This is a genomic window from Campylobacter sp. BCW_6467 (assembly GCF_001762855.1).
Classification (GTDB): domain Bacteria; phylum Campylobacterota; class Campylobacteria; order Campylobacterales; family Campylobacteraceae; genus Campylobacter_D; species Campylobacter_D jejuni.
The window spans coordinates 172,409-218,187 of the sequence record NZ_MJXP01000052.1 but is presented as its reverse complement, the minus strand read 5'-3'; the positions used below and the strand labels follow the sequence as shown (position 1 = coordinate 218,187).

At 29.1% G+C, this 45,779-nt stretch carries 42 protein-coding genes and 2 pseudogenes (1 of these 44 cut by a window edge); 38 read left to right on the top strand and 6 right to left on the bottom strand.

Annotated elements, in window-relative coordinates:
- The 3 genes and pseudogenes from AJ888_RS09545 to AJ888_RS08840 form a co-directional block, all read left to right on the top strand.
- A pseudogene (locus tag AJ888_RS09545) lies at positions 1 to 152 on the top strand (bifunctional heptose 7-phosphate kinase/heptose 1-phosphate adenyltransferase); the annotation flags it as partial.
- Positions 149 to 712 (top strand): D-sedoheptulose 7-phosphate isomerase, encoded by a 564-nt coding sequence (gene gmhA / locus AJ888_RS08845; RefSeq protein ID WP_044794534.1) that lies wholly within the window; start codon positions 149 to 151, stop codon positions 710 to 712. The pseudogene AJ888_RS09545 and the gene gmhA, both read left to right, overlap by 4 nt.
- A pseudogene (locus AJ888_RS08840) lies at positions 709 to 1,487 on the top strand (glycosyltransferase family 25 protein). Before gmhA ends, AJ888_RS08840 begins: the two are co-directional and overlap by 4 nt.
- Here the strand turns inward: AJ888_RS08840 and waaF are convergent.
- Positions 1,473 to 2,423 (bottom strand): lipopolysaccharide heptosyltransferase II, encoded by a 951-nt coding sequence (gene waaF / locus AJ888_RS08835; protein ID WP_002861866.1) that lies wholly within the window; start codon positions 2,421 to 2,423, stop codon positions 1,473 to 1,475. The pseudogene AJ888_RS08840 and the gene waaF overlap by 15 nt on opposite strands.
- Positions 2,424 to 2,481: 58 nt before the next feature.
- Between waaF and AJ888_RS08830 the strand changes: the two genes are divergently transcribed.
- From AJ888_RS08830 to AJ888_RS08765, 14 genes are all read left to right on the top strand, one after another.
- A complete protein-coding gene (locus AJ888_RS08830) occupies positions 2,482 to 3,309 on the top strand; it encodes a glycosyltransferase family 2 protein (RefSeq protein WP_002861865.1) in 828 nt (275 codons plus the stop codon).
- Between the two features lie 32 nt (positions 3,310 to 3,341).
- Positions 3,342 to 4,712 (top strand): mannose-1-phosphate guanylyltransferase/mannose-6-phosphate isomerase, encoded by a 1,371-nt coding sequence (locus tag AJ888_RS08825; protein ID WP_002861864.1) that lies wholly within the window; start codon positions 3,342 to 3,344, stop codon positions 4,710 to 4,712.
- Positions 4,713 to 4,714: 2 nt separating this feature from the next.
- On the top strand, positions 4,715 to 5,857 hold the full coding sequence (gmd, locus tag AJ888_RS08820) for a GDP-mannose 4,6-dehydratase (RefSeq protein WP_002861863.1): 1,143 nt from the start codon (positions 4,715 to 4,717) through the stop codon (positions 5,855 to 5,857).
- On the top strand, positions 5,850 to 6,791 hold the full coding sequence (locus AJ888_RS08815) for an NAD-dependent epimerase/dehydratase family protein (RefSeq protein WP_002861862.1): 942 nt from the start codon (positions 5,850 to 5,852) through the stop codon (positions 6,789 to 6,791). The genes gmd and AJ888_RS08815 overlap by 8 nt, the downstream gene beginning before the upstream one ends.
- 4 nt (positions 6,792 to 6,795) lie before the next feature.
- Positions 6,796 to 7,959 (top strand): DegT/DnrJ/EryC1/StrS family aminotransferase, encoded by a 1,164-nt coding sequence (locus AJ888_RS08810; RefSeq protein ID WP_002861861.1) that lies wholly within the window; start codon positions 6,796 to 6,798, stop codon positions 7,957 to 7,959.
- Positions 7,960 to 8,315: 356 nt separating this feature from the next.
- Entirely contained in the window at positions 8,316 to 9,335 is a 1,020-nt protein-coding gene (locus AJ888_RS08805; protein WP_002861860.1) for a hypothetical protein, read from the top strand.
- Positions 9,336 to 9,346: 11 nt separating this feature from the next.
- On the top strand, positions 9,347 to 10,306 hold the full coding sequence (locus AJ888_RS08800) for an alpha-1,2-fucosyltransferase (protein ID WP_002861859.1): 960 nt from the start codon (positions 9,347 to 9,349) through the stop codon (positions 10,304 to 10,306).
- A gap of 3 nt (positions 10,307 to 10,309) precedes the next feature.
- Complete coding sequence (gene rfbF / locus AJ888_RS08795; protein ID WP_002861858.1) at positions 10,310 to 11,110, top strand: glucose-1-phosphate cytidylyltransferase; 801 nt, start codon at positions 10,310 to 10,312, stop codon at positions 11,108 to 11,110.
- Positions 11,111 to 11,122: 12 nt separating this feature from the next.
- Positions 11,123 to 12,214, top strand: coding sequence for a CDP-glucose 4,6-dehydratase (gene rfbG, locus AJ888_RS08790; RefSeq protein ID WP_002861857.1), 1,092 nt, complete (start codon positions 11,123 to 11,125; stop codon positions 12,212 to 12,214).
- Complete coding sequence (locus tag AJ888_RS08785; protein ID WP_002861856.1) at positions 12,214 to 13,971, top strand: thiamine pyrophosphate-binding protein; 1,758 nt, start codon at positions 12,214 to 12,216, stop codon at positions 13,969 to 13,971. The genes rfbG and AJ888_RS08785 overlap by 1 nt, the downstream gene beginning before the upstream one ends.
- Entirely contained in the window at positions 13,971 to 14,891 is a 921-nt protein-coding gene (locus tag AJ888_RS08780) for an NAD-dependent epimerase/dehydratase family protein (RefSeq protein WP_002861855.1), read from the top strand. Before AJ888_RS08785 ends, AJ888_RS08780 begins: the two co-directional genes overlap by 1 nt.
- A complete protein-coding gene (rfbH, locus tag AJ888_RS08775; protein WP_002861854.1) occupies positions 14,891 to 16,213 on the top strand; it encodes a lipopolysaccharide biosynthesis protein RfbH in 1,323 nt (440 codons plus the stop codon). The genes AJ888_RS08780 and rfbH overlap by 1 nt, the downstream gene beginning before the upstream one ends.
- A gap of 3 nt (positions 16,214 to 16,216) precedes the next feature.
- Positions 16,217 to 17,302, top strand: coding sequence for a glycosyltransferase family 2 protein (locus AJ888_RS08770; RefSeq protein ID WP_002861853.1), 1,086 nt, complete (start codon positions 16,217 to 16,219; stop codon positions 17,300 to 17,302).
- Positions 17,303 to 17,351: 49 nt separating this feature from the next.
- Entirely contained in the window at positions 17,352 to 18,551 is a 1,200-nt protein-coding gene (locus tag AJ888_RS08765) for a glycosyltransferase family 8 protein (RefSeq protein ID WP_002861852.1), read from the top strand.
- On the opposite strand, the gene AJ888_RS08760 is transcribed toward AJ888_RS08765, so the two are convergent.
- The 4 genes from AJ888_RS08760 to waaC are packed head-to-tail and all read right to left on the bottom strand — an operon-like array spanning position 18,548 to position 23,053.
- Positions 18,548 to 19,600, bottom strand: a complete 1,053-nt coding sequence (locus AJ888_RS08760; RefSeq protein WP_002861851.1) for a glycosyltransferase family 4 protein — start codon at positions 19,598 to 19,600, stop codon at positions 18,548 to 18,550. The genes AJ888_RS08765 and AJ888_RS08760 overlap by 4 nt on opposite strands.
- Positions 19,597 to 21,150 carry a glycosyltransferase family 2 protein gene (locus AJ888_RS08755; protein WP_002861850.1) on the bottom strand — a complete coding sequence of 518 codons (1,554 nt, stop codon included), beginning with the start codon at positions 21,148 to 21,150 and terminating at the stop codon, positions 19,597 to 19,599. The genes AJ888_RS08760 and AJ888_RS08755 overlap by 4 nt, the downstream gene beginning before the upstream one ends.
- 9 nt (positions 21,151 to 21,159) lie before the next feature.
- The gene (locus AJ888_RS08750; RefSeq protein WP_070296250.1) at positions 21,160 to 22,035 is read right to left on the bottom strand and encodes a lipid A biosynthesis lauroyl acyltransferase; all 876 of its coding nucleotides are present in this window, start codon (positions 22,033 to 22,035) and stop codon (positions 21,160 to 21,162) included.
- The gene (waaC, locus tag AJ888_RS08745; protein WP_070296249.1) at positions 22,025 to 23,053 is read right to left on the bottom strand and encodes a lipopolysaccharide heptosyltransferase I; all 1,029 of its coding nucleotides are present in this window, start codon (positions 23,051 to 23,053) and stop codon (positions 22,025 to 22,027) included. The genes AJ888_RS08750 and waaC overlap by 11 nt, the downstream gene beginning before the upstream one ends.
- Before the next feature lie 65 nt (positions 23,054 to 23,118).
- Here waaC and AJ888_RS08740 point away from each other — a divergent pair, with 65 nt between their 5' ends.
- The 18 genes from AJ888_RS08740 (at position 23,119) to pssA (ending at position 42,775) form a co-directional block, all read left to right on the top strand.
- On the top strand, positions 23,119 to 23,913 hold the full coding sequence (locus AJ888_RS08740) for a 3'-5' exonuclease (RefSeq protein ID WP_070296248.1): 795 nt from the start codon (positions 23,119 to 23,121) through the stop codon (positions 23,911 to 23,913).
- A gap of 57 nt (positions 23,914 to 23,970) precedes the next feature.
- A complete protein-coding gene (gene galE, locus AJ888_RS08735) occupies positions 23,971 to 24,957 on the top strand; it encodes a UDP-glucose 4-epimerase GalE (RefSeq protein ID WP_002861846.1) in 987 nt (328 codons plus the stop codon).
- On the top strand, positions 24,951 to 26,645 hold the full coding sequence (gene pglK, locus AJ888_RS08730) for an ABC-type lipopolysaccharide transporter PglK (RefSeq protein ID WP_002861845.1): 1,695 nt from the start codon (positions 24,951 to 24,953) through the stop codon (positions 26,643 to 26,645). Before galE ends, pglK begins: the two co-directional genes overlap by 7 nt.
- Complete coding sequence (gene pglH, locus AJ888_RS08725) at positions 26,642 to 27,721, top strand: GalNAc-alpha-(1->4)-GalNAc-alpha-(1->3)-diNAcBac-PP-undecaprenol alpha-1,4-N-acetyl-D-galactosaminyltransferase (RefSeq protein WP_079861033.1); 1,080 nt, start codon at positions 26,642 to 26,644, stop codon at positions 27,719 to 27,721. The genes pglK and pglH overlap by 4 nt, the downstream gene beginning before the upstream one ends.
- Positions 27,714 to 28,643 (top strand): GalNAc(5)-diNAcBac-PP-undecaprenol beta-1,3-glucosyltransferase, encoded by a 930-nt coding sequence (pglI, locus tag AJ888_RS08720; RefSeq protein ID WP_044780181.1) that lies wholly within the window; start codon positions 27,714 to 27,716, stop codon positions 28,641 to 28,643. The genes pglH and pglI overlap by 8 nt, the downstream gene beginning before the upstream one ends.
- The gene (pglJ, locus tag AJ888_RS08715; RefSeq protein WP_070233027.1) at positions 28,631 to 29,728 is read left to right on the top strand and encodes an N-acetylgalactosamine-N,N'-diacetylbacillosaminyl-diphospho-undecaprenol 4-alpha-N-acetylgalactosaminyltransferase; all 1,098 of its coding nucleotides are present in this window, start codon (positions 28,631 to 28,633) and stop codon (positions 29,726 to 29,728) included. Before pglI ends, pglJ begins: the two co-directional genes overlap by 13 nt.
- 3 nt (positions 29,729 to 29,731) lie before the next feature.
- Positions 29,732 to 31,873, top strand: coding sequence for an undecaprenyl-diphosphooligosaccharide--protein glycotransferase (gene pglB / locus AJ888_RS08710; RefSeq protein ID WP_070286353.1), 2,142 nt, complete (start codon positions 29,732 to 29,734; stop codon positions 31,871 to 31,873).
- 9 nt (positions 31,874 to 31,882) lie between these two features.
- Positions 31,883 to 33,013, top strand: a complete 1,131-nt coding sequence (gene pglA, locus AJ888_RS08705; protein WP_070296246.1) for a N,N'-diacetylbacillosaminyl-diphospho-undecaprenol alpha-1,3-N-acetylgalactosaminyltransferase — start codon at positions 31,883 to 31,885, stop codon at positions 33,011 to 33,013.
- Entirely contained in the window at positions 33,006 to 33,608 is a 603-nt protein-coding gene (pglC, locus tag AJ888_RS08700) for an undecaprenyl phosphate N,N'-diacetylbacillosamine 1-phosphate transferase (RefSeq protein ID WP_002861839.1), read from the top strand. The genes pglA and pglC overlap by 8 nt, the downstream gene beginning before the upstream one ends.
- Positions 33,595 to 34,185, top strand: a complete 591-nt coding sequence (gene pglD, locus AJ888_RS08695; RefSeq protein ID WP_032603433.1) for a UDP-N-acetylbacillosamine N-acetyltransferase — start codon at positions 33,595 to 33,597, stop codon at positions 34,183 to 34,185. Before pglC ends, pglD begins: the two co-directional genes overlap by 14 nt.
- A 97-nt stretch (positions 34,186 to 34,282) precedes the next feature.
- Complete coding sequence (gene pglE, locus AJ888_RS08690) at positions 34,283 to 35,443, top strand: UDP-N-acetylbacillosamine transaminase (protein ID WP_002880712.1); 1,161 nt, start codon at positions 34,283 to 34,285, stop codon at positions 35,441 to 35,443.
- Between the two features lies 1 nt (position 35,444).
- A complete protein-coding gene (gene pglF, locus AJ888_RS08685) occupies positions 35,445 to 37,217 on the top strand; it encodes a UDP-N-acetylglucosamine 4,6-dehydratase (configuration-retaining) (protein WP_053872407.1) in 1,773 nt (590 codons plus the stop codon).
- Complete coding sequence (locus AJ888_RS08680; protein ID WP_053872406.1) at positions 37,217 to 38,110, top strand: PDC sensor domain-containing protein; 894 nt, start codon at positions 37,217 to 37,219, stop codon at positions 38,108 to 38,110. The genes pglF and AJ888_RS08680 overlap by 1 nt, the downstream gene beginning before the upstream one ends.
- A gap of 112 nt (positions 38,111 to 38,222) precedes the next feature.
- Positions 38,223 to 38,615 (top strand): chemotaxis response regulator CheY, encoded by a 393-nt coding sequence (locus tag AJ888_RS08675; protein ID WP_032603349.1) that lies wholly within the window; start codon positions 38,223 to 38,225, stop codon positions 38,613 to 38,615.
- A gap of 22 nt (positions 38,616 to 38,637) precedes the next feature.
- Entirely contained in the window at positions 38,638 to 39,486 is an 849-nt protein-coding gene (locus AJ888_RS08670; protein ID WP_002861833.1) for a 50S ribosomal protein L11 methyltransferase, read from the top strand.
- On the top strand, positions 39,486 to 41,423 hold the full coding sequence (gene ftsH / locus AJ888_RS08665; protein WP_002861832.1) for an ATP-dependent zinc metalloprotease FtsH: 1,938 nt from the start codon (positions 39,486 to 39,488) through the stop codon (positions 41,421 to 41,423). The genes AJ888_RS08670 and ftsH overlap by 1 nt, the downstream gene beginning before the upstream one ends.
- Positions 41,420 to 42,037 carry a phosphatidylserine decarboxylase gene (locus tag AJ888_RS08660; RefSeq protein WP_002861831.1) on the top strand — a complete coding sequence of 206 codons (618 nt, stop codon included), beginning with the start codon at positions 41,420 to 41,422 and terminating at the stop codon, positions 42,035 to 42,037. The genes ftsH and AJ888_RS08660 overlap by 4 nt, the downstream gene beginning before the upstream one ends.
- Before the next feature lie 9 nt (positions 42,038 to 42,046).
- Positions 42,047 to 42,775: a CDP-diacylglycerol--serine O-phosphatidyltransferase gene (gene pssA / locus AJ888_RS08655; protein ID WP_002859122.1), complete on the top strand. Its 729-nt coding sequence runs from the start codon at positions 42,047 to 42,049 to the stop codon at positions 42,773 to 42,775.
- On the opposite strand, the gene AJ888_RS08650 is transcribed toward pssA, so the two are convergent.
- On the bottom strand, positions 42,766 to 43,563 hold the full coding sequence (locus tag AJ888_RS08650) for a ferritin-like domain-containing protein (RefSeq protein WP_070296245.1): 798 nt from the start codon (positions 43,561 to 43,563) through the stop codon (positions 42,766 to 42,768). The genes pssA and AJ888_RS08650 overlap by 10 nt on opposite strands.
- A gap of 89 nt (positions 43,564 to 43,652) precedes the next feature.
- On the opposite strand from AJ888_RS08650, the gene AJ888_RS08645 reads away from it, so the two are divergent.
- From AJ888_RS08645 to cetZ, 3 genes are all read left to right on the top strand, one after another.
- Positions 43,653 to 44,012, top strand: a complete 360-nt coding sequence (locus AJ888_RS08645; RefSeq protein WP_002861829.1) for a methionine-R-sulfoxide reductase — start codon at positions 43,653 to 43,655, stop codon at positions 44,010 to 44,012.
- Positions 44,013 to 44,026: 14 nt separating this feature from the next.
- Positions 44,027 to 44,653: a MarC family protein gene (locus tag AJ888_RS08640; RefSeq protein WP_074486966.1), complete on the top strand. Its 627-nt coding sequence runs from the start codon at positions 44,027 to 44,029 to the stop codon at positions 44,651 to 44,653.
- 80 nt (positions 44,654 to 44,733) lie between these two features.
- On the top strand, positions 44,734 to 45,779 hold the 5' portion of the coding sequence (gene cetZ / locus AJ888_RS08635; protein ID WP_002861827.1) for an energy taxis response protein CetZ. Its footprint extends 244 nt past the window's final position; the window shows 1,046 of its 1,290 coding nt (coding positions 1-1,046); it begins with the start codon at positions 44,734 to 44,736; its stop codon lies beyond the right edge, outside the window.

The window sequence follows — 45,779 nt, the reverse complement described above, 5'->3', positions numbered from 1 at the left end:
GCTTTTTAAAACCCGATATTTTGGTTAAAGGAGCTGATTATAAAGATAAGCTTGTTGTGGGTGCAGATATCGTTTCAAGAGTTGAATTAATCGACTTTGAAGAAGGATTTAGCACAAGTAAGATTATAGAAAAGATTAAGGATAAAAAATGATAAATTTAGTAGAAAAAGAATGGCAAGAACATCAAAAAATCGCTCAAGAAAGTGAAATTTTAAAAGGACAAATCGCTAAAATAGGTGAGCTTTTGTGTGAGTGTCTTAAAAAAAATGGTAAGATTTTGATTTGTGGAAATGGTGGAAGTGCAGCTGATGCCCAGCATTTTGCAGCTGAACTTAGTGGGCGTTATAAAAAAGAACGCAAGGCTTTAGCAGGTATAGCACTTACAACCGATACTTCGGCACTTAGTGCTATAGGAAATGACTATGGTTTTGAGTTTGTTTTTTCAAGACAAGTGGAAGCTTTAGGAAATGAAAATGATATTTTAATCGGCATTTCAACCAGTGGAAAAAGCCCTAATGTTTTAGAAGCTTTTAAAAAAGCAAAAGAACTTAATATGCTTTGTTTAGGGCTTAGCGGAAAAGGTGGTGGAACGATGAATAAGCTTTGCGATCATAATCTTGTTGTACCAAGCGATGATACGGCTAGAATTCAAGAAATGCACATTTTAATCATACACACACTTTGTCAGATTGTAGATGAGAGTTATAAATGAAAGTTTTTATCATCAATTTAGAGCGTTCTTTAGATAGAAAAGAGCATATGAAAAAACAAATTCAAAAGCTTTTTGAAAAAAATCCTAGTTTAAAAAATAAATTAGAATTTATTTTCTTTAAAGCTATTGATGCTAAAAATAAAGAACATTTGGAATTTAAAGATCATTTTCCTTGGTGGGGCTCTTGGGTTTATGGAAAAGATCTTGATTTGGGAAATACAGCTTGTTTTTTGTGAGTCATTATAAACTTTGGCAAGAATGTGTGAAGCTTGATGAGCCTATAATCATCCTCGAAGATGACGTGGAATTTAGTGATGAATTTTTAAATAATGGAGAAGAATATATAGATGGGTTGTTAAAGAGTGAATATGAATATATAAGACTTTGTTATTTATTTGATAAAAGATTGTATTTTTTGAGCGAGAGTTATGGTGGGGGGGGGTATTATTTAAGTTTTAAGAATCTTTCTGGAACCCAAGGTTATGTATTAAAACCTAGTGCCGCAAAAAAAATTATATCAAAAGCGCAATTTATTTATATGTCTGTTGATGATTATATGGATAAAATTTATAAACATAAAGTTTTAAATATTATTAAAAAGCCTTTATTGTTAAAACATAGTTTGGAATTGCAAAGCAATATTTCGCAACTTGGGCGTAATAGTCAAAAAATAAAAATTTATAGAAAAATTATCAGAGAAATTTTTAGATTTTACTCAAGTATTTTAAGGTTATCATCTATTATATATATAAAAAATCGATTAAAGCTTAAGTAAATTTCTAGCCTCTACTATTACTCTTTCAGGCTTTAAATCTTTCATACATTTGTGGTGTTTTAAAGGGCAGGTTTTTTGCATACAAGGCATACAAGCTAGACCTAAATGTACTAATTTTACATTTTTATTTTGCCAAGGCGAGGTTTGAGTAAATTTCGTAGGGCCAAAAATAGCCACGGTTTTTACCTTATAAACCGCACTTATGTGCATAGGTCCACTGTCATTTGTGATGAAAAGATCGCAAAAAGCGATATTTTGACAAAGGGTTTTGATGGTGGTTTTATTGCAAAGATTTCTTACTTTTATGTTTTGTTCTTTTAAAATTTGATAAATTTCATTACAAAGTTCTTGTTCGGCTTTTCCTGCGCCAAAGATTAAAATTTCATGACTTTGGCTGAAATTTAAAGCCACTTTAGCAAAATAACTTGCATCCCATCTTTTTGCACTTCCAAAGCTTGCACCAGGGTTGAGTCCTAGAATTTTTTTACCATTTTTCAAGACAAGAGGAGCTTGAAATTTTAGCTTAAAGGGAAGTTTTAAGTTTTTAAAATGAGCTTTTATATCAAGTGAGTTTTCTATAAAATAAAGGTATTTTAAAACTTGATGTTCCTCTTTGTGCTTGTTTTTGTCAAAAAAATATCTTTGCTTTGTTTTAAGAATATGCAAGATAATCTTAGAAGAAAACGCAGATCTAAAAGCAAAGCTAAGATCGATTTTACCAAATTCTTTGCGTAAAGATAGGGCTTGTTTATAGCGGGATTGTTTATTTTCTATGATGATTTTAGAATTGGGAAATTCTTTAAAAAGTGCTGTGGAAACCAAAGATCCATAAAGAATAAATTGGGCATTTTTAAAATGTTCTTTTATAGCGTATAAAGCAGGTGAAGCCATCACTGCATCGCCTAACCAAGTGGGAAGATGTATAAAAATTTTCATAAATTTCCTAAACTTTGATAGAATTGTTTTTATTATTTTAACAAAATTTAGGAAAAATATGCCACAACTTTCGATCATAATCCCGCTTTTTAATTCTTGTGATTTTATTTCAAGGGCTTTGCAAAGTTGTATAAATCAGACTTTAAAAGATATTGAAATTTTGATTATTGATGATAAAAGTAAAGATAATAGTTTAAATATGGTTTTAGAATTTGCTAAAAAAGATCCAAGAATAAACATCTTTCAAAATGAAGAAAATTTAGGCACTTTTGCAAGTAGAAATTTGGGAGTTTTGCATTCTAGTTCTGATTTTATAATGTTTTTAGATAGTGATGATTTTTTAACACTCGATGCTTGTGAAACAGCGTTTAAAGAGATGAAAAAAGGTTTTGATTTGCTTTGTTTTGATGCCTTTGTACATAGGGTAAAAACCAAACAATTTTATCGTTTTAAACAAGATGAAGTTTTTAATCAAAAGGAATTTTTAGATTTTTTAAGTAAACAAAGGCATTTTTGCTGGTCGGTTTGGGCGAAGTGTTTTAGAAAAGATATGATCTTAAAAATTTTTGAAAAAGTTAAAATAGATGAGCGTTTGAGTTACGGCGAAGATGTGCTTTTTTGTTATGTTTATTTTATGTTTTGTGATAAAATAGCTGTTTTTAAAACTTGTATTTATCATTATGAATTTAATCCAAATGGAAGATATGAAAACAAAAATAAAGAAATTTTAAATCAAAATTATCAAGATAAAAAGAAAAGTAATGAGTTGATAAAAAGACTATCTAAAGGCTTTTTGCATGATGAATTTCATCAGAAATTGTTCGAGGTTTTAGAAAAGGAAGAAAAGGATTTAAATTCAAGATATTTAAAGGAAAATTTAATATAATATTTAGTTTAGGATAATTGTATGGATTTTTTATGGTAAATATACTTCTTTGCGGTGGTGGTGGAACAAGGCTTTGGCCTTTAAGTAGAGCTTTAATGCCTAAGCAATTTATTCAAATTTTTAATAATAAATCTCTTTTTGAATTAAGCTATGAAAGAAACTCTAAGATTTGTTCTCAAATTTTGATTGTTTCAAATCAAGAGCAGTATTTTTTAGCCTTAGATCAGCTTAAAATAGATAAAAATATTAATTACCTCTTAGAGCCTATCTCTAAAAATACAGCAGCGGCTATAACTTTAGCGTGTTTTTCTTTATCTAAAAAAGAGTTGGTTTTGGTTACTCCTAGCGACCATTTGATTAAAAATGAGAGTAATTACCATAAAGTTGTGGAAAAAGCAACAAAACTTGCAAAAGAAGATAAAATTATTACTTTCGGTATAAAGCCTAACTATCCAGAAACAGGTTATGGATATATAGAATTTGAGTGCAACGAGGTTTTAAGATTTTATGAAAAACCAGATCTAAATACCGCCAAAGAATTTATTAAAAAAGGTAATTTTCTTTGGAATTCGGGAATGTTTGTTTTTAAGGTTGATCTTTTCTTAAAACAAATGCAAAAATATGCAAAAGACATTTATGATAGATGCTATGTAGCTTATAAAAATTCATTGAAAACAGAAAATTTTATTAAGATACAAAAAGAAGATATGGAAAAAATCCCATCTTTGAGTATTGATTATGCTTTAATGGAGAAATCAGATTCTATAAAAGTTGTTCCAAGTGATATTGATTGGAGTGATGTAGGGAGTTTTGAAAGTTTGGCTAAGGAATTTCCGAAAAATGAAAATGAAAATTTTTCCAATATAAAAACTAAATTTGTAGATTCTAAAAATAATTTTATTTTTTCAAATAATAAGAAAAAATTTATAGCTACAATCGATTTAAATGATTTTGTGATCGTGGATACAGATGATGCTTTATTGATAAGCAAAAAAGAATCTACCCAAAAGGTTAGATTAGTTTATGAAAGCATTCAAAAAGATGAAGATTTAAGTAAAAATCATCTTGTTACTCATCGTCCTTGGGGTACTTATACAATCTTAGAAGATGAAAAAGGCTATAAGATTAAACGCATTGAAGTAAAGCCAGGAAAAAGACTTTCCCTTCAAAAGCATTTTCACAGAAATGAACATTGGATAGTGCTTAGTGGAACTGCAAGCGTTGAGGTTGAAGGGGTTAAAACTCTTGTAAGACCTAATGAATCCACTTATATTCAAATGGGTCAAACGCATCGTTTAAGTAATGAGGGTAAAATTCCTGTAGTTTTGCTAGAAGCACAAGTGGGTGAATATACAAAAGAAGATGATATAGTAAGATTTGAAGATGATTTTGAAAGAAAGTAAATATGAGTAAAAAAATAGCATTAATAACAGGTGTAACGGGACAAGATGGAGCTTATTTATCAGAATTTTTATTAAATAAAGGCTATGAAGTTCATGGTATAAAGCGTAGAACTTCACTTTTTAATACTGATAGAATTGATCATTTGTTTGAGGGTCATCATAATAAGGCTAATGATTTTTATTTGCATTATGGTGATATGACGGATTCTATGAATTTAACTCGTATTGTGGCTGAAATAAAGCCTGATGAAATTTATAATCTTGCAGCAATGAGTCATGTGCATGTGAGTTTTGAAACGCCTGAATATACAGCCAATGCTGATGGCATAGGAACCTTAAGAATACTTGATGCTGTGAGGTTTTTGGGTCTGAGTGAAAAAACAAGAATTTATCAAGCTTCTACTTCAGAACTTTTTGGAAAAGTACAAGAAACTCCACAAAATGAAAAAACACCTTTTTATCCACGTAGTCCTTATGCGGTTGCTAAAATGTATGCTTATTGGATAACGGTAAATTATAGAGAAGCTTACAATATGTTTGCTTGCAATGGGATTTTGTTTAATCATGAAAGTCCTGTTCGTGGAGAAACTTTTGTTACTCGTAAGATTACAAGAGCTGTGGCAAAAATTGCCTTAAATTTGCAAGATGTGCTTTATCTTGGAAATTTAGATGCAAAAAGAGATTGGGGGCATGCTAAAGATTATGTTAAAATGATGTGGATGATTTTGCAGTATCATAAAGCAGAGGATTGGGTTATCGCTACAGGTAAAACAACTATGGTAAGAGATTTTGTTCGACTTGCTTTCAAATATTGCGGAATTGAGCTTGAATTTAAAGGGTGTGGTATTGACGAGAAGGGTTTTGTGGCAAAGCTAGATAAAGATCGTGCCAAAGAACTTGGACTTGAATTATCACATTTAAAAATAGGGCAAGCACTTGTGGCGGTTGATAAAAGATATTTTCGTCCTACTGAAGTAGATCTGCTTTTGGGTGATCCTAGTAAGGCTGAAAAAGAATTAGGCTGGAGTAGAGATTTTGATTTAAAAGATTTGGTTGAAGATATGATGCAAAGCGATTTGAAATTAATGACTAAAGATGTTTATTTAAAACAAGGTGGATATAAAATAATGAGGTATTATGAGTAAGGAGATAAAAACTATTTTATTGACTGGTTCCGGAGGAATGGTTGGTAAAAATATTTTAAATTATTACAAGGCACAACAGTATAATTTTTTATCACCAAAAAGAGAAGAATTGGATTTGTTAAATCAAGCTTCTTTGGATTCTTATCTTAAGTGTAACAAGGTGGATTTAGTGATTCATGCAGCTGGATTAGTTGGTGGAATTAAGGTAAATATTGAAAATCCTGTTAAATTTTTAATGGAAAATTCTTATATAGGACTTAATTTAATTTCATCTTGTCTTAAAAATAATGTTGGAAAGATTTTAAATCTTGCTAGTTCTTGTATATATCCAAAAAATGCAAAAAATCCATTGCGCGAGGATATGATATTGAAAGGAGAGCTAGAGGCTACGAATGAAGGATATGCATTAGCTAAAATACTTTCTGTTAAAGCTTGTGAATATATATCAAAAACATCTCAAGATTTTTTTTATAAAACTATAATACCTTGCAATTTATATGGCAAATATGATAAATTCGATTTGGATAATTCTCATATGGTGCCTGCTGTGATTGCTAAGCTTCATAATGCAAAAATGAACAATGTAGATAAAGTTGAAATTTGGGGAGATGGTAAGGCTAAAAGAGAATTTATGTATGCAGAGGATTTAGCAGATTTTATTTTTCATGCTATTGAAAATTTTGATTTATTACCTCAGAATATGAATATAGGTACAGGTGTGGATTATGCAATTGATGAGTATTATTATATGATTGCGAAAGTTGTAGATTATCGAGGAATTTTTGTTCATAATACTTTGAAGCCTGTAGGGATGGAAAGAAAATTAGTAGATATATCTCAAGTTGCTAATTTTTCTTGGAAATATAAAACTGGTTTAGAAGAAGGACTTGAAAAGACATATAAATATTATTTAGATAAGATATGTAAGGTATAAAATAATGGAAAAATATACACTAGCCTCATCAACTTGGGATGAAAAGGAATTGCAAGCAATACAAGATGTTATTAAAAGCGATATGTTTACTATGGGTAAAAAAGTAGCTGAATTCGAAAAAGATTTTGCTAAATTTGTGGGTTCTAGATATGCTGTTATGACAAGCTCAGGTTCTACTGCAAATTTGATAGCAACAGCAGCATTATTTTATACAACAAATCCTAGATTAAAAAGAGGAGATGAAGTTATAGTTCCTGCGGTATCATGGAGTACTACCTATTATCCGCTTTACCAGTATGGCTTGAAATTAAAATTTGTAGATATTGATTTAGAAACACTAAATTACGACTTAGATGCTTTAAGTAGCGCCATTAGTGATAGAACAAAAATGATCATGGTTGTAAATTTATTAGGAAATCCTAATGATTTTAATGTGATTAATAATCTTATCAAGGGAAAAGATATTATCTTGCTTGAAGACAACTGCGAGTCAATGGGTGCTGAATATAAAGGCAAACAAGCTGGAACTTTTGGCATTATGGGGACTTTTTCTACTTTTTTCTCTCATCACATGGCTACAATGGAAGGTGGTTTTGTTATTACAGATCATGAGGAGTTGTATCATATATTGCTTTGTTTAAGAGCACATGGATGGACTAGAAATTTACCAAAAGAAAATTTAGTTGCCAATAAAAGCGATGATTGGTTTAGCGAAGCATTTCGTTTTGTATTACCAGGATACAATGTTCGTCCTGTAGAAATGAGCGGAGCTATAGGTATAGAGCAACTTAAAAAATTACCTATGTTTTTAAAACACCGCAGGGAAAATGCTAAATTATTTTGTGAATATTTTAAAAATCATCCTGAATTTATTATGCAAAAAGAAATCGGAAGTAGCTCTTGGTTTGGATTTTCATTAGTGATTAGACCAAATTCTAAATTGCAAAGAAAAGATATCATTAAAAAACTAGAAGAAAATGATATAGAATACCGTCCTATAGCTACTGGAGATTTTACACAAAATGAAGTGATTAAATATTTTGACTATGAAATTCATCAAGATCTGAAAAATGCAAAATATATTCACGAGAAAGGTTTATTTATCGGAAATCATCAGTTTGATATTAGTGAGCAAATTGATTTATTGAAAAAGGCGTTAGATGTATAAAAATAAATTAAGGTGTATTTTTAATTTTTTATAAGGTTATTTTAAAATTGCATAGAGGTTGAATAAAATTAAGAAAAATGAATAAATTTTTGAAAGAATGTATAAAGATATTTTTTAGAAGTCAAAATAAATTTTTTCTTTATTAGAAAATCTTTAATAATGTTTTAAATATAATATGAAATTCTATATTATTATTTATATATTTAAAAAATTATTAATCAACTATAAAAATTCTGAAAATTAGAAATTTATTATGTTAAATATAAAACAACTCTAAATTATATTTATCAAATTTGAAAATTAGTTAAAGTTATTATATAATATAAATACAGCATTTGAAAATAAAAGGTTATTGGGTGAGAATAAAATTTATTCAAAATATGATTGATAAAATAAGAAATAAACAAGGAAAAATTCATCATAAAATTTATGGTTCTATTTATTTACCTTGGTATGAGCAAAATGCTATAATTTCTAATTTAAAACCAAAAATTTATAATCAATCTGGTTTACCAATGGATTTATTTTTTATTAGAGACAAACATTTTGCTCATAATCCTTATGGATGTGCTCATAGTAAAGTTGAAAATAAATATTTTTTATGGGATAGATTTAATTTTAGCCTAGATACTCATTTTTATACAGGAGAATCAATTTTAGAAACAATGGGAAGACCTTCTAAGAAAATTGCATGGATTTTAGAACCGAGATCTATTTGTGAAAAACCATATAAAATTTTAGAAAAAAATAAAATTTTAAGTAGTGAATTTCAATATATTATTACGCACGATGAAAAACTTTTAAACCAATATCCTCATGCTAAAATGATTTATACAATGGGTGTATGGTGCTATACGGATATAAACGATCCATTGCAATATACAGAAGATAAATTTAAAATTAAGAATAAAAATATTTCTATGGTGGTATCTGGAAAGCAATTAACACCTTTGCATATAGTAAGAAATACTTTAGCAGATAAGGTAAGAGAAATAGGCGGAGAAATGGTTGATGTATTTGGTGCTTATGTAAATAGATCTATTTGTTTTAAATCAGAATCTTTGGATAAGTATCGTTATCAAATTGTAGTTGAAAATGAAATTTCTACTTATTATTTCACTGAAAAAATTTTGGATTGTTTTATATCAATGTGCATACCCATATATATAGGTGCAACTAAAATTGGTGATTTTTTCAATTTGGATGGAATTATTGAAATTTCTCCGAATGATATAGATAGAATAGAATATGTTTTAAAGCAATGCAATGAAAAAGATTATGAAGAGCGTTTAGCAGCCATTAAGGATAATTATTATAGAGCATTAAAATATATTAATCGCGAAAATCATCTCTATGAGCAATTGTTTATTGGGTAGCAAGGAATAAGATGTTAGAATCTAATTTTGTTATAATAAGAGTTGATGGAGGAATTGTAAGTCAACTTTATTTTTTTGCAATAGGAAAGCTTTTTGAAAAAAAAGGATATAAAGTAAAATATGATATTACTTGGTTTGAAGAGGAAGGATTAGGATTTTATAATATAAATAAAGGTTATGATAAGACTTATAATATAAATTGGGATATTCCTAAAATATTTCCAAATATTTCCATTGAAATTGCAAGTAAGTCGGAAATTGATCAATATAAAAAATTTAGGGTAGATAGTGAATTAGTTTTAGAATACCAACCACCTTTATATGTTGTTGGTTATAATTCAAAATGTGATATTGTAGAAATTTGTAGAGAAATTCGTGAATTTTTTAATCCTTTAGAGTTGTTAAGTGATAATAAGATAAAATTTTTAGCCAATGAAATTAAAAGAAATAGGAGTTGTGGAGTTCATGTTCGAAGAGGAGATTTAAGTCAAGAACATGTTGTTTATGGAAAGCCAACTAGTGTAGATTATTTTTTTAAATGCATTAATATAGTGAGGTCAATGTATAGTGATGCTAAATTTTATTTCTTTAGCGATGATAATAAATGGGTTAAGGATAATATTGCGCCACATATTGAAAATTTAGATTATTTTATATGTGATATAAATACTCCAGAAAAAGGTTACTTAGATCTTTATTTTCTTTCATTGTGTAAAATTATAATAGGATCACATGGCAGTATGGGTTTGGGCGCCAAACTGTTATCTCAAGAAGAAACTTTGTTTATAACGCCTAAGTATAATTATATGCTTTTTTCTATGAGTAATATTATGATGATTAATTTTGAGCCTAAAAACATGGAACCTTTTAATCCTAAGATAAAAAAAATAAAATATAAAATTTTGATAAAGATTTATTATTATATTCGTCAGATATTATTAAGAAAATTTTTAATCAAAGGGAGTGATTGATTAATGAAAGTTTTAATTTTGGCGGGTGGTTTTGGAACAAGACTTTCAGAAGAGACAAATTTAAAGCCCAAGCCTATGGTAGAGATAGGTGGAAAGCCTATTCTTTGGCATATAATGAAAATTTATAGTTACTATGGTTTTAATGATTTTATTATATTAACAGGGTATAAAGGTCATGTTATAAAAGACTATTTTATGAATTATTATACACAATACAGCGATATAACAGTAGATATGTCAAATAATTCTATTCAAATTCATAACACCAGACATGAGCCTTGGAAGGTTACCATGCTTTATACTGGACAAGACTCTATGACAGGAGGTAGAATTTTACATGCAAAACCTTATGTGGGTAATGAAACTTTTATGCTTACTTATGGTGATGGGGTAAGTGATGTGAATATCAAAGAGTTGATAAATTTTCATAGAAGTCATAGTGGGTATATTACAATGACTTCTGTTTTGCCTGAAGGAAAATTTGGAGCCTTGGATATAGATAATGATACAAATTGTATAAAAAGTTTTACAGAAAAACCTAAAGGCGATGCTAGTTTGAATAATGCAGGTTGGATTAATGGAGGTTTTTTTGTGTGTGAACCTAAGATATTTGAGTACATAAAAGAAGGCGATGAAACTATTTTTGAACAAGCTCCGTTAAGAAATTTAGCTCAAGATGGTAAGCTTTATAGCTATAAACATCATGGCTTTTGGAAATGTATGGATACTTTAAAAGATAAGAGCGATTTAACTCAAATGTGGATAAATAATAAAGCTCCTTGGGCTTTATGGCTTGATAAATAAGGAAAAGTTGCTATGTCATTTAAAATCTATGAAAACACAAAAGTTTTTCTTACAGGTCATACGGGTTTTAAAGGTTCTTGGTTGGGTTTATGGTTGTACAATCTTGGTGCTAAGGTTGATGGTTATTCTTTGAAGCCAAATACTAAGATTAATCATTTTGACCTTCTTGGTGGTGAAAGACTTTATGAAAACAGTTATTTTTCAGACATTAATGATAAGGTAGAGTTAGAAAAAGCTTTGATAAATAGCGATCCAGAGATTATTTTTCACTTAGCAGCTCAACCACTAGTAAGAAAAAGCTATCAAGATCCTTATAATACTTTTCAAACAAATACAATTGGCACATTAAATATTTTAAATATTTCTAGAAAGCTTAAAAATTTAAAGGCAATTGTGTTGATAACTACTGATAAAGTTTATAAAAATAAAGAATGGCTTTGGGGATATAGAGAAAATGATACTTTGGGTGGTTATGATCCTTATAGTGCTAGTAAAGCTTGTGCCGAGCTTGTTATTGACTCGATGAGGCAGAGTTTTTTTAATGTCGATGATTTTGGCAGCAAACATCAAATATTAATTGCTTCTGCTAGAGCTGGAAATGTAATTGGTGGCGGTGATTGGAGTGAAGATAGGTTGATACCTGATATTATTAAAGCTTGTGTTAGTGATAAAAAAGTTGAAATTAGAAGTCCAAATTCAACGCGTCCTTGGCAACATGTTCTTGAACCTTTATATGGTTATTTACTACTTGGAAGAAAATTATTTCAAGGGGATACCGAGTTTGCTACAAGTTTTAATTTTGGGCCAGAAGTAAGTGGAAATTTAACAGTTAATGAAGTATTGAAAATAGCAAAAAATTTTTGGGATAAAATTTCTTATCAATGTAAAGTAGATTTAAATGCTCCGCATGAGGCAAATTTGTTGATGTTAGATCCTTCCAAAGCAAAAAAGATGTTATCTTGGAATTCATTTTTTACAAGCGAAGAAAGTATAAAAATGACAATAGAATGGTATAGAAGTTTTTATAATGAAGGGAATATTATTAGCACTGCTCAATTAAATAATTTAACCAATAGATATAATTTGGAAAGTTTTTTTAATTAATGAAAGCAAGTGATTTTTTGGTTAACTTTCTTGTATTAAATAAAGTTGATAAAGTTTTTGGTTATATTGGTGGAGCTGTGGCTCATATTTATGATTCTATCTCAAAAAATTCTAATATTGAAATGATAAATGGAATTCAAGAACAAGGCAGCGCTTTTGCTGCTGAAGGTTATGCAAGAATTACAGGAAAATCGGGAGTAGTAATTGCGACCAGTGGTCCTGGTGCTACAAATTTAATCACTACTATAGGGAGCTGTTATTTTGATTCTGTCCCTTTATTGTGTATTACAGGGCAAGTAAATACTTATGAATTTAATTATAGTAAATCTTCAAGACAAATTGGTTTTCAAGAAACGGATATTGTAGAGATTGTAAAACCTATTACAAAATATGCTGTAATGGTAAATAAAATAGAGGATTTAAGATATGAGTTAGAAAAAGCACATTTTATTTCTCATTTTCAAAGAAAAGGACCTGTTTTAATTGATATACCTATGAATATTCAAAGAGCAGAAATTGATTTTAACCAAGCTAGAAGTTTTTTTAAATCAAAAGAACATTTAAATATGCAAGAAACTTGTATTGCAAATAATGATTTGCTAGTAAGTCAAATAAAAAATACTATTTCCAAGCTTAGTATGGCTAAAAGTCCTATAGTTTTGGTAGGTGGAGGTGTTAGAAATTCTAATGCTTGTAGAATATTAGATTTTTTTTTAAAAAAATATAATCTGCCTGTTGTTCATTCTTTAATGGGTAAAGATGTTGTTGAGAGTGAATTTGAATTAAATTTGGGATTAATTGGTTCTTATGGAAATCGTTGTGCTAATTTAGCTTTAGCTAATAGCGATGTTATTTTGGTATTGGGTTCGCGTTTGGATACTAGGCAAACTGGCACAGATTTAAAATTATTTGCTAAGAAATCAGAGATTATTCAGGTGGATATTGATAAGAATGAACTAGGAAAAAAAATTCCGGTAAAAATACAAATTTCTAGCGATATTAAATTGTTTTTAAGTAGGATTATTAAATATAATTTTCAATGCAAGTGTGATCAATGGAGAAATTGGGTTAAGAATATAATCAAAATATTGCCAAGCAATAAAGATATTTATGGTAATATCAAGATAGAGAATTTTTTAATTTCAAAGATATCTAAGAAGGCTAATGCCATGATTTTTTGCATTGATGTTGGACAACATCAAATGTGGGCAGCTCAGGCGTTAAATGTATTAAAAAATACTCGAATACTTTTTTCTGGTGGAATGGGAGCTATGGGATTTTCCTTGCCATGTGCAATAGGTGCTTGTATTGCAAATAAACAATCTGTGGTTGTAATTGCAGGAGACGGTGGATTTCAAATGAACATTCAAGAATTAGAAGTAATTAAAAGGCGTAACTTACCTATTAAAATTTTTATTTTTAATAATCAAAATTTAGGGATGGTTAGGCAATTTCAAGAGATATATTTCGATAAAAATTATATAGGAACCATTAAGGACTATAGTGTTCCTAATTTTAAGCTTATTGCTAAAGCTTATGGGATTAGATCTAGAACTATAAAAAGTTTAAATTCTTTTGATAGGATTATTAACACAGTTTTTTCAAATTCTCAACCTGAGGTTATAGATATTGTTTTAAATAATAAACTAACTGTTGTTGAGCCAAAATTAATTATAGGGAAATCTATAGAAAACATGTATCCTTTTATGAAGCCTGCTAAATTAAAAGAATTAATGTTTTGTAAAAAAGATAAATAATGAATATATTTATTACAGGGTCAAATGGTTTTATTGGTAAGCATTTAAAAGAGTATTTGCAACAAAAATACTCATATTATACTTTACACTGCCCTAATAGCAAAGAATTAGATTTAATAGATGAAAGTGCCGTAGATAATTTTATTAAAAATCATAAAATTGATATTATTATACATTTAGCCAACAAAGGAGAGTATAAAATCGGTTTTCAAAATACTGTTGAATATAATTTAAGAATTTTTCTTAATTTATTAAAGCATGTAAATAAGGTTTATAAATTTTTATCTTTTGGAAGTGGTGCTGAATATGGAAAACATCATAATATAATCAATGTGAAAGAAGAAGAGTGTAGAGGTTATGCTTTGGATTCTTACGGTTTTTATAAGCAGATTGTTTCCAAATTAATAAAAAATTACAAAAATGTTATACACTTAAGATTATTTGGAGTTTATGGAGAATATGAGGATTATCGTTTTAAATTTATTTCAAATACTATATGTAAAAATTTTTTAAAACTTCCTATAGTTATCAATCAAAATTGTTTTTTTGATTATATTTATATTGTAGATCTTATTAAAATAATTGATTATGCTTTGCATCATGATATGTGTCACCAGATTTATAACGCAACTAGCGGAGAGGGATATAGGGTAGATTTATTAACTATTGCAAATATTGTAAATGATTTAAGTGATTTTAAATCAGATGTGATAATTTTAAATAAGGGATTAAATAGTGAATATACGGCTAATAATGATAGAATTTTATCTGAAATGAATGGATTTAAATTTACTTCTCATAAAAAAGCGATTAGCAATATGAAAGCATATTATTGGAGAAATTTAGATAAAATTGATAGTAAAGCAGTTGTTGATGATTTATATTTGAAAATGATTCAAAAGTTAAAGGAAAACGAATAATGTTAATTCAAGAATTAAAAAAAGAAATTTTAAACAAAGTTAAAGAATATTATAATTTGTATCATAAGCCGAAATTTAATGAAATTATTAGCAAAAAATCTAAAATTAATTATGCCGGTCGTATTTTTGATGAAAAAGAGTTGGAATATTTGGTTGATAGCTCTTTGGAATTTTGGCTTACTTATAGCAAATATTCTGAAAAATTTGAAAAAGATTTAGCTAAATTTTTAGGTATTAAATGGGCTTTTTTGGTTAATTCTGGTTCATCTGCTAATTTATTGGCTTTTTTTGCTTTAACTTCTCCATTATTAAAAGAAAGACAAATTCAAAGAGGTGATGAAATTATAACTGTTGCAGCGGGATTTCCTACTACTATAGCACCAATAATCCAATATGGTGCAGTTCCTGTATTTGTAGATATGAATTTAAAATATGCTAATATAGATATAGATCAACTTGAATTAGCTTTAAGCTCCAAAACCAAAGCCGTTATTATAGCACATACATTGGGGAATCCCTTTAATGTAAAAGCTGTAAAAGAGTTTTGTAATAAATACAATCTTTGGTTGATAGAAGATAACTGCGATGCTTTGGGGTCAAAATATGATGGAAAAATGACAGGAACTTGGGGGGATATAGGAACTAGCTCATTTTATCCTCCGCATCATATCACTATGGGTGAAGGTGGGGCTGTATATACAGATAATCTTTTACTTAAAAAAATTATATTATCTATGAGAGATTGGGGAAGAGATTGTTGGTGTAAAAGTGGGATGGATAATACTTGTGGTTGTCGCTTTGCTCAAAATTTTGGAACTTTACCTAAAGGCTATGATCATAAATATGTTTATTCTCATTTTGGGTTTAATTTGAAAGTTACAGATATGCAGGCTGCTATAGGATGTGCACAATTGGAGAAACTTCCTGATTTTATAGAGAAAAGAAAATATAATTATCAAAGACTTTATGAAGGTCTTAAAGATATTGAACAATTAAAATTAGTTGAAAAACAACCGAATTCTGAACCTAGTTGGTTTGGTTTTATGATGACTGTAAAAGAAAATAGTGATTTTAGTCGTAACGAGATTACCAATTTTTTGGAGCAGTATAATATTCAAACAAGAACTTTATTTGCTGGTAATATTATAAGACATCCAGCTTTTAATGCTTTAAAAATAAATAAAGATTATAAAGTAATAGGCAGTTTAAAAGTTACGGATAAAATAATGAATGATAGTTTTTGGGTAGGCGTGTATCCTGGAATGAATGATGATATGATAGACTATATAATATTAAAAATTAGAGAATTTGTTAAAAGGTAAAAAATGCTTATTGACAAAAGAGATTGTTTAACGGTTGAGGAACAATTATTAATTATTCGAGATGTGGAGAAAAGATTTTTAAAATTTTGGGAAAAAGATTTTGATCGTTCTAGTTTTTTAACCTGTAGAGATAATTTTGCATTAACTAAAGATATTCAGTCTACACAACTTATAAAACAAGAAATTATGAAAAAACCTAAATTTACGATTGCTATCCCAGTCTTTCAGAGGGTAGAAAAATTAAAAAGGGCTTTAAAATCTGCTTTGAGCCAGAATTATAATGAAGAATATGAGATTCTAATTGTTGAAAATCCTAGCGAAATTAATGATAATAGTATATATGAAATGTTAAAAAAAGAATTTGATAAAAAGGTTAATTTTTATAAGAATGAGAGTAATATTAGTGTATTTAATAATTGGAATCGTTGTTTACATTTGGCGCAAGGAGATTGGGTATGTTTGTTACATAGCGATGATGAGATAACTAATGATTATTTGAGTGAAATGGATTATTTTTTAAGTAAATATTCTAATGGTATTTTAATTGGTTGTGTAGATAGAATCAAGGATATTTATCCGCCTAATATGTATTCAAAAAGTAAATATAGAATACTATATTTTTTTGAAAAGTTATTTTATTCTAGACAGATGCTAGAAAAAAAATCAGTTAGAAATAAAAAATGGAGTAAGTATGCTAAATATGGAGAAACTATTTTTTTACCTCCAAATGCAATATTACATAATAGGGAAAAATGTATTAAATTTGGAGGTTATAACCAAGATGAAAATCCAAATGCAGATCAGGTTTTTGTTAATAGAATGAAGCAATTTGGAAATGTGTTTTTATATAGAAAAAAAATTTTGCAAAAAAAACACGCTTCGGATAGTTATGGATTAACTCCAAGTTGTATTATGCAGCTAAGTTTTTTAGATCCACAAGTATTTTATGCTTTAATTTCATCGAAAAAGAGATCTCAAAAATCTGCATACAAGCAAATAATGCATTATAAAAATTTTCTTAAAGAAAAAAAATGCTATGTATTAGTGAAATATCTAGATGATTTTTTTAAAAAATATGACTTAAATTAAAATTTTTTCACAAGTAATATTTTATTTGTTTATTATTGGGATGTACTTGATGTATAACATAATCTTTAGCGCTGATGAAAATTACATAAAATATACCGCAGTATTAATTACTAGTATCATTAAAAATACCGATACCAATAACGGCTTTTTAAACAATATTTATCATTTTCATATATTAAGCGATTTTTTAAACGATAGCGTAAAAGAAAAATTAGATAAATTGCAAAATGAATTAAGTGAAATTTATCCTTGTAAAATATCAATCTATATTATGAAAGATGATAAATTTGAAAATTTCCCAAGTTCAGGTGCTGCACATAGTTTAAAACTTCCTTACTATAGATTGAAATTTATTTCTTTGCTTGATGATAGTGTCGATAAGTGTTTGTATTTGGATTCCGATATGCTTTGTATGTGTGATATTAGAGAACTTTTTTATTTGGATTTAAAAGATAGTATTGTAGCAGTAGTAGGTGATCCAGGGAGTAAAAAGTCAAAAATTAAATTTATAGAAGATGGTAAAAAAAGAGTTTTAAAATTTGATGAAAATTATTTTAACTCAGGATTTTTGTTTATTAATGTTAAAGAATATAAAAAAGCTCATATTGAGCAAAAGTGTGAAGAATTGGCTAAAAAATGCATTTATATTAAAGCAGCTGATCAAGATTTGCTTAATGCTTGCATCCCTAAGGATAAAATTTTAAAACTTGATTTTGCCTATAATTTTAATATTATTACACTTTTATATACTGTATGTAAAGATGAAAAGAAAAATAGATTAAATTATACAAGAGAAGAATTTGTTCAAAGTATGAAAAATCCAAAAATATTGCATTACGGTGAAAAACCTTGGAAATTTTTACATTCTTATAAGGATTTTTATGGAAAAAATATTAATGATTATTGGTGGGATATAGTACAAATTACACCTATTTTTAAAGAAGAATTATTAAAACAAAAAAAAGAAATAAAAGATTATTTATTATATGTGGGACTTGGTTATACTTTATATAATTTTTGTAAAAAATATCAAATATTTGATATAAAAAAACTTCTTAAAACGGAAAATGATAAAGAGTTGGTGGAATTTGCAAAAGATTTAAATGATGAAAAATATGGGCTTTATTGTATGCTTGGAGAAATGGTTTTGTATGCTAGAAAACACAAAAAAGGTATGATTAATATTATTTTAAAATCATATAAAATGATTAAAATGTATGAAAAATATACTCATAAATCAAAACTTTAAGAATTTATAAGCTTTATCCACTTTTGCATGATTGCTTCTTTGCTAAATTCTTTTTGCACTTTTTCTTTGGCATTTTTGCCGAATTTTTCTCTTAAACGTTCATCTTGCATTAAAACCTGAAGTTTATTTGCAAATTCTTGCAAATTTCCATCTTCTATCAAAAAGCCACTTCTTTTATTATCTATAATTTCTTTGGGTCCTGTTTTTACATCAAATGAAATACTAGGAATAGAATAATTTGCACTTTCTATTAGCACCATGCCAAAACTTTCAAAATAACTGGTCATAACATAAATACTTGCTTTTAAGTATTCTTCTTCTATATTTTTATTAAAAGGTGATAAAACAATAGAGTGTTCTAATTTTTTAGTTTTGATTTTGTAAAATAATTCTTCTTTTAAAGCGCCATCCCCAATAATATGAAGCTTCCATTCTTTGAAATTTTGATTTTTTTGCACTATTTCCCAAATATCAACGAGTCTTAGAAAACCTTTTTGATCTTCTTTGGTTATTCGACCTATACTTAAAATTCTTTTTTGATTAAGGTGAGAGTTTTTATTTGTGATTATTGGTGTAAAATTAGGTATGTAAGAAACATTGTTATGATATTGTTTCCAAATTGATAGTTCGCGCAACGATAGAATTATTAAGTTGTCAAAAAAATTATTTCTTAATTGATAGCGTTTAAAAATCTCATGAATGAGTTTTATATATTTGGTATTTTTATTTTTAAAAAAAGGGAATTGAGAACAGTTATTGTAAATCATGATATCCGCATCTTTGTATTTTTGCTTTAAAATATAGCTTTCATAGTATTTATAGTAGAGCTTGTAAAAAGGTTTTTTAAAGACTTTATTTCTTGAGACTATGTGAAAGAAGCTTATTTGTATATTTTTATGCACTTCATAAGCTAAGTTTTCTTCGTTCTTATAAAAACTTAAAATTTCTACATTATAACCTAATTCATTAAAGGCATTTGCAAGATTGCAAACAACTCTTTCAGCACCACCTCCTATAGTAATATCGCCAATGAGTAAAACTATTTTCATGTGTTCTTCCAAGAAATATTTTTATTTTTAATAGTATCTAAATAAATTTTATGATTGCTTTCAAGCATTTTTTTGCTATTTTCTTCGTGATAAATATGATAAGCAATAGCTTTAAATTTTAAGCGTCTAAAAATACCTTTATTAAATAAAAATCTAGCAACAAATTCACTATCTTCTCTACCCCAACCAATAAAATTTTCATTAAAACCATCAAGTTCATCAAAATCAGCTTTAAAAAAACTCATATTGCAACCCCTAATACCTTTAATTAGCTTGGTTTTTTTAAAGATTTTTTCATCTTTTTTTGAAAGACTGTAAAGCATTTTAGCTAAAAAAGAATTTTTAGAACTTTTAAAATCTTTTTTATTAAAAATTATGCGATAATCATCTTTGTTTAAAATTTCTTCACTTTCTTTTTTGTTTAAAATTACTCTTGAACCTTGTAAAAAAAGCTTTCTTTGTGCAAATTCTAAATGTTCTTTTATGAAATCTTGTTCCAAAATCATATCACCATCAATAACTATTATATATTCACTATCAGTGTTTTTTATAGCTTTGTTGCGACTTTTACTAAGCCTAAACCCTTCATCTTCTTGCCAAATGTGTTTTAAAGGGCAAGGAAAATCTTTTTGATATTCTTCAATAAGCCTTGCTGTATCTTCTTTGCTACCATCATCTGCGATTAAAACTTCATTAGGTAAAAAGGCTAGATTTTTAACACTATCAAGCACTAATTTAAGGCGTTCTTTTTGATTATAGGTTGTTATTATTAAAGCACAAGTTTTTGGCTTTTGCTTTTGAAGTTCATATAATTTCATGTATTTAAAAAAAGTCCCTAAGGCATTACAAACGCTAATTATAAAACCCTTATAACCATATAAAAAGCCATTTTTTAAAAAATAATTTCTAAAAAAAGTCCAAAAAGCTCTTAAATTTGCTTTTAAAACCCCACTTTTTTTGTGCATATTTTGTTTTGCCCAAAGACTTGAGTAATACTGCATTTTATTAATTAAGTGAGAAATATCTCTAAAAGCATAATGTCTTAATCCATTTTTAAGATGAATTTTTTTAGCATTGTTTGGTAGAATAAGACTTTCATGTACTAAATTATCATTAAAACGAGTGAAATTTTTATTAAAAATCCTTAAAACATAATCAGGAGACCAGCCACAAGCCTTTATCCATTCACCTTTATAGAGATTTTTACGACTAAGTGCGATGATATTATCTTCTTGAAGTTCTAAATTTTTAAGTTCGTTAATACACTCGTTTTCAAGTACTTCATCGGCATCAATGCTTAAAATCCAATCATTTTTTGCATAACTTAAAGCAAGGTTTTTTAAGGCTCCAAAGCCTATAAAAGCACTGTGGTAAATGTGCAAATTAGCAAAATCTTTTTTAAATTCATTAGCTATATTTAGGGTATTATCACTGCTTTCGTTGTTAAGTAAAATAATTTCATCAAAATCTTTTAAAGAATTTAAACACTCAAGCAAGGTTTGCTCTGCATTTTTTACGATGATAATAACGCTTATTTGCTTTAAATTCATTTTACACCCTTAATAAATTTTCTCATTATAACTTGCAAAGCGTCTATGGAAAAAAAAGTATTCCCAAGGTCTTTTTTTAATCATTTCTTCGCAACTTTGTGCTTGATAAAGTGTCAGTTCTTCTAAACTTGCATTTTGAGAATCTTTTGCTTTAAAAAACTCTATGCAAAATTTACCGTCTTCTTTATAGGCATAAACAGGGATGATCAAAGCATTAGTTTTTTGAGCGATAAAACTTGCTCCCATTTGATAGTTTACTTCTTTGCCAAAAAATTTTAGCTTCACGCTTTCTTTATCAGTGCAGTCTTGATCGGTTAAAATTCCTAAAGTTCGCTCTTTTTTTAGGGCACTTAGCATTTGTCTTATACCACCTTTTTTGTCGATAAGTTCTATGTCAAATTGGGTGCGACTTTGGCCTAAAATTTCATACATAATTTCACTTTTTAACTTTTTCCCCACTATGGAAATCGCACCATATTTAGCCGCATAAGCAAGGCTTAAAATTTCCCAGTTTCCATAGTGTGCAGTTGTGAAGATAATAGGACGCTTTAAAGCTAGAGCGTCTATAAGAAATTTTTCATTGATAAAATTTACCTTATTGAGAATTTTTTCTTTGGTGGTGTTTTGATTTTGTAAACAATCAATTCCAAATTGAGCAAAATTTTCATAAATTTTCAAAGATAGTTTATCGCGTTCTTTTTGAGTGTATTGAGGGAAGCAGATTTGCAAATTTATATCGATGATCTTGCGATGTTTTTTGTTAAGATGAAAAGTGATTCTTGCTGCAATCAAAGCTAAAAAATGCAAGATACATTCAGGCATAAAAGTAACAAAAAATTTCAAAATATAATAAAGATTAAGATATATTCTGTCACTATTTTTCATTAAGTAAGCCTTTGGCAAGTTTGAAGATATCTTCTTCTTCTATACGCGTGATACAAAAATCACTTTTATCGATATGTTTGGCATTTTGGATTTTTTTACCTGCATCAATGATTTTATTGATATGAGTTTGAAAAGCATTGCGGTAGCTTGGTGTTGCACCAAAAATCGTAATAGATGCTTTGTTTAAAGCAAAAGCTAAATGTGTTGGGCCACTATCATTTCCTATGATAAGATCCATCATTTTTGTAAAAGCCATTAGCTCTTCAAGGTTAAATTTTGGCGCTAATTCTATATGTGTTTCATCAATACCACTAAGATTTAAAACCTCTTTGGCAAATTCATATTCTTTTACATTTCCCCAAGCGAGCCAAATTTTTGCTTGTTGAAATTCATTGATTAAAAGTTTGCAAAGTATAGCAAGTTTGGTTTTAGGATAGATTTTATTTTCTACGCTTGAACCTACATGTATGAGTATGTTTTTTTCGTTTTTGTCGAGCTTGAGTTTATTGTTTAAGAGTTGTTTTAAATTTTCATCTACGCTAAAAATATCTTGTTTAAAGGCTAAATTTTTGACATTAAAATCAGTATTTAACATAAAGGAGGTAAGACTTAAGTATCTTACAAATACATTTTCATTGTAATCTAACTCAAGTTTTTGGTTGTAGAAATTATGAGCAAAACTTTCTTTAAGGCTGTTTTTATCAAAACCAAAATTATTTCTACTTAAAATCCGACTTACAATAGCAGATTTTATAAGCCCTTGTAGATCTATTACTGTATTATAGTTGTTTTTTCTTGCTTTAAGAAGAATTTTTAGGCTTTTTAAAATTTTTTTGTCTTTTAAGGGCAGGGCATAGAGTTTGTCTATTAAAGGATGGTTTTTAAGTATGCCTTCAAATTTTTCATCTACAAACCAATGAATTTCTATATCTTTTTTAAAATTTTTGACAAATTGCAAAACCACGGCACTTTGGATAATATCGCCAAGTGCTGATAAACGAACAATTGCTATTTTCATTAAAAGCCTAATATTTTAAAATTTTTGCTATGATTTTAGCGAAATTATTTAAAAAAAGGTTAAAAATGGCAAAAAATGAAGGTTATATTTGTGTTTTTGATTGTGAGAGTGTGCCAGATGTTGAGCTTATCCGCAAAACTTTGGGTTTTGAAGGAAGTGATTTAGAGGTAAGTTTAAAAGCACTTCAGTGGCAAAAAGAACAAAGTGGGAGTGAGTTTTTGCCTTTGCCTTATCATAAAATCATCAGTATTTGTGCGGTTTTAAGCGATAATTTTGGAAAATTTATCAAAGTAAATAAAATTGATGGGCAAAATGAAAAAGAAATGATTGCTAATTTTTTCAATTTTATAGAAAATTATGAGCCAAAATTAGTCAGTTTTAATGGTAAAAATTTTGATATGCCTGTTCTTGTTTTAAGGGCTTTAAAATACAATTTAAAAGCAGCAACTTATTTAGATACTCAAAGTGATAAATGGAATAATTATAAAACAAGATTTTCAGAATTAAAACATTGTGATTTATTAGAATCCTTAGGATCTAATGGGCGTGGAATAAAGCTTGATACACTTTGCTCTATGGTGGGTTTGCCAGGAAAATATGATGTGCATGGTGATGAGGTGATGAAACTTTTTTATGAAAATGAACTTGAAAAAATCCACGAATATTGCGAAAGTGATGTTTTAAACACCTATATGCTTTTTTTAAAATATGAACTTATTAAAGGTAATGTTAGTGAAGAAGATTACATTGATTTTCTTTCTTATATGAGAGATTTTTTGCGTTCAAAAAAATCGGATCGTTCTTATACAGAAGTTTTTGCAAAAGCTTGTGAGAGTGAAATTTCAAAAGTTCAATCTTAAGTATTTAAGAAAATATATTAAAATTTATTTTTGATATTTTTAAAAAAAGGAATGATGATGAAAATTCTTATTAGCGGTGGCGCAGGTTATATAGGTTCTCATACTTTAAGACAATTTTTAAAAACAGATCATGAAATTTGTGTTTTAGATAATCTTTCTAAGGGTTCTAAAATCGCAATAGAAGATTTGCAAAAAATAAGAGCTTTTAAATTTTTTGAACAAGATTTAAGTGATTTTCAAGGTGCAAAAGCATTGTTTGAGAGAGAAAAATTTGACGCTATTGTGCATTTTGCAGCAAGCATTGAAGTTTTTGAAAGTATGCAAAACCCTTTAAAATATTATATGAACAACACTGTTAATACGACAAATCTCATCGAAACTTGTTTGCAAACTGGAGTGAATAAATTTATATTTTCTTCAACGGCAGCCACTTATGGCGAACCACAAACTCCTGTTGTGAGCGAAACAAGTCCTTTAGCACCTATTAATCCTTATGGGCGTAGTAAGCTTATGAGCGAAGAAGTTTTGCGTGATGCAAGTATGGCAAATCCTGAATTTAAGCATTGTATTTTAAGATATTTTAATGTTGCAGGTGCTTGCATGGATTATACTTTAGGACAACGCTATCCAAAAGCGACTTTGCTTATAAAAGTTGCAGCTGAATGTGCCGCAGGAAAACGTGAAAAACTTTTCATATTTGGCGATGATTATGATACAAAAGATGGTACTTGCATAAGAGATTTTATCCATGTAGATGATATTTCAAGCGCGCATTTAGCAGCTTTGGATTATTTACAAGAGAATGAAAGCAATGTTTTTAATGTAGGTTATGGACATGGTTTTAGTGTAAAAGAAGTGATTGGAGCGATGAAAAAAGTTAGTGGAGTGGATTTTAAAGTAGAACTTGCCCCACGCCGTGCGGGCGATCCTAGTGTGTTGATTTCTGATGCAAGTAAAATCAGAAATCTTACTTCTTGGCAGCCTAAATACGATGATTTAGAGCTTATTTGTAAATCTGCTTTTGATTGGGAAAAACAGTGTTAAAAAAACTTTTTTTTATTTTAAGCAAGGAAGATAAAAATTTTTTATTTTTCTTGCTTGTTTTTTCAGTATTTGTTTCTTTTATGGAAACTTTTGCAATTTCTTTGGTAATGCCTTTTATCACTTTGGCTAGTGATTTTTCTTATTTTGATCGTAATAAATATTTAATCAGCCTAAAAGAATATCTTAATATCCCTGTTTTTGAAATCATTGTTTATTTTGGAGTGGGGCTTATTGTTTTTTATGTGTTTAGAGCTTTGTTAAATGCGTATTATTTTCATCTTTTGGCAAGATTTTCTAAAGGGCGTTATCACGCGATTGCTTATAAGGTTTTTTCTAAATTTTTAAATATTAATTATGAAAAATTTACTCAAAAAAATCAATCTGAAATTTTAAAGTCCATTACAGGGGAAGTTTATAATCTAAGCACTATGATTTCATCATTTTTACTTTTGATGAGTGAAATTTTTGTAGTGCTTTTGCTTTATGCTTTAATGCTTTTGATTAATTATAAAATCACTTTATTTTTAAGTATTTTTATGGTATTAAATGCCTTTATTTTAGTGAAAATTTTAAGTCCTATCATTAAAAAAGCAGGACTAAAACGTGAAGAAGCGATGAAAAATTTCTTCGAAATTTTAAATACAAATTTAAATAATTTCAAATTTATTAAGCTTAAAACCAAAGAAGATGGAGTATTAAGCCTTTTTAAAGCACAAAGTGAAGCTTTTTCTAAAGCAAATATTACCAATGAAAGCGTAGCTGCGGTGCCTAGAATTTATCTTGAAGGAATAGGTTTTTGCGTACTTGTTTTTATCGTGGTATTTTTGGTTTTGAAAAATGAAAGTGATATTTCAGGTATTTTATCCACGATTTCTATTTTTGTTTTAGCGCTTTATCGCTTAATGCCAAGCGCAAATCGTATTATCACAAGTTATCATGATTTGCTTTATTATCATTCTTCTTTGGATATTATTTATCAAAATTTAAGACAAGAAGAAGAAAATTTGGGCGAGGAAAAATTAAGCTTTAATCAAGAGCTTAAAATTTGCAATCTTAGCTTTGGTTATGAGGGAAAAAAATATTTATTTAAAAATCTTAACTTAAACATTAAAAAAGGCGAAAAAATCGCTTTTATAGGGGAGAGTGGTTGCGGAAAAAGTACCTTAGTAGATCTTATCATAGGACTTTTAAAACCAAAAGAAGGGCAAATTTTAATTGATAAGCAAGAGTTAAATGCAAGTAATGCAAAAAATTATCGCCAAAAAATAGGCTATATCCCACAAAATATCTATCTTTTTAATGACAGCATAGCTAAAAATATTACTTTTGGAGATGCGGTTGATGAAGAAAAACTTAACAGGGTTATCAAGCAAGCAAATTTAGAGCATTTTATAAAAAATTTACCTCAAGGAGTGCAAACAAAAGTAGGTGATGGGGGGAGTAATTTAAGCGGGGGACAAAAACAACGCATAGCTATAGCAAGAGCTTTATATCTAGAGCCTGAAATTTTAGTGCTTGATGAAGCAACTTCTGCGCTTGATACTCAAAGTGAAGCAAAAATCATGGATGAAATTTATAAAATTTCTAAAGATAAAACCATGATTATTATCGCACATCGCCTTTCTACGATAACGCAATGTGATAAGGTTTATCGTTTAGAACACGGTAAGCTTAAAGAGGAGAAATGATGAAAATAAGCTTTATTATCGCAACTTTAAATTCAGGAGGCGCTGAGCGTGTTTTGGTAACTTTAGCTAATGCACTTTGTAAAGAGCATGAAGTAAATATTATTAAATTTCACGCAGGAGAATCTTTTTATAAGCTTGAAAATGAAGTTAAAGTTACAAGTTTGGAACAATTTAGATTTGACACACTTTATCATAAAATCGCAAGTCGTTTTAAGAAATTTTTTGCCTTAAGAAAGGCTTTAAAAGAAAGCAAGGCTGATGTTTTTATTTCTTTTTTGGATACAACTAATATTGCTTGTATTCTAGCTAATATAGGACTTAAAACTCCACTCATCATTAGCGAGCATAGTAATGAAGCGTATTTAAAACCTAAAACTTGGCGTTTTTTAAGAAGGGTAAGCTATCCTTTTTGTGATGCTTTAAGTGTGCTTGGAAGCAGTGATAAGGTGTATTATGAAAGATTTGTAAAAAAGGTTAAGCTTTTATTAAACCCTTGTCATTTTAGCGATGAAATTCCTTTTGATTCTAGTTTTGAAAAAGAAAATTTGGTTCTTTTTATAGGGCGTTTAGATCACAACAAAAACCCTGCAATGTTTTTAAAAGCTATAGCGCATTTGGATAAAAATTTGCAAGAAAATTATAAATTTGTTATAGCAGGAGATGGAGAGTTAAGGCAAGAACTTGAATACAAGGTAAAATCTTTAGGAATAAAAGTTGATTTTTTAGGACGCGTTGAAAATGTCAAGGCTCTTTATGAAAAAGCAAAAGCGCTTTGCCTTTGTTCTTTTGTAGAGGGTTTGCCAACGGTTTTAATTGAAAGTTTGTATTTTGAGGTTTGTAGAATTTCAAGTTCTTATTATAATGGTGCTAAGGATTTGATCAAAGATAATCATGATGGACTTTTGGTAGGTTGTGATGATGAAATAGCACTTGCTAAAAAACTCGAACTTGTTTTAAATGATGAAAATTTTAGAAAAGAACTTGTAAATAATGCCAAACAAAGGTGTAAAGATTTTGAAATTTCTCATATCAAAGAAGAATGGCTTAAGCTTATAGTCGAGGTTAAAAATGCCTAAACTTTCTGTTATAGTACCAACTTTTAATCGTCAAGTTTTGTTAGAAAAGGCTATTAAAAGCATACAAAATCAAGATTTTAAAGATTTAGAAATTATTATAAGTGATGATAATTCTAGCGATGATACTAAAAGTGTGGTGCAAAATTTACAAAAAAATGATGATCGCATTAAGTATTTTTTAAATCAAAACTACAAACAAGGTCCAAATGGCAATAAAAATAATGGCTTAGATCAAGCAAGTGGCGAGTTTGTAACTTTTTTAGATGATGATGATGAACTTTTATCTGGGGCTTTAGGCATCTTAATGCAAAAAGCAAACGAAGGTTATGCTCATGTTTTTGGAAATTGTTTGATAGAAAAAGAAGGAAATTTAAGCAAGGAATTTAGCGGCAAGGGTTTGGAAAAAGATAGCGAAATTTCTAAAAAAGATTTTTTAATGGCTAAATTTAGCGGAGAGTTTTTTTCTGTTTTTAAAAAATCTCTACTTGAAAACAAGCGTTTTAATGAAGAATTTTATGGCAATGAAGCCACGCTTTGGGTAAATTTATACAAGGAAAAAAGTTTTTATATTCATAAGGCTTTTAGGATTTATAGGATTTTTAGGCAAGATAGCGTGACTTTAGGGGCGAGTAAAAATGCTTATAGGGTGTATTTGGGATATTTAGAGCTTGCTAAAATTTTAGAAAATGAACTTAGAATGAGTAAGGATAAAGATTATAAAAAAACTTGTGCGAGTTATTATAAAATGGCAGCTTATTATGCAAAACTTGCAAAAAATTATAAAGCTCTTTATAAATGTTTGTTTAAAAGCCTGAGTATAAAAATCAACGCTCCTGCTTTGATATTACTCATTTTAAGTATAATTCCAAATAATATGATTGAAAAATTATCGAAAATTCGGGTGGCTTTATGCAAAAATTAGGAATTTTTATTTATTCTTTGGGAAGTGGTGGTGCTGAAAGAGTTGTGGCGACTTTATTGCCTATTTTAAGTTTGAAATTTGAAGTGCATTTGATCTTGATGAATAATAAAATTTCTTATGAAATTCCAGAGTGTCAAATTCATTTTTTAGAATATTCAAAACCTAGTGAAAATCCTATTTTGAAATTTTTAAAATTACCTTTTTTGGCTTTAAAATACAAAAAACTTTGCAGAAATTTAGGCATTGATACAGAATTTGTTTTTTTAAATCGACCTAATTATATAGCTTTAATGGCAAGAATGTTTGGAAATAAAACTCGCCTTGTGATCAATGAATGCACTACGCCAAGTGTGATGTATGCGAAAAATAATTTTAATTCTTTGGCAAATAAATTTTTAATTTCTTTGCTTTACCCAAGGGCTGATTTAATCTTGCCTAATTCTAAGGGAAATTTAGAAGATTTAGTGCAAAATTTTAGTATAAATCCAAAAAAATGTGAAATTTTATACAATGCCATCGATTTAGAAAACATAGAGCAAAAAGCCCTTGAAGACATAGCTTTAAAAGATAAATTTATTTTAAGTGTAGGCAGGCTTGATAAAGGTAAAAATCATGCTTTATTAATTCGTGCTTATGCGAGATTGAAAACAGATTTAAAGCTTGTGATTTTAGGTGAAGGTGTACTTAAAGATGAGCTTTTAGTTTTGATTAAAGAGTTAAATTTAGAAGAAAAGGTTTTGCTTTTAGGATTTGATAATAATCCTTATAAATACATGGCTAAATGTGAATTTTTTGCTTTTGCTTCTGTGTTTGAAGGTTTTTCAAATGTTTTAATTGAAAGCTTAGCTTGTTCTTGTGCGGTAGTTTGCACTGATCATAAAAGTGGTGCAAGAGAGCTTTTTGGAGATGATGAATTTGGACTTTTAGTAGAAGTAGATAATGAAAACTCCATGTTTCAGGGTTTAAAAACTATGCTTGAAGACGATAAATTAAGAAAAGCGTATAAAAATAAGGCTAAAACTAGGGCTAAGGCCTTTGATAAAGTAAAAATTGCACGCGATGCTTTGAGATATTTATTAGGATAAAAGATGTTGAAAAAAGAGTATTTAAAAAACCCTTATTTAGTTTTGTTTGCAATGATTATATTAGCTTATGTTTTTAGTGTATTTTGCAGGTTTTATTGGGTTTGGTGGGCAAGTGAGTTTAATGAGTATTTTTTCAATAATCAATTAATGATCATTTCAAACGATGGCTATGCCTTTGCTGAAGGCGCAAGAGATATGATAGCAGGTTTTCATCAGCCTAATGATTTGAGTTATTATGGATCTTCTTTATCTACGCTTACTTATTGGCTTTATAAAGTCACACCTTTTTCTTTTGAAAGTATCATTTTATATATGAGTACTTTTTTATCTTCTTTGGTGGTGATTCCTATTATTTTACTAGCTAATGAATACAAACGTCCTTTAATGGGCTTTGTAGCTGCTCTTTTAGCAAGTATAGCAAACAGTTATTATAATCGCACTATGAGTGGGTATTATGATACGGATATGCTGGTAATTGTTTTACCTATGTTTATTTTATTTTTTATGGTAAGAATGATTTTAAAAAAAGACTTTTTTTCATTGATTGCCTTGCCGTTATTTATAGGAATTTATCTTTGGTGGTATCCTTCAAGTTATACTTTAAATGTAGCTTTAATTGGACTTTTTTTAATTTATACGCTTATTTTTCATAGAAAAGAAAAGATTTTTTATATAGCTGTGATTTTGTCTTCTCTTACTCTTTCAAATATAGCATGGTTTTATCAAAGTGCCATTATAGTAATACTTTTTGCTTTATTTGTCTTAGAGCAAAAACGCTTAAATTTTATGATTATAGGAATTTTAGGTAGTGTAACTTTGATATTTTTGATTTTAAGTGGTGGGGTTGATCCTATACTTTATCAGCTTAAATTTTATATTTTTAGAAGTGATGAAAGTGCGAATTTAACGCAGGGTTTTATGTATTTTAATGTCAATCAAACCATACAAGAAGTTGAAAATGTAGATCTTAGCGAATTTATGCGAAGAATTAGTGGTAGTGAAATTGTTTTTTTGTTTTCTTTGTTTGGTTTTGTATGGCTTTTGAGAAAACATAAAAGTATGATTATGGCTTTACCTATATTGGTGCTTGGGTTTTTAGCCTTAAAAGGGGGGCTTAGATTTACCATTTATTCTGTACCTGTAATGGCCTTAGGATTTGGTTTTTTATTGAGCGAGTTTAAGGCTATATTGGTTAAAAAATATAGCCAATTAACTTCAAATGTTTGTATTGTTTTTGCAACTATTTTGACTTTAGCTCCAGTATTTATCCATATTTACAACTATAAAGCACCAACAGTTTTTTCTCAAAATGAAGCATCATTATTAAATCAATTAAAAAATATAGCCAATAGAGAAGATTATGTGGTAACTTGGTGGGATTATGGTTATCCTGTGCGTTATTATAGCGATGTGAAAACTTTAGTAGATGGTGGAAAGCATTTAGGTAGGGATAATTTTTTCCCTTCTTTTGTTTTAAGCAAAGATGAACAAGCTGCAGCTAATATGGCAAGACTTAGTGTAGAATATACAGAAAAAAGCTTTTATGCTCCGCAAAATGATATTTTAAAAACAGACATTTTACAAGCCATGATGAAAGATTATAATCAAAGCAATGTGGATTTGTTTCTAGCTTCATTATCAAAACCTGATTTTAAAATCGATACGCCAAAAACTCGTGATATTTATCTTTATATGCCCGCTAGAATGTCTTTGATTTTTTCTACGGTGGCTAGTTTTTCTTTTATTAATTTAGATACAGGAGTTTTGGATAAACCTTTTACCTTTAGCACAGCTTATCCACTTGATGTTAAAAATGGAGAAATTTATCTTAGCAATGGAGTGGTTTTAAGCGATGATTTTAGAAGTTTTAAAATAGGTGATAATGTGGTTTCTGTAAATAGTATCGTAGAGATTAATTCTATTAAACAAGGTGAATACAAAATCACTCCAATTGATGATAAGGCTCAGTTTTATATTTTTTATTTAAAGGATAGTGCTATTCCTTATGCACAATTTATTTTAATGGATAAAACCATGTTTAATAGTGCTTATGTGCAAATGTTTTTTTTGGGAAATTATGATAAGAATTTATTTGACTTGGTGATTAATTCTAGAGATGCTAAGGTTTTTAAACTTAAAATTTAAGGGTTGAAAATGAGAATAGGATTTATATCACATGCAGGAGCGAGTATTTATCATTTTAGAATGCCTATTATAAAAGCGTTAAAAGATAGAAAAGACGAAGTTTTTGTTATAGTGCCGCAAGATGAATACACGCAAAAACTTAGAGATCTTGGCTTAAAAGTAATTGTTTATGAGTTTTCAAGAGCTAGTTTAAATCCTTTTGTGGTTTTAAAGAATTTTTTTTATCTTGCTAAGGTTTTGAAAAATTTAAATCTTGATTTTATTCAAAGTGCAGCACATAAAAGCAATACCTTTGGAATTTTAGCAGCAAAATGGGCAAAAATTCCTTATCGTTTTGCTTTGGTAGAAGGCTTGGGATCTTTTTATATAGATCAAGGTTTTAAGGCAAATTTAGTGCGTTTTGTTATTAATAATCTTTATAAATTAAGTTTTAAATTTGCACACCAGTTTATTTTTGTCAATGAAAGTAATGCTGAGTTTATGCGGAATTTAGGACTTAAAGAAAATAAAATTTGCGTGATAAAATCTGTAGGGATCAATTTAAAAAAATTTTTTCCTATTTATGTAGAATCGGAAAAAAAAGAGCTTTTTTGGAAAAATTTAAACATAGATAAAAAACCCATTGTGCTTATGATAGCAAGAGCTTTATGGCATAAGGGTGTGAAAGAATTTTATGAAAGTGCTACTATGCTAAAAGACAAAGCAAATTTTGTTTTAGTTGGTGGAAGAGATGAAAATCCTTCTTGTGCAAGTTTGGAGTTTTTAAACTCTGGCGTGGTGCATTATTTGGGTGCTAGAAGTGATATAGTCGAGCTTTTGCAAAATTGTGATATTTTTGTTTTACCAAGCTATAAAGAAGGCTTTCCTGTAAGTGTTTTGGAGGCAAAAGCTTGCGGTAAGGCTATAGTGGTAAGTGATTGCGAAGGTTGTGTGGAGGCTATTTCTAATGCTTATGATGGACTTTGGGCAAAAACAAAAAATGCTAAAGATTTAAGCGAAAAAATTTCACTTTTATTAGAAGATGAAAAATTAAGATTAAATTTAGCTAAAAATGCCGCCCAAGATGCTTTACAATACGATGAAAATAATATCGCACAGCGTTATTTAAAACTTTATGATAGGGTAATTAAGAATGTATGAAAAAGTTTTTAAAAGAATTTTTGATTTTATTTTAGCTTTAGTGCTTTTGGTGCTTTTTTCTCCGGTGATTTTAATCACTGCTTTACTTTTAAAAATCACTCAAGGAAGTGTGATTTTTACCCAAAATCGCCCAGGGTTAGATGAAAAAATTTTTAAAATTTATAAATTTAAAACCATGAGCGATGAAAGAGATGAAAAGGGTGAGTTATTAAGCGATGAATTGCGTTTGAAAGCTTTTGGAAAAATCGTTAGAAGCTTAAGTTTGGATGAGCTTTTACAACTTTTTAATGTTTTAAAAGGGGATATGAGTTTTGTTGGACCTAGACCTCTTTTGGTTGAGTATTTACCTCTTTACAATGAAGAGCAAAAATTACGTCATAAAGTGCGTCCAGGTATAACAGGGTGGGCGCAGGTAAATGGTAGAAATGCTATTTCTTGGCAGAAAAAATTCGAACTTGATGTGTATTATGTGAAAAATATTTCTTTTTTGCTTGATTTAAAAATCATGTTTTTAACAGCTTTAAAGGTTTTAAAACGAAGCGGGGTAAGCAAAGAAGGCCATGTTACAACAGAGAAATTTAATGGCAAGAACTGAAAAAATTTATATTTATGGTGCTAGTGGTCATGGGCTTGTTTGTGAAGATGTGGCTAAAAATATGGGTTATAAAGAATGTATTTTTTTAGATGATTTTAAAGGAGTGAAATTTGAAAGCACCTTACCTAAATATGATTTTTTTATAGCCATAGGAAACAATGAAATTCGAAAAAAGATTTATCAAAAAATTTCAGAAAATGGCTTTAAAATTGTTAATCTTATCCATAAAAGTGCACTTATAAGTCCTAGTGCAGGTGTGGAGGAAAATGCAGGAATTTTAATCATGCCTTATGTAGTAGTTAATGCTAAAGCCAAAATAGAAAAAGGCGTGATTTTAAATACTTCAAGTGTGATTGAACATGAATGCGTGATAGGGGAATTTTCTCATGTGAGTGTAGGGGCTAAGTGTGCGGGCAATGTAAAAATCGGTAAAAATTGTTTTTTAGGGATTAATTCTTGTGTTTTGCCTAATTTAAGCTTAGCAGATGATAGTATTTTAGGTGGTGGAGCAACTTTGGTTAAAAGTCAAGATGAAAAAGGTGTTTTTGTGGGAGTGCCTGCAAAAAGAAAAATATGAAATGATTATAAAAAGATTTTTGTTTGATTCTTTGTAAATTTTTTTAGGTAAAATAGAGTCAATTTATAAAAATTTTGTTTTATACAAAGGATAAATCATGAGATTTTTTCTTTCTCCTCCGCATATGGGTGGCAATGAATTAAAATACATAGAAGAAGTTTTCAAAAGCAATTATATAGCACCTTTGGGTGAATTTGTAAATCGCTTTGAGCAAAGTGTAAAAGATTATAGCAAAAGTGAAAATGCCTTAGCTTTAAATTCAGCCACAGCGGCTTTGCATTTAGCTTTAAGGGTGGCAGGGGTAAAACAAGATGATATCGTTTTAGCTTCTTCTTTTACTTTTATCGCTTCAGTAGCACCTATTTGTTATCTTAAAGCAAAGCCTGTATTTATAGATTGTGATGAAACTTATAATATTGATGTAGATTTGTTAAAACTCGCCATTAAAGAATGTGAAAAAAAACCAAAAGCATTGATTTTAACTCATCTTTATGGCAATGCTGCAAAAATGGATGAGATTGTTAAAATTTGCAAAGAAAATGAAATTGTTTTAATCGAAGATGCTGCCGAAGCTTTAGGAAGTTTTTATAAGAATAAAGCTTTAGGAACTTTTGGAGAATTTGGAGTTTATTCTTATAATGGTAATAAAATTATCACCACTTCAGGTGGAGGTATGCTTATAGGAAAAAATAAAGAAAAGATTGAAAAAGCAAGATTTTATAGCACTCAAGCAAGGGAAAATTGTTTGCATTATGAACATTTAGATTATGGTTATAATTACCGTTTAAGCAATGTTTTAGGAGCTATTGGCGTAGCACAAATGGAGGTTTTAGAACAAAGAGTGCTTAAAAAAAGAGAAATTTATGAGTGGTATAAAGAATTTTTAGGAGAGCATTTTAGCTTTTTAGATGAATTAGAAAATTCAAGAAGTAATCGCTGGTTAAGTACAGCTTTGATTGATTTTGATAAAAATGAACTTAATGCTTGTCAAAAAGATATAAATATCAGTCAAAAAAATATCGCTTTGCATCCAAAAATTTCAAAACTCATAGAAGATTTGAAAAATGAACAAATAGAAACAAGACCATTATGGAAAGCTATGCACACTCAAGAAGTATTTAAAGGAGCTAAGGCTTATCTTAATGGCAATAGTGAGCTATTTTTCCAAAAAGGAATTTGTTTGCCAAGTGGCACGGCGATGAGTAAAGATGATGTTTATCAAATTTCAAAACTGATCTTAAAGAGCATAAAGGCTTAAAATGATTTTTTATAAAAGCAAAAGATTAGCATTTTTTTTAACTTCAGATATTGTTTTAATTTTACTTAGCGTTTATCTGGCTTTTTCTTTGAGATTTAGTGGAGATATTCCGAGTATTTTTTATCATGGTATGATGATTTCTGCTATTATTTTGCTTGTTTTAAAACTTTTATTTTTGTTTGTTTTTAGAATTTATAAAGTAGCTTGGAGATTTTTTTCTCTCAATGAAGCAAGAAAAATTTTTATTGCTTTGCTTTTAGCTGAGTTTTGTTTTTTTCTTATTTTTTATTTTTTTAGTGATTTTTTTAATCCTTTTCCAAGAAGTGCTATTGTGATAGATTTTGTTCTTTCATATATGTTTATAGGTACTTTAAGAATTAGCAAAAGAATGCTTGTGGATTTTAAACCTTCTAAAATGAAAGAAGAAGAAACTCCTTGTATTGTAGTAGGGGCAACTTCTAAGGCTTTGCATTTGTTAAAAGGCGCAAAAGAAGGTTCTTTAGGGCTTTTTCCTGTGGGTGTAGTTGATGCGAGGAAAGAGCTTATAGGGACTTATTGTGATAAATTTATTGTAGAAGAAAAAGAAAAAATAAAATCTTATGTAGAACAAGGGGTAAAAACTGCCATTATTGCTTTAAGACTTGAACAAGAAGAGCTTAAAAAACTTTTTGAAGAACTTGTAGCTTATGGTATTTGCGATGTAAAAATATTTTCTTTTACAAGAAATGAAGCAAGAGATATCAGTATAGAAGACTTGCTTGCTAGAAAACCAAAAGATTTAGACGATAGTGCTGTGGCGGCTTTTTTAAAAGACAAGGTAGTTTTGGTAAGTGGAGCAGGTGGAACTATAGGCAGTGAACTTTGTAAGCAATGTATTAAATTTGGCGCTAAGCATCTTATCATGGTTGATCATAGTGAGTATAATCTTTATAAAATCAATGATGATTTAAATTTATATAAAGAAAAAATTACTCCTATTTTGTTAAGTATTTTAGATAAGCAAAGTTTAGATGAGGTATTAAAAACTTATAAACCTGAGCTTATTTTACATGCAGCCGCTTATAAACATGTGCCTCTTTGCGAACAAAATCCACATTCAGCAGTAATTAATAATATTTTAGGAACTAAAATTTTATGCGATAGTGCTAAAGAAAATAAAGTAGCTAAATTTGTGATGATAAGTACAGATAAAGCAGTACGACCAACAAATATTATGGGTTGCACTAAGAGAGTTTGCGAGCTTTATACTTTAAGTATGAGTGATGAAAATTTTGAAGTTGCTTGTGTGCGTTTTGGTAATGTTTTAGGTTCTAGTGGTAGTGTGATACCGAAATTTAAAGCACAAATTGCCAATAATGAGCCTTTAACTTTAACACACCCTGATATAGTGCGTTATTTTATGCTTGTGGCTGAGGCAGTGCAACTTGTTTTACAAGCTGGAGCTATCGCAAAAGGGGGAGAACTTTTTGTTTTGGATATGGGTAAGCCTGTGAAAATCATAGATTTAGCTAAAAAAATGCTTTTACTTTCTAATCGCAATGATTTAGAAATTAAAATCACAGGCTTAAGAAAAGGTGAGAAGCTTTATGAAGAGCTTTTGATTGATGAAAATGATGCTAAAACACAATATGAGAGTATTTTTGTAGCAAAGAATGAGAAGGTTGATCTTGATTGGCTTAATAAAGAGATAGAAAATTTACAAATATGTGAAGATATTTCAGAGGCTTTATTAAAGATTGTGCCTGAATTTAAACACAATAAAGAAGGTGTATAATGTATATAAAAGATATACAAAGATTTGAAGATAATCGCTATCGTGCTAGAGCTTATATGAGTTATATTTTAACAAGAAATTTACCTAATAAACTTCCTGATATTCACCTTGAAACGATTAAAACAGCTTTGGATAAAATAGCTCATGAAGTTGTTGTTTTTGATGCTTTGTATATTTTAGATATTTCAGGCATGCAAATAGAAAATGCGATTTCCTTAAATAAGGCTCATGAAATAGGGCAAGGTGAGGATAGAAGTACTCGTTCTTATTTTTATAGAGCTGTAAAATTAAGACGATGCGTTTTAAGCGATCCTTATCCTTCGGTTTTAAACAACGAACTTTGCGTGACAGCTTCTATGCCAATTTACGATGATAAAAATAACTTGCTTTTTGTTGTTTGTATCGATATCAAGCTTGAAGATATTTTAAGGATTATTCAAGCAGGAAAATTTGAGTTTATTTTTACTCAATTTAGTCGTTTGGTATATTTTTGTTTCGCACTGGTTTTATTTGTGATTACTTGCTTTTTATTTCAAAAAGGTTTTTTTAGTCTTTTTGATAATCAAGCTATAGGTATAGAACATATGTTTGAAAGTACTATTGCTATAACTTTAGCTTTAGCTATTTTCGATTTGGCAAAAACTTTGATCGAACAAGAAGTATTAGGAAAAACAAAAAAAGAAGAAGGCGGAATTCAAAAAACTATGGTGAGATTTTTAGGTTCTATTATCATTGCTTTGGCTATAGAAGCTTTGATGTTGGTATTTAAACTTGCTATTGGTGATTTTTCTCAGATGATTTATGCGATTTATCTTATCGGTGGAGTGAGCTTGCTTCTTTTAGGTTTAAGTGTATATTTATTTACGGTTAAGTATAAAAATAATAATATTTGAGTAAAATTTTAAATAAAAGATGATATAATGCTATTTTTTAAAATTTTTTAGCTTGATTAATAAGGCTAAAAAGGGTAAAATAAAACTATAAAAACTTTGAAAGGACGAAATTGTGAAATTGTTAGTTGTTGATGACAGTTCTACTATGAGAAGGATTATTAAAAATACCCTAACAAGACTTGGACACGATGATGTTTTAGAAGCCGAGCATGGCGTTGAAGCTTGGGATTTATTAACTAAAAATGAAGATGTAAAAGTTTTAATTACAGATTGGAATATGCCAGAAATGAATGGCTTGGAGTTGGTAAAAAAAGTAAGAGCAGAGAAAAAATATGAAGATATGCCTATTATCATGGTTACAACTGAGGGCGGAAAAGCTGAAGTGATTACTGCTTTAAAAGCTGGCGTAAATAACTATATTGTAAAACCTTTTACTCCACAAGTTTTAAAAGAAAAGCTTGAAGATGTTTTAGGAATAGGAAGTGGAGAAGGTGCAGCTGAGTAAAGGCTGATTTTTAAAATTCTAAATGCAAAAAAAATATTACGAATTGTTCTTTATCGTAGAAGAGCAGTATAAAAATTTATTTCTTGATTTTGCTTTTGATTTAGGTATAGAAGCTATAGAAGAGAAAGATAATGGTGTTTATATTAGATCCCATGAGAGTTTAGAAGAGCTTTCATGGGCACTTGAAATATTTGCTCAAAAACTTACAACTACTTTCAATTTAAACCATAAAATTATTTCTAATTTAAGTCTTGTAGAGAAAGAAAACAAGGACTGGATACAAGAATATAAAAACGGCATAAAACCTATTTTGGTGGATAATGTTTATATCCATACCACTTGGCAAGAAGAAAAAAAGAATTATATAAATATAAAGATTAATCCAGCCTTAGCCTTTGGCTCAGGACATCATGAAAGCACATATTCTTGTGTAAAATTTTTACAAAAATTTTCTAAAAGTAAATTAAGAGCCTTAGATCTTGGTTGCGGTAGTGGAATTTTAGGTATTATCATGGCAAAGTTTGGTTGTAATGTTGAAATTTGTGATACTGATGAGTTGGCTATCGATAGTTCTTTGGAAAATGCAAGATTAAATGATGTCGATTTTCATAAGACTTGGTGTGGATCTATAGATAAAGCAAATGGTTTATATAACCTAATTGTTGCAAATATCATTGCAGATGTGATTTTAATTTTAGAAAAAGATATTAAAAACCATTTAGAAGATAATGCTATACTTATTTTGTCAGGAATTTTAGATAAATATTCAACAAGAATTAAAGAAAAATTTCAAGATTTAGAACTCATTGATGAAATGCAAATCAATGAGTGGTGTAGTTTTGTATATAAAAACAATAAAAAGGATAAGTAATGAATAATAATACCCCAAATAATAAGGGTAATCCGCAGGGTAATAATTTTTTTAACAAAAATCCCATTTTTATTTTTGCGATTTTTGCAATTGTAATGATAATTATTTTTAAGGGATTTTTTGATGGCAATGGTTCTTTTGGTGGGGCATTGAATGGTAATGAAGTAAATAAAAATGTCCCTTATTCTGAGTTAAAAAAGCTTATTGAAAATGGACAAATCAATCAAGTTAGTATAGGACAAACAACAATCAAAGCAATTTCAAGCTCTCACAATACTGTTTATACAGCAAAAAAAGTTAACGATCCTGAGCTTGTGAGTTTACTAGATAGTAAAAATATCGCTTATGGTGCGTATTCTGAAACAAATTGGTTTACGGATATACTTTTTTCATGGGTTTTGCCAGTATTTATTTTCTTTGGTATTTGGATGTTTTTGGCAAGTCGTATGCAAAAAAATATGGGAAGTTCTATATTGGGCATAGGAAGCTCTAAGAAGCTTGTAAATTCAGAAAAACCTAAAGTAAAATTTAGCGATGTGGCTGGTGTTGAAGAAGCTAAAGAAGAAGTAAAAGAAATTGTAGATTTTTTAAAGTATCCTGAAAGATATATTAAATTGGGAGCGAAAATTCCAAAAGGGCTTTTGCTTGTTGGGCCTCCAGGTACAGGAAAAACCTTGCTTGCAAAAGCAGTTGCAGGTGAAGCTGATGTGCCGTTTTTTAGTGTTTCAGGCTCGTCTTTTATAGAAATGTTTGTGGGTGTAGGTGCTTCTCGTGTGAGAGATTTGTTTGAAAATGCAAAAAAAGAAGCTCCTGCTATTGTTTTCATAGATGAAATAGATGCTATTGGTAAAAGTCGTGCGGCAAGTGGCATGATGGGTGGAAACGATGAAAGAGAACAAACTTTAAATCAGCTTTTGGCTGAAATGGATGGCTTTGGGACAGAAAGTTCCCCAGTCATTGTTTTAGCAGCAACAAATCGCCCAGAAGTTTTAGATGCAGCACTTTTAAGACCAGGAAGGTTTGATAGACAAGTTTTAGTTGATAAACCTGATTTTAAAGGTAGGTGTGATATTTTAAAAGTGCACATGAAAGATGTAAAAATCTCCCCAAAAGTTAAGGTAGAAGACATAGCACGCTTAACCGCAGGACTTGCAGGAGCTGATCTTGCAAATATTATTAATGAAGCGGCACTTTTAGCGGGTAGGGATTCTAAAAAATATGTAGAACAAAATGATTTAGTTGAAGCTGTTGAAAGAGCTATAGCAGGACTTGAGAAGAAATCACGTCGTATTAATGAAAAAGAAAAGAAAATTGTTACTTATCATGAATGTGGTCATGCTTTAATCGCTGAAACTACCAAAGGTGCAAAACGTGTAAGTAAGGTTTCTGTGATTCCGCGTGGTCTTGCGGCTTTAGGTTATACTTTAAATACTCCTGAGGAAAATAAATTTTTAATGCAAAAACATGAGCTTATCGCTGAAGTAGATGTACTTTTGGGTGGTCGTGCAGCTGAAGAAGTGTTTATAGGTGAAATTTCAACGGGTGCAAGTAATGATTTAGAAAGAGCAACCGATATCATAAAAGCTATGATTTCTATGTATGGTATGAGTGAAATTGCAGGACTTATGGTGCTTGAAAAACAAAGAAATACTTTCTTAAGTGGTGGACAAACCATAAAAGATTATTCTGAAAAGATGGCAGAATCTTTAGATGATTATGTAAAGAAAACCTTAGATGAACGCTATAAAGATGTTAAAGATACTTTAAATACTTATAAAGGAGCGATTGAGACTATGGTAGCAGCCCTTTATGAAGAAGAGACTATTGAAGGCGCTAAAGTGCGTGAGATTATTAAAGAGTTTGAGGAACAAAATAGTCTACCAACTCGTTTGCAAGAGCTCGAAGAAGTTAAAATTGAAGTTAAAGTAGAAGAATGAAAGATTTTATTGCAAAAGATGGATATTTAAGTCTTATTATTTTAAGCTTGATTTTTATTTTTGTGTGGATTTTTTATTCTTTTTCCATCCTACTATTAGCATTAATTGTAATTTGTATTTTTCTTTTTAGAGCACCCAAAAGAGAACTTGTTTGTAGTGATGAAAAAGCTATTTTTGCACCTATAGATGGCAGGGTTACTAAAATAGAAAATATTCATCATAAAGATTTAGGTGAATGTGTTGAAATTACTATTAAAAATGCTCTTTATGATGCTGGGAATTTTAATACACCTTTTGCAATGTCTATAATAGATATTCGTTTACGACACGGGCTTTTTTTGTGCAGTGAATTAAAATCTGCAAAAATGATGAATGAAAGAGCTTTTATTTTGGCAAAAGTTAAAGAGAATAAAACGATAGCCTTGCGAATTTATGCAGGTTCTTTTGATAGAAAATTAAAGCTCGATAATATTTCTCATGATTTAAAAGCAGGAGATAAAATGGGTTTTTTAATTAATGGCTCTATAAGTTTACTTTTACCAAAAGATACTAGAATTCATATAGGCTTAAATGATGAAATTAAAGCAGGTTCATTGTTAGGCTATTTTGCGTAAGGAAAAATAATGAATAACAGACCGCAATTAATTTATATTTTACCCAATCTTTTTACAGCTGCTTCAGCTTTTTTAGGGGTTATTTCTATTATAGCTTCAATACATGGAAATTATTATACAGCTTTGATTTATATTATTTTATCTTTGATTTGCGATGGGCTTGATGGCCGTGTTGCAAGACTTACAAATTCTACTTCAAAATTTGGAGTAGAATTTGATTCTTTAGCTGATCTAGTAGCTTTTGGAGTTGCTCCAGCGGTTCTTTTTTATATGGCTATAGGTTATGATTTTGGAAAACTTGGATCTTTGATTACGGCTTTTTTTGTGGTTTTTGGAGCTATTCGTTTGGCGAGATTCAATGTTACCACAGGCACTTATGAACCTTCTGTTTTTATAGGTCTTCCTATACCTACTGCAGCAGTTGTGAGTGCTATATGGACTTATGCGTTTATCAGTTATGATTTTTTAAAGCCTTATGGTGTAGTTTTTTTGGTGCTTCAAGCAATTTTAGGGCTTTTAATGGTAAGTAATATACGCTATCCTAGCTTTAAAAAGCTTGATTTTAATCGTTCTAGCGTTTTAAAAGTTTTGATTATTTTAATTATAATATTTTCATTTTTATATCTTTACCCTCTTGAAAGTTTAGTAATTTTAGCAAGCTTGTATGTGCTTTATGGAATTATTCGGGTTTTATATACCATTATTGTTTCAAAATTTAAGATAAGAAATCAAGAGTAAAATTTTTCAATGACTTCGCATTCTTCTTGAGTGAAGCCAGCTTTGATTCTTGCTTGAATGTTAAGTTTTTTTCCTGCAAAAGAGAATTGTTTAAACGTTTTACAAAGCTCGATAAAATCATACTTGTTTTGATTTGCAAATTTCCACCAAGTATCTCCTTTTTTAACGTGTTTTATTTCATCATTAAGTATAATTTCAAGATATTCCATTAAAAGATTTTTAATGGAATGATTGGAACTTTGAAGTTTTTGAACAACAAAGGGGTTGGCATCAAGCCCTTTAGCTTCTAAACCTCTATGAACTATTCCCATTCTAAAGCTTAAAGAGTCTTTTGTAGCTTCTAGAGCAGATTCTAAATTATCATGCACTGGAAAATTTCCATATTTGTAACCAAGTTCTTCAAGTACTGAATTTAAAAGTTTGAAATGTTTAATTTCCTCATCTGCTACCTCTAGCCAATCGTAATAAAATTGCAAAGGTAGATTTTTAAAGCGATAACTCGCATCTAAAGCCAGGTTAATTGCATTAAATTCTATATGAGCGACTGAATGAATTATTTTAGCAAGCGCATGAGTTGAATTGACAAATTTAGGTCTTCTTATACGCGTAGGATGAAGTAAGGTAATTTGTTGCGATGTATTTTTTTTGAAAATGCTTTGATGCTCGTGATTAAAATTAAATTTGTGGCTTTTAAAGTCTTCATAAAAATTTTGAAAAGAGTGAAATTTTATAGTTATATTTTTTTCATATAAAATATCTTGAAGTTCTTGAAAAAATTCTTTTTGCATTTAAAACTTTCTTGAAAATTATAAAAATTTATCATTTAAAATTGAAATTTTAATTATATAATATAAAAATTATTTTACAAGGGTAGATCATGAAAGAATTAAATGAAGAAGAAAAAAAAGTAATTTTAAATAAAGGAACAGAAGCTCCTTTTAGTGGGAAATATAATGATTTTTATGAAAAAGGAATTTATCAATGCAAGCAATGTGGAGCTTCGCTTTATAAATCCGAAGATAAATTTAAATCAGGTTGTGGATGGCCTAGCTTTGATGATGAAATAAGAGGAGCTATTAAAAGAATTCCTGATAAAGATGGGATTAGAACCGAGATTGTGTGTGCAAACTGCAATGGACATTTAGGTCATGTTTTTGAAGGAGAGGGGTTTTCTGCTAAAAATGTAAGACATTGTGTAAATTCTATTTCTTTGGAATTTGTAAAAACTAAGGATTGATAATGTTTTCTAGTATGGGTTCTGAGCTTTATTTGATATTTTTTGCTGCAATTACTTTACTTGCCATCTTAAATCCTTTTGGTAATTTAACTCAATTTTTGGCTATGAGTGATGGATTGCCTTTAATGCTTCGGAAAAAACTTTTTAGAACTATTGTCTATACAGCTTTTACTATAGTTTTGGTATTTTTATTATCAGGACCTTTATTTATGAACTATATTTTTAGAGTTTCATTAGATGATTTAAGGGTTTCTGGTGGTTTGGTTCTTATTGTAATGGCTATTAAAAATTTACTTTTTTCAACAAAAATTGTAACTAAGGATTTTAGTTCTTATCAGGATATGGATGATAAGGAAATTTTAAGACAGAGTTTAATACCTATGGCATTTCCTATGCTTGTTGGACCTGGAACTTTAGCTAGTATTGTCGTTATAGCCGAAGATGGTGGGCTTGATGTTGCTCTTGGCGGAGTAATGATAGCTTTTATATTTATGTTTGTACTTTTTCATTTTGCAGCTACTATAGAAAAAATAGTTGGAAAATTGATTTTACATGTTTTTTCTCGCATAGCACAAGTGTTTATTGCTGCTATGGGATTTAAGATGATTATTGTAGGTTTAAAGGATATATTTAACTTATAAATTAATATAATTTTAAGTAAATAATACTATATAAATATGATATAATTTTAAAATAATTTATTATTAAAAAGGTGAGTTTTATGTTTGGTGCTAAGAAAAATAATACTGAAATAATTGAACAACTTGAAAAAAAGTGTAATGGTTTAGGAGATATTTTAAGATCTATTGGGAATACCATGGCGGTAATTGAATTTACCACCGATGGCGTTATTTTAGAGGCAAATCAAAATTTTTTAACAACTATGAAATACTCCCTTTCAGAGATCAAGGGCAAGCATCATAGTATGTTTTGTTTGCCTGAAGTTGTTAATTCTTCAGCATATAGTGATTTTTGGAAAGATTTAAGAGATGGAAAAGCTAGAAGTGGTCTTTTTAGACGTATAGCTAAGGGAGGGATAGATGTTTATTTAGAAGCAAATTATCTTCCAATTAGTGATAATAATGGTCATGTTTATAAAATTATTAAATTTGCCAATGATATAACTCAAAGACATTATGAAATGCTTGATCTTAGAAATACTATTGCTGCTGCTAATCGTTCTATGGCTATTATTGAATTTAAACCTGATGGGACTATTATTACGGCTAATGAAAATTTTTTAAGAACTATGGATTTTAATATTGATGAGATTAAAGGAAAGCATCATAGTATGTTCTGTGATTCTAATTATAGACACTCTAAGGACTATGTTCAATTTTGGGAAGATTTAAGAGAGGGCAAATTTCAATCAGGTAAATATATAAGATACGGAAGAAATAATAAAAAAGTATACCTTGAAGCAAGTTATAATCCGGTTAAAAATGATGATGGGAAAATTTACAAGGTTATTAAATTTGCTACAGATATAAGCGAACAAGTTAAAAAAGATCAAGAAAAACTTCGCCTCATAAGCGAACTTGCAGAAAAAAATGATAATCTTACTCAAGATGGAGATCGTGTAATTGAAAACACTGTTTCAAATGTTCAGAATATTGCTGATATGATGTCTCAAAGTTCAAATCTTGTTTCTTCATTAAATCAACAATCAGATGAAATTAAATCTATTATTCAGACTATTAGTGATATTGCTGATCAGACTAATCTGCTTGCTTTAAATGCTGCTATTGAGGCAGCGCGTGCTGGTGA

What these genes read in the sequence shown, in the direction of transcription:
- AJ888_RS08770 (WP_002861853.1), top strand. Translation starts at nt 16,217, where the DNA reads ATGCTTATTGACAAAAGAGATTGTTTAACGGTTGAGGAACAATTATTA.
- AJ888_RS08765 (WP_002861852.1), top strand. Translation starts at nt 17,352, where the DNA reads ATGTATAACATAATCTTTAGCGCTGATGAAAATTACATAAAATATACC.
- pglI (WP_044780181.1), top strand. Translation starts at nt 27,714, where the DNA reads ATGCCTAAACTTTCTGTTATAGTACCAACTTTTAATCGTCAAGTTTTG.
- AJ888_RS08785 (WP_002861856.1), top strand. Translation starts at nt 12,214, where the DNA reads ATGAAAGCAAGTGATTTTTTGGTTAACTTTCTTGTATTAAATAAAGTT.
- waaC (WP_070296249.1), bottom strand. Translation starts at nt 23,053, where the DNA reads ATGAAAATAGCAATTGTTCGTTTATCAGCACTTGGCGATATTATCCAA.
- AJ888_RS08680 (WP_053872406.1), top strand. Translation starts at nt 37,217, where the DNA reads ATGTATATAAAAGATATACAAAGATTTGAAGATAATCGCTATCGTGCT.
- AJ888_RS08815 (WP_002861862.1), top strand. Translation starts at nt 5,850, where the DNA reads ATGAGTAAGGAGATAAAAACTATTTTATTGACTGGTTCCGGAGGAATG.
- AJ888_RS08670 (WP_002861833.1), top strand. Translation starts at nt 38,638, where the DNA reads ATGCAAAAAAAATATTACGAATTGTTCTTTATCGTAGAAGAGCAGTAT.
- AJ888_RS08660 (WP_002861831.1), top strand. Translation starts at nt 41,420, where the DNA reads ATGAAAGATTTTATTGCAAAAGATGGATATTTAAGTCTTATTATTTTA.
- pglE (WP_002880712.1), top strand. Translation starts at nt 34,283, where the DNA reads ATGAGATTTTTTCTTTCTCCTCCGCATATGGGTGGCAATGAATTAAAA.
- AJ888_RS08740 (WP_070296248.1), top strand. Translation starts at nt 23,119, where the DNA reads ATGGCAAAAAATGAAGGTTATATTTGTGTTTTTGATTGTGAGAGTGTG.
- gmd (WP_002861863.1), top strand. Translation starts at nt 4,715, where the DNA reads ATGAGTAAAAAAATAGCATTAATAACAGGTGTAACGGGACAAGATGGA.
- AJ888_RS08780 (WP_002861855.1), top strand. Translation starts at nt 13,971, where the DNA reads ATGAATATATTTATTACAGGGTCAAATGGTTTTATTGGTAAGCATTTA.
- AJ888_RS08645 (WP_002861829.1), top strand. Translation starts at nt 43,653, where the DNA reads ATGAAAGAATTAAATGAAGAAGAAAAAAAAGTAATTTTAAATAAAGGA.
- ftsH (WP_002861832.1), top strand. Translation starts at nt 39,486, where the DNA reads ATGAATAATAATACCCCAAATAATAAGGGTAATCCGCAGGGTAATAAT.
- AJ888_RS08800 (WP_002861859.1), top strand. Translation starts at nt 9,347, where the DNA reads ATGTTAGAATCTAATTTTGTTATAATAAGAGTTGATGGAGGAATTGTA.
- AJ888_RS08750 (WP_070296250.1), bottom strand. Translation starts at nt 22,035, where the DNA reads ATGAAAAATAGTGACAGAATATATCTTAATCTTTATTATATTTTGAAA.
- pglH (WP_079861033.1), top strand. Translation starts at nt 26,642, where the DNA reads ATGATGAAAATAAGCTTTATTATCGCAACTTTAAATTCAGGAGGCGCT.
- pglD (WP_032603433.1), top strand. Translation starts at nt 33,595, where the DNA reads ATGGCAAGAACTGAAAAAATTTATATTTATGGTGCTAGTGGTCATGGG.
- AJ888_RS08760 (WP_002861851.1), bottom strand. Translation starts at nt 19,600, where the DNA reads ATGAAAATAGTTTTACTCATTGGCGATATTACTATAGGAGGTGGTGCT.
- AJ888_RS08650 (WP_070296245.1), bottom strand. Translation starts at nt 43,563, where the DNA reads ATGCAAAAAGAATTTTTTCAAGAACTTCAAGATATTTTATATGAAAAA.
- rfbG (WP_002861857.1), top strand. Translation starts at nt 11,123, where the DNA reads ATGTCATTTAAAATCTATGAAAACACAAAAGTTTTTCTTACAGGTCAT.
- pglF (WP_053872407.1), top strand. Translation starts at nt 35,445, where the DNA reads ATGATTTTTTATAAAAGCAAAAGATTAGCATTTTTTTTAACTTCAGAT.
- rfbH (WP_002861854.1), top strand. Translation starts at nt 14,891, where the DNA reads ATGTTAATTCAAGAATTAAAAAAAGAAATTTTAAACAAAGTTAAAGAA.
- AJ888_RS08755 (WP_002861850.1), bottom strand. Translation starts at nt 21,150, where the DNA reads ATGAATTTAAAGCAAATAAGCGTTATTATCATCGTAAAAAATGCAGAG.
- AJ888_RS08640 (WP_074486966.1), top strand. Translation starts at nt 44,027, where the DNA reads ATGGGTTCTGAGCTTTATTTGATATTTTTTGCTGCAATTACTTTACTT.
- pglC (WP_002861839.1), top strand. Translation starts at nt 33,006, where the DNA reads ATGTATGAAAAAGTTTTTAAAAGAATTTTTGATTTTATTTTAGCTTTA.
- pglA (WP_070296246.1), top strand. Translation starts at nt 31,883, where the DNA reads ATGAGAATAGGATTTATATCACATGCAGGAGCGAGTATTTATCATTTT.
- gmhA (WP_044794534.1), top strand. Translation starts at nt 149, where the DNA reads ATGATAAATTTAGTAGAAAAAGAATGGCAAGAACATCAAAAAATCGCT.
- pglJ (WP_070233027.1), top strand. Translation starts at nt 28,631, where the DNA reads ATGCAAAAATTAGGAATTTTTATTTATTCTTTGGGAAGTGGTGGTGCT.
- AJ888_RS08830 (WP_002861865.1), top strand. Translation starts at nt 2,482, where the DNA reads ATGCCACAACTTTCGATCATAATCCCGCTTTTTAATTCTTGTGATTTT.
- AJ888_RS08810 (WP_002861861.1), top strand. Translation starts at nt 6,796, where the DNA reads ATGGAAAAATATACACTAGCCTCATCAACTTGGGATGAAAAGGAATTG.
- galE (WP_002861846.1), top strand. Translation starts at nt 23,971, where the DNA reads ATGAAAATTCTTATTAGCGGTGGCGCAGGTTATATAGGTTCTCATACT.
- pssA (WP_002859122.1), top strand. Translation starts at nt 42,047, where the DNA reads ATGAATAACAGACCGCAATTAATTTATATTTTACCCAATCTTTTTACA.
- waaF (WP_002861866.1), bottom strand. Translation starts at nt 2,423, where the DNA reads ATGAAAATTTTTATACATCTTCCCACTTGGTTAGGCGATGCAGTGATG.
- AJ888_RS08825 (WP_002861864.1), top strand. Translation starts at nt 3,342, where the DNA reads ATGGTAAATATACTTCTTTGCGGTGGTGGTGGAACAAGGCTTTGGCCT.
- pglB (WP_070286353.1), top strand. Translation starts at nt 29,732, where the DNA reads ATGTTGAAAAAAGAGTATTTAAAAAACCCTTATTTAGTTTTGTTTGCA.
- rfbF (WP_002861858.1), top strand. Translation starts at nt 10,310, where the DNA reads ATGAAAGTTTTAATTTTGGCGGGTGGTTTTGGAACAAGACTTTCAGAA.